Here is a 55,265-nt window from a genome sequence, read left to right on the forward strand (position 1 = left end):
CCAGCGACGCCTCGGCGGTCAGCGCTCCCTGACCGGCGACGCCTCGGCGATGAGCGCGACCAGGCGGTCGAGCACGCCGGGGGCCAGGTGGTGCGACATGCCCGCGATCTCCACGTGCCGCGCGCCCGGGATCGCCGTGGCCGTGGCGCGCCCGCCGCTCGGGTGCACCATGCGGTCCACGTCGCCGTGGATGACGAGGGTCGGGGCCGTGATCGTGCGCAGGGCGGCGGTGCGGTCGCCCGAGGCCTGGATGGCGCCGATCTGCCGCGCGACCCCCGCCGCGCGGGCCGGTCCGCCGCCCCGGTCCCACACCCCGGCCGCCCAGGCGCGCTCCTCCGCATCGTCGTACGGGAACGTCCGCGACCCGATGTGATCCAGCATCTCCAGGTGCCGTCCCACCCACTCCTCGCGGGTGCGGGCGGCACGGCGGGCCATGCGCAGCAGCGTCGAGCGGGCCGGCTGCCCGATGCCCCGCGCGCCGGTGGTCGAGAAGATCGACGTGAGGCTCGCGACGCGGTCCGGGTGGGTCGCGGCCAGCGCCTGCCCGATCATCCCGCCCATCGACATGCCGACCACGTGGGCCCGCTCGATGCCGAGGTGCCCGAGCAGCCCGGCGGCGTCGCCGGCCATGTCCTCGAGGCGGTAGGCGCCGGGCAGCGGCCGGGCGACGAGCTGGCGCAGCTTGCCCGGCGGGCGGGCGTCGACGCGGGTCGAGCGCCCGGCGTCGCGGTTGTCGAAGCGGACCACCCGGAAGCCGCGCGCGGTCAGGCCGTCGAGCAGCGGGCGGGGCCACGAGGTCAGGTCGAGGCCCAGGCCGGCGATGAGCAGGAGCGGTGCGCCCTGCGGGTCCCCCTCGGCGCGGTAGCACACCCGCACGCCGCCCGGCAGGTCGCAGAACTCGTCGTCGATCACACCCGCCAGTCTCGCGCGTTTTTGCCTCCGGCCCAAGATGCCGTACGGGTCCGTACGAGAGGTGAATTCGAACGTGTGTTCGAGTATCGTGGGGGCGGGTTCGGTCGTTGGCTCAACAGGGTGGGGGTGGTGGCGATGGCGTCGGACGATGACCAGGGCTGGGCGGTGCGCCTCGATTGGCCGGTCGCGCGCCGGGGCGGTGTGCGGCACGAGTTCACACAGTTCACGCCGAGCCTGCGACGGGCTCTGCGCCGGGCGGTCGGCACCAGGCGCTACTGGGCCACGGGCCCGGTGCGCCCGCTGGCGGTGACGGTGGTGCCGATCGGCCGGGCGGAGTTTGACGCGCACGGCCGCGAATGCGCCTCGCTCACGTGCCCGACCATGGCCCCGCTCCTGGGAATGGCCGCCGTGGCCCCGGCTCTGTTGCCGTGACCGCCGTGGCCCCGGCTGCGTTGCCGTGACGGCCGTGGCCCCGGCTCTGTTGCCGTGACCGCCGTGGCCCGGCTCCGTTGCCGTGATCGCCGCACGCGACGGCTCATCGCGGCGGGTTGCGTCCGGCGGCGGCGATCGGGCCCGTTGTCGTGGGTGGCCACCCATCGGCCGGTGCCTTTGAGTGCCTCTCGCCGTGCAATCGACCTTAGCGCCCCACGCGTGAACGGTTCGCGAGGTGTCGTTTAATTCTGGACCGCTCTGTCGTGGGACTGGCCATCCGCGATTCGGTTGGAACCGTGTCGACTTCTTCGGCCGGCACGGTGCGAATCTTCAGGAGGGTAGGTGGCGTTTTCGGTGCCCGGCGAATGGGGTGAAGAATCGGTGTTCTGGGTGTGCGCCATTTGACATTATGCTGTTCGGGGCGGTGATTCGCGCTGGATTCTGGGATAATGGAGAGTATGGGGCAGTTACAATTGTTTACCAAGGACGAATTGGCTGCCATGCGTGACCGGACCAGGTCGCGTCGTTATTCTCCGGCGAATGAGCAGTTCCGTCGGGAACATGCTCGGCATCGAGTTTGGGGTCTGGCTCAACGGCACGCCGAAAAGCTGCGCCGCGCACACGCTGACACCCCGCCTTCCGTCGGCGAACGCTCGGACGGATTGGGCTCGGACGGATTGGGCTCGGACGGATTGGGCTCGGACGGATTGGGCTCGGACGGATTGCCGCCATCGCCATCGCCATCGCCATCGCCATCGCCGTCGCCGTCGCCGTCGCCGTCGCCGTCGCCGTCGCCTGAGCAGGTTGAACAGGTTGAACATCCTGCGGGTGGCAGCGCGGCGCACGCCGGTGATCCCGCGCAGGGCGAGCCCGGTCGGACCGCGCAGCCCGGCCCCACGCCGACGCGTCGCGGCACCAACGCGCCGATGGCGCTCCGGCCCGCTGGTGCCGTAACACGCGCAACAGCGACCCGCACCACGCGGCCGGCGCCGCGCCCGCGTCGCCACCCGGCAAGACCGCCCGCGACATCAGCCGACGGCAATCCACACGGGCCGCCAGTGGCCCGCGCGACCTGGTGCCGAGTACACCGCCGGCTCATTGCCGCGCTTCGTGCGAGTCCGGGTAGGCGCGACCGGGCTACCACGCTCCTGGACACGGAACCGGATGCGAGACGTCGAGCGACCGCCGGCTCACTGCCGCGCTTCGTGCGAGTCCGGGCAGGCACGACCGGGCTACCACGCTCCTGGACACGGAACCGGATGCGAGACGTCGAGCGACCGCCGGCTCACTGCCGCGCTTCGTGCGAGTCCGGGTAGGCGCGACCGGGCTACCACGCTCCTGGACACGGAACCGGATGCGAGACGTCGAGCGCACGTCGGAGCCGCGGGGGCTTCGGTAGGTTCTGCTGGTGAGCTCAGAGGATGCGAGTGCCAGACTGCGGCGGTTCCTGCCGGTCAACGTCACCTACGCGCGGCAGGCCGACGGGTATGAGGTGTTCATGTCCTCGGGCGTGCGGTTCACGATCGGGGCCGGGCAGACCGAGGACGGGCTGGAGCAGGCTCGGGCGGCCGTGCGGGAGCGCCTCGGTGAGACGCCGGTCGGGGCGGAATACGTCGACCCCGGCCTCGATCTCGTCGAGTGGCGGGGGTTGTGGTTCGAGCCGTATGCCGACCGGTACGGGCTCGACGATCCGACGCCCGCGCAGCGGGAACGGCTGGAGGCGTGCGCCGAGGCGTATCGCGGCGGCTCGGCAACGGTCGACGTGTCGGCCAACGTCGTGCGGGTGGTGCCGGCCACGCGGGAGCAGCTCGAGGCGGCGCGGGCGGTGCCGGTTCCCGACGGGTTCGTACGGGTGGTCAAGGAGCTGACCGGCCTGGACGACGCGGTGGGGGTCATCTATCTCGTGCTCAAGGAGCGCTGGGAGATCGACCGCCCGGAATGAGGCGCCCGCGGCGGCTAGCGGCGCCGGTCGCGCTGGCGGCGCCGGCGGGGTCGCTGGGGCTTCGGCTGTTCCGTGCGGGTCAGCGTGTTGTACGCCCCGAAGCCTCCGACCAGAGCCGCGGCCACCCCCGGCACCAGCATGCCGATGTTGGTGAACCAGGAGGTCGAGCCGTCGGTGTCGCCGAAATCGGTCGCGAAGTGCCCGGGCCGATCCGGGTCCACCCAGATCCGCACCACCCCGCCGCTCGTGACCGGGCAGCTGTGGAACGGGTTGCAGTGCACGCCGGCGACGTGCCCCTCGCCCTGATAGGTGTAGGCGATCTCGAAGGCGATGGGGCGGGAGCTGCGGTTCCCCGAGGACCAGTCGATGACGTCGGCGACGACCAGTACGCCCGCCGCCTGGAGGCGGGCGGACTCGGCGCGTTCCTGCACCATGCCGATCACGGTCAAGGTGAGGATGGTCAGGCCGGCCAGGCCCAGCGCCGCGAAGAGGACGGCGGTGCTGCGCTTCCCGGGGTCCAGGTCACCGATCCGGCGCACGGTCAGCCCCGTGAGCGCGCCGGAGTCCGGCGCGGGGTGGGGTCGTGCGGCGGGTAGCAGAGCATGACGGCGATGTCCGGCAGGCCCAGATCGCCGCGCACGACCTCGATGAACTGCTCGGCGGCGTGCTCGGCCGGCGACCGGGCGACCCGCCAGTCGTCCCAGGTGTAGCGCTTGAGCCGCGCGACGCTCGCCAGCTTGTTGACCTCGAGGTCGACCTCGTGGGCCGCGGCGGCGACGGCCGGCGAGCCGTGGAACCACACGGCGACCACGGACTGGTTGAAGTCGACGCCCAGATCGAGCGCGCGCGCCAGCGCCTCGTGCGACTCCGGCGTGTCCGGCTCCAGCAGGGCGAGGGCCCGGTACGCCTCGCGGGAGGCGTAGTACGCCCGGATGAACTGCTCGTAGACGCGTATCCGCTGGTCGCGCTGCCAGCGGCGCCCCTCGACGCGGCCGTCCCAGAAACGGCCGACGATGAGGCCGAGCAGGGCGGTGACGGCGGCGATGATCGCAGACTGCATGACGAGCCTCCTCTGCCGGAACCACAGTGTCGCAACGACCCGCAACGGCCGCCGGCAGGCCGGTCAGGGGCGGGCGGCCTGCACGACCCAGGAGTCGCGGCGCGGGTGGTGCTCCAGCGCGATGCGGCCCGTCGCCCACAGCAGGGCCCGGCCCGCGTCCGGGTCCACCGACGACGGGACGGAGGGGAACAGCCGGGTCAGCACCGCCGCCGCCAGCTCCGGCGGAGGGCTCCAGCTCAGGCCGAGGCCCTGGGCGATGTCCCACGTGTGCACGAGGATCTCGTTCACGCCCATCGCCGCGAAGCCCGTCCGGTCCGTCGGGCCCCAGTGCCAGGCGGTCGCGTCCGGGCCGGCCGCGTCGAGCTCCAGGGTGAGCAGGCGGGCGCACGAGGCGATGATCCGCAGGACCGTCCGCGGGTCGGTGCCGGGGTGGACGACCAGGTCCAGGGGGAGGTAGGCGGCCTCGGCGCGGGCCGCGAGCTGGGTCGCGTACGCGGTCAGGTCGTGCGCGATGTGCTCGGCCGTGTCCAGGCACGTCCACTCCACCACGCCCGCCGGGGCCGACCAGGCCGCCGGGGTCGTGGCGGGTTCGCGCAGCAGGGTCAGGGACTCGTCGAGGGCGCGCCGGACATCTCCGCTGTCCATGAGGGCACGGTATCGGCGGCGGGCATCGGGCGCACCTCGTCCGCGGTCAGCGCGATCGGGCCGCGGAACTGGCGGGCCACCGCCGTGAACCAGCCCAGATGGATCTCGTCCCGGTCGGCGACGAACGCGGCGCGCAGCTCGTGCCAGCGCAGGCCGGGGTGGCGGTGGTGCACGTTGTGCAGGTTGAACGCGAGCACGAAGTACTCCAGGGCCCGCGGCAGGGCCAGGTTCATCGCGTCGAGGGGGCGCTCCAGGCGGGTGCGGTAGTGGTACGCGTTGTCGGCCAGGGACACGATCAGGGCCCGGGCGCCGACCGCGCTCCACAGCATCCAGCAGTGCCCGCCCCAGGCCAGGGACGAGCCGGTGTACGTCACGATGACCGCGATCGCCTCCACGCGGAACCTGCGCAGGTTGTCGCGGCGCGCGACGCGCTCGAAGAGCAGGCCGGTCACCGAGTCCAGGGAGTCGGTCCGGTGCACCAGCAGCCGCCAGCCCGGGCGCGGCAGGAGGACGAGCAGCACCGACAGGAGCTCGGCCACGTACAGGCCGCCGAGCAGCCTCGGGTAGTACGTCCGCGCCGCCGTCAGCCACGAGGACCTCGCGGGGTCGTAGACCTCGGTGCGCTCGCGCTGGGTGCGGCTGTAGCGGTGATGCAGCAGGTGACCGGCCTTGAGCAGCGTGAACGGGCCTCCGTAGCCGACCGCGAGCAGGCGGCCCAGGCGATCGTTCCAAGCCCGGTTTCGCAGCAGCGTGCCGTGGATGGCCTCGTGGATGAGCGACCACAGCGGGATCGTGGTGAGCGCGATCGGTGCGAGCAGCCAGGCCCAGCGCGGGTCGAGCGGCAGGAGCACCAGGGGGAGCACGACGAGTTGCAGCAGCAGGGCGGCGAGCGCTGTCCCCACCAGCGCGATCGCCAGCACAGACTGACGGCGAACCATGTTCGCACGCTAACTCGGCCAAGGAAACGGCCGAGTGTCCGCCTCGCGAAGACTTGGGTGGCACCATGGCCGGGTGCTGTTGGAGATCATCGCCCTGGACGCCGCCGATGCCCGGGCCGCTCAGGACGGCGGGGCGGACCGCGTCGAGCTGGTCAGCGACATGGCCGCCGACGGGCTGAGCCCCGCCCCGGCGACGGTCGAGGCGGTGCGGGCCGCGGTGTCGATCCCGGTCCGGGTGATGCTGCGCACGACGCCGGGGTTCGCGGCCGACGTACCGTCGCTGCGAACCACCCTCCGGCAGCTGCGCGCGGCCGGGGCGGCCGAGTTCGTGCTCGGCTTCCTCGACGCCGGCGGGGCGGTGGACCGGGCGGCGCTCGAGGCGCTGCTGGACGGCTTCCCGTGGACGTTCCACCGGGCCATCGACCACGCCACCGACCGGGCCGCGGCCTGGCGCGCGCTGGACGGCCTGCCCGGCCTGACCTCGGTGCTGACGGCCGGCGGGCCGGAGGGGATGGACGCGGGGCTGCCCGGCCTCCTGGCGGACGCGCCGGTCCACCGGAGCCTGCTGCTGGCCGGGGGCGGCCTCCGGGAGGCTCACATACCCGCACTTCGACAAGCCGGAGTCCGCGCGTTCCACTCGGGCACCGCCGTACGACCCGGCGGCCGCTGGGCCGCCCCCGTCTCGCCGCAACTCGTCGAACGGCTGCGTCAGGCGATCGGCCCGGCGTAGGAGTCGCGAGGCCCGCCGGACCCGTGTCGAGCTCCGCCCGCCGGCGCCGTCCTGCCGGCCGCCGGGAGCTCGACACGGGTTCACCGGTCGCTCAGAGAGACCAGTTCTGGTTGGCGCCGCCGCCGCAGGTCCAGATCTGCAGCCGGGTGCCGTTGGCCGAGCTGGGGCCGGTCGCGTCCAGGCACTTGCCCGAGCCCACGTTGACCAGCGTCTGGCCCGTGCGCGTCCACTTCTGGGCGTTGGTGCCGTTGCAGTCGTACAGCTGCACCTTGGTCCCGTTCGCGGTGCCGGCCGCCGCCACGTCCATGCACTTGCCGAGCGCCCGCAGGGTGCCGTCCGAGGCGCGGGTCCACTTCTGGGCGGTCGTGCCGTTGCAGTCGTAGAGCTGCACCGCCGTACCGTTGGCGGAACTCGCACCGGCGACGTCCACGCACTTGCCGCCGTAGCCGACGATCTGCCCCGCGGTGCCCGTCGGGCCCGTGGTCGGCGTCGTCGGGCCGCCGGTCGGCGAGGTGCCCAGCCACGCGTTCGCGGCCGAGGAGCCGGTGCTGTCGATCGCGGTGTTGCTCTCCACGGGGCTGGGCACCGAGGACGGGAAGACGATGAACGTCACCGGGCCGGCGGTGCCGCCGGTGGCCGGGTTCGGGTCGATGCCGAGCGCGGTGGCCAGGGCGTAGGAGCCCTCGCCGATGATGTTGTCCGGGCCCTCGTCGGCGAAGACCGCGTACGCGACCTGGTTGTTGTAGACGACCGCGGCCACGGCACCGGGCCGGATGCCGTTCGCGCCGTAGTCGAAGCGCGAGCTCGGCAGCGGGATCACGTAGTAGCGCGTGACGTCCGAGGTGAAGTACGAGCCGTTCGACGTGGTGAACGAGGTCTGGGCCTGGTACCACGGGTCGGTCGAGGCGTTGCAGTGCGACGTGCCGATGCCGTCGCAGTCGATGTCCATGTCGGCGGTCCAGAAGTAGGCCGAGCCGCTCTTGCAGATCGCGACGGTGGCCGCACCGCCGTCGTCGGTGGCGTACTTGCCGTTGGACACCTGGTTGCAGGTCTGGGTGCGGGCCAGCAGCTGGCTCGCGGTCGGGCCGGCGGCGAGCGCGGCCTTGTTCGTCTGGGCGAGGGCGTACGCGGTCGTCGCGGTGAACGAGAGCACGACGGCCGCGAGGGCGATGAGGGGCAGGCGGTACCGCTTCACGAGCAGGCTCCTAGGAAGACTGACGGGTCTCCCAACGGCACGTTGCGGACGTGTTGGTGAGCCGAAGGTTGCGGATAGGAAACCTTATTGACAGATATGTGTCAATAGTTGCTCGCGTGGCAGAAGGGCCTGCGCCGCGTCCAGGTCACCGGCTCGGACCAGCTCGTGGACCCGGTGCGCCAGGCCGGTGACGTCGGTGAACGACGGCCTGATCGTGGCGTTGTAGGCCTGGTAGACGGTGAGCGTCGTCGCGGTGTGGACCGCCCGGATCTGCCGCGTCGGGGTCACTGCCCAGACTCGCGGGCGGCGATGGCGGCCTGGATGCGGCGCAGCGTGCGCAGGGCCTTCTTCGCCGCGGCCCGCACCTCGCCGTCGAACACCGTGGTGCCGCGGTCCTCGGCCTGCAGCCGCTGCAGGGTCGCCGCGACCCGCTCGTCGCCGGTGGAGCCCAGCGCCACCGCGGCCCAGTAGCGGCGGTTCGGGTCCGGGTCGTCCGCGGCCGCGATCAGCCGCGGGACGACCTCCGGCGCGAAGGCGGCCAGGGCGCTGGCGATGTGGCCGATCCGCGGGAAGCGGCGGTGCTCGAACTCGTGCCACAGCGCGTCGAGGGCCTCCGGGCCGCCGATGTCCGCGAGCGCCTCCGCGGCCCGCAGCCGCACCCAGTCGACGCCGTCGCCGAGCAGCGGGCGCAGCGCGGGCACGACGGACGCGTCGCCGAGCCGGCCCAGGGCCCGCAGCGCCTCCTCCACGACCTTCCACTGCGGGTGGTCGAGCAGGCCGACCAGCTCCGGCACGGCCTCCCGCACCCCCATCGCCGCGCAGCCCATGGCCGCCCAGGCCTGGCAGTTGTACCGGGTGTCGCCGAGCGCGGCGAGCAGCGGCTCCCGCAGCGCGCCGGGCGGGGTGTGCGCGGCGATCACGTCGGCGTGGTTCATCGCCCGGGTGTACAGCGAGCGGTGGTAGTCGGCGTAGTCGCGCACGAGCGCCTGCAGCGCGGCGACCGCGGCCGGGTCGCCGAAGTCGTGCGCCCGCTCCAGGAGCCGGTAGAGGTGCTCCTCGCGGGTGTCGAGGTCACCGTCGCGCAGGACATTCGTGGTCATTCGAGCGATACTAGGCCGTCCCGCCTCGTCGGCGAGCCGGTCGGCCGGCGGGCGCGGGCACTCCGGCATGCTGTGCGGTGTGGACAACACCCGCCCCTTCACCCTCTCGGAGCTGCCGGCCGTCGCCGGCGACGTCGCCGCGCGCCTGATCGACGCCGGGTTCACCGAGGCACCGCACCTGCGCCAGGCCCTCGCGCTCGCCGAGGAGGCCGGCGAGTTCGTCGGCGCCGTCCGGCGGCACTACGGGATGGCCCGCCGCACCGGCTCCCGCGAGGACGTCGAGGCCGAGCTCGCGGACGTGGTCATCACCGCCTTCGTGACCGCGCACACGATGGGCATCGACCTCGAGCGGGCGGTGGGGGAGAAGCTCGGCGTGGTGTACACCCGCGGCTGGCGGGAGGAGCGATGAGCTGGCTGGAGATCGTCGGCTGGGCGGGCTCGGCCCTGCTCGTGTGGTCCCTGCTGCAGCGGCGCCTGCTGCGGCTGCGGCTGTTCAACCTGGTCGGCTCGCTGGTCCTGATCGGCTACAACACCGGGGTCCGCGTCTGGCCGATGGTCGGCCTGAACCTCACGCTCGCGATCATCAACGTCTGGCAGCTGTACTCCCTGCTGCGCACCCGCCACGACGAGCGCATCTACCAGGTGGTGGAGGTCGCCACCGACGACAACTTCCTGGCCCACGTGCTGCGCGTGCACTGGACCGACATCGCCCGCTTCAACCCCGACTTCCGCTTCGACGACGACGGGCACCGCCTCGCCTTCCTCACCCTCAACGCCGACGAGATCGTCGGGGTCCTCATGCTCCGCCCGTCGCCGCAGGACCCGCAGGTCGCGCAGGTGGAGCTGGACTACGTGACGCGGCGGTACCGCGATCTGTCGCCGGGCGAGTTCGTCTTCCGGCAGAGCGGGCAGCTCACCGCGCACGGCTTCCGGCGTGTGCTCACCCCGCCCGGGATGGTCGCCCCGTACTACTCCCGCCTCGGGTTCGAGCGCACCGGCGACCGGTACGAGCTCGACCTGACCCGGAGTTTTGATTAGCTCTGCTAACGAGGTATATTTCGGGAGTGGATCGCGAAGGGCTGGCCGATGCGCTGGCGTCGCAGCTCAACGGCGTGCGCCGGGTGCTGCGCCGCCGCCTGCGGGCAGGCCTCACGGTCCCCGCGCTGACCGGCAGCCAGGTCGAGCTGCTGCGGCTCGTCGAGTCCGCGCCGGGCACCGGCGTCTCGGCCGCGGCCGCGCAGCTCCACCTCGCCGGGAACTCGGTCAGCACCCTGGTCAACCACCTCACCGAGGCCGGGCTGCTGCGCCGCGAGCAGGACCCGGCCGACCGCCGCTCGGTGCGGCTCTTCCTCACCGACGCCGCGGCCGCCCGGCTCAACGCCTGGCGCGAGGCCCGGATCTCGCTGCTCGCCACGGCGCTGGACGCCCTCGGCGAGGACGAGCGGCTGGCCCTGACGGCGGCGGTGCCGGCCCTGAGCCGCCTGGCGCTCGTCCTCGCCGAGCAGGGGAGTGCCCATGAACCCGGCCGTTGAGATCGAGGGACTGCGGCACCGCTTCAAGGAGACCCTGGCCGTCGACGACCTCTCGCTGAGCGTCCAGCCGGCCGAGATCTTCGGGCTCCTCGGCCCCAACGGCGCCGGCAAGACGACCACGATCCGGGTGCTCACCACGCTGCTGCCCCCGCAGGCCGGCCGCGCCGAGGTCTTCGGGCTCGACGTGCGCCGCAACCGGATGGCGGTGCGGCGGCTCATCGGCTACGTCCCGCAGGCGCTCTCGGCCGACGCGGGGCTCAGCGGGCGCGAGAACGTCGCCCTGTTCGCGCGGCTGTTCGACGTGCCGCGGGCCGAGCGCCGGGCCCGCGCCGACGCCGCGATCGAGGCGATGGGCCTGGCCGAGGCCGCGGACCGCCCGGCCGGCACCTACTCCGGCGGCATGATCCGCCGCCTCGAGCTCGCCCAGGCCCTCGTCAGCGCGCCGCGGCTGCTCGTGCTCGACGAGCCCACGATCGGCCTCGACCCCGTCGCCCGGGCCGGCGTGTGGGAGCGCATCACCCAGGTGCGGGCCGAGACCGGCATGACCGTGCTCGTGACCACGCACTACATGGAGGAGGCCGAGGAGTTCTGCGACCGGGTCGCGCTCATGCACCGCGGCCGGATCCGGGCGCTCGGCTCGCCCGCGGAGCTGATCGCCTCCGCCGACGGGGACTCGCTGGACGACGTTTTCAGGCAGTACACCGGGGATGATCTGGACGCAGGGGGGTTCAGCGATGTCCGTGCGACTCGCCGCACCGCACGCCGTCTCGGCTGACGCCGGGCGCACGAACCCGGTGCGGGTCCTCGCGACCCGGATCGCCGCGATGTGCCTGGTCGAGCTGCAGAAGCTGCGCCGCGACCGAACCGAGGTGATCACCCGGGCCATCCAGCCCGCCCTGTGGCTGATCATCTTCGGCCAGACGTTCACCCACCTGCGCGCCATCCCCACCGGCGGGCTGCCGTATCTCGACTTTCTAGCCCCGGGCATCCTGGCCCAGTCGGCCCTGTTCGTGTCGATCTTCTACGGCATCCACATCATCTGGGAGCGCGACGCCGGCGTCCTGGCCAAGCTCATGGTGACCCCGACGCCGCGGGCCGCCCTGGTCACGGGCAAGGCGTTCGCGGCCGGCATCCGCGCGCTCGTCCAGGCCGTGGTGGTGCTCGTGCTGGCCGCGATCCTGGGCGTGTCCCTGACCGGCAACCCGCTGAAGCTCCTCGGCACCGCGGTGGTGCTGCTGCTCGGCTCGGCGTTCTTCTGCTGCCTGTCGATCACCCTGGCAGGCCTGGTCCTGAAGCGGGACCGGATGATGGGCATCGGCCAGGCGATCATGATGCCCCTGTTCTTCGCGTCGAACGCGCTCTACCCGGTCTCGGTGATGCCCGGCTGGCTGCGGGTGCTCAACCACGTGAACCCGCTGAGCTACGAGGTCGACGCGCTGCGGGGCCTGCTCATCGGCACCCCCGCGCACCTCCTGCTGGACTTCGGCGTGCTGGTCGGCGCGGTGGCGGTCGCGGTGTTCGCGGCCTCGGCGATCCTCGGGCGCCTGACTCGTTGACATTTGCCCGTGTCACATGCCCCCGTGTCACAAAAGGGTGATCTCGACGCGCTGTCACGGCAAGCCGGTGATGGCCTACGATGCGTACTCATGGCAGATGGCGTCGGCGACGAGCAGGCCGGCTGGTCGGACCGGATCGACACGACCGCGGCACACCCCGCCCGGCGGTACAACTATTGGCTGGGCGGCAAGGACAACTTCGCCGCTGACCGCGAGTCCGGCGAGGCGATCGCGCGGGTCTACCCGGCGATCCGCACCACCGCCCTGGAGAACCGCTACTTTCTGCAACGCGCGGTGCGCTTCCTGGCCGGCGAGGCGAACATCCGGCAGTTCCTCGACATCGGCACCGGCATCCCGACCGCGAACAACACCCACGAGGTGGCGCAGAGCGTCGCCCCGGACTCGCGGATCGTCTACGTCGACAACGACCCGATCGTGCTGACGCACGCCCGGGCGCTGCTGACGAGCACGCCGGAGGGCAAGACGGCGTACATCGACGCGGACCTGCGCGACCCGGGCACCATCCTTGCGGACGAGAGCCTGCGCAAGACCCTCGACCTCGACCAGCCGGTCGCGCTGATGCTGATCGCGATCGTGCACTTCCTGTTCGACGAGGACAAGCCGTACGAGATCGTGCGGTCCCTGGTGGACGCGCTGCCGTCGGGCAGCTACGTGGTGATGACGCACGGCACCACGGACCTGAACGACCCGGCCGCGCGGGACTACGCGCTGCGCGAGATCAAGGCGGGCCGCCTGAAGGTCGACGCCATGCCGCGCAGCCGGGACGAGGTGGCGCAGTTCTTCACGGGCCTGGAGATCGTGGAGCCGGGCATCGTTCCGGTGACGGGCTGGCGCAACCCCATTCCGGAGGAGGACCGTCCCCCGCTGGTCGACACGGCCATGTACTGTGTGGTCGCACGGAAGCCCTAGGTAATTTTCGCCTTACTCATCGTGTTCGCGAGCGAGATCAGTTTGAATGCGTGTGGTAGGGTCTAAATAGTCGGAACGGCACCCAGGTCCCAGGTGTGTGGGTTTCGCGCGGCTCCTTGATTCTTCGTGCGCTGGCCTGACTTTTCGATCGCAGTGGCTTTGCTGGTCGGTCTTGGGGTGAGCTGTCGGCGCGGCGTCGACCTGGGCTTGCAGCGTTCGCCGGACGGGCGGGCTGTGATGGCTTGGCGTTGTGCGACGGACGGGTGTCCCCGTCGCCTGTCGGTGTGGGGCGGCGAAGCGATAGCGCGGCCGGCGGCTCGTGGACCGCGCGGTGATGGGGCGACCTGCGGCGTGTGGATCGTGGGGTGCTGAGCCCCGGCGGCGGGCGAGGCTCGTGGCCCGGCGACTGGCCCACGGGGTGACGTGCGGCGCGTGGCTCGTGGGGCCGGCGAGGCGGTGGGGTGGCCCGGTGAAGTGGCGCGCGTGGTGGTTGGGGTGACGTGCGGCGCGGGGTCCGTGGGCGGTGAAGCGGCGAGCGCGGTTCGTGGCCCGGCGGGGGTGGTTGGGCGACGGGGCGGCCGGCGGTCCGTGGCGGCTCTGGGGCGGTGGGGTGACCTGCGGCCTGGCGTCAGACCAACGTGCGCCGCGGTCGGATGCCAGCCTCGACGCGTGCCCGGACCCGCGCCCGGCGCACGCGGTCACTGCCTGCCCTGGCCGCTCACTGTTGTTTGGTACCGAAAGATCGCCGCAGCCCGCAGCCCACGGCCCACGGCCCGCAGCCCACGGCCCGCGGCCCGCGGCCCGCGGCCCGCGGCCCACGACCCGCGGTCCACGGCCCGCCGTCCGCCGCCCGCACCGCAGCCGTGCACCCGCGCCCGTCGCCCGGTTGACACGGCCCCGGGCGCGCTGCTCGTCCTGGGCCGGACGCTGGCCCAACCTCGGTTTGCACGGCTGCGGTGCGCGGCCGTCGCCGTCGCCCGGCGTCGGGAGCGAGAGTGCCCTGCCGCCACCGTCCGGCCGCCGCGATCAAGACTCGTCACGGGGCGAAATGTCAGTATTTGCGGCTTTTTGAACAAGGGATTGCTAGGCGGGAGCGGCCGCCGGGCCCGTTGAGCCGCGCACGGTCAGGTGGACCGGCAGCATGACCTGCTGGCGAGTCGTCGGTGAAGGGGACGAGGTCCGGTCGAGCCGCGACAGCAGCATCGACACCGCCACGCGCCCAGCCTGCTCGATCGGAGCCGTCAACGTCGTCAGCGGCGGATGGCAGAAGTCCGCGCCGAAGATGTCGTCGCACCCGACCACGCTGATGTCCTCCGGCACGCGCACATGCCGCTCCCGCAGGCGCTGCAGAATGCCGATCGCCAGCAGGTCGTTGAAGACGATGCACGCCGTCGCGCCGGTGTTCAGGACCGCGTCCGCCGCGGCCGGGCCCGAGCCGCGGCCCGACGGGAACGGGCCCACCCGCGTGAAGGTCAGGCGATGGCGCGCCGCCACCTCGCGCATGGCGTGCCAGCGGGCCTCGTTGGGCCAGGAGCGCTGCGGGCCCGAGACGTAGGCGATGTCCCGGTGGCCCAGGGAGAGCAGGTGCTCCGCCGCCTGGCCGATGCCCGCCGGGGTGTCGATGATCGCGCTCGGCACGCCGCGCACGTTGCGGTTGATCGTCACCAGCGGGATCTCGCCGGCCAGGCGGGCCAGCTCGCGGTCCGGGAGGCGGGACGCGGCCAGGATCGCGCCGTCCAGGGAGCGGCGCATCTTGTGCAGCATCTCGGCCTCCAGCTCGCCGGAGTCCTCGGTGTCGATCAGCAGCTGGGCGTAGCCGGCCGCCTTCAGCTGCTGCTGAGTGCCCCGGATCACGCCGAAGTAGAACGGGTTGGTCACGTCCGAGACCAGCACCGCGATGGCGCGCGTCCGGCCCGAGGACAGGGCGCGCGCGGGGGAGCTGGGGACGTAGCGCAGCTCGCGGGCCGCGGCCTCGATGCGCTCCCGCGTCACGGCGTTCACCCGGCCCGGGTTGTTCAGGGCGCGCGAGACCGTGGACGCGGCGACCCCCGCCGCCGCGGCGATGTCGTTGATCGTCACGGGGCGGTCGCGGCCGGAGGGGCGGGGCATGCCCGACAGCGAAGCAGATTTGGCAAAAGATGGCAAACGATTGCCACCCCTTCAGCAGCGTTGATAGCGTCCGCAACCATCGATCCGCCACTCGAAAAAACGCCCCCATAGCAAGCGACGAGGAGTGGACACCCCCCATGAATCGCATGAAGCTCATGTCCGTCGGACTGGCCGCGGCCGTCCTGCTCGCGGCGTGCGGCAACGACAGCAAGGACACCGCGACCGGCGACGGCAAGCTGGACGGCGCCGGGAAGACGATCAACGTGCTGGTGCAGGCCAACACCATCTACCCTCAGCAGCAGAAGCAGTGGTTCACCGACACCAGCGCCGCGTTCAAGGCCCAGACCGGCGCCGAGGTCAAGTTCGAGACGTTCGCCTCCGCCAACGACGAGCTCACCAAGATTCAGACGTCGGTCGTGTCGGGGCAGGGACCCGACGTGTACTCCCTGGGCACGACCTTCACCCCGACCGCCTACGCCACCGGCGCCTTCCTCGAGCTCGGCGACGCCGACTGGCAGAAGGTCGGCGGCAAGGACAACTTCGTCCCCGCCGCGCTCGGCATCTCCGGCCCGGACGCGCAGCACCAGGTCGGCATCCCGTTCACGAGCCGCCCGTTCGTGATGGCGTACAACACCGACCTGCTCAAGGCCGCCGGCATCGACAAGCCCGCCGACAGCTGGGACGGGCTGCGCGAGCAGGCGAAGAAGCTCACGAGCGGCGGCACCTACGGCATGGCGGTCGCCTACGCCGACGGCTTCGACCCGTGGAAGTTCATCTGGGCGATGTCCGTCCAGGCCGGCAACCCGCTCGTGGCCGGCAAGAAGGCGTCGCTGGACGACCCGGCGACGGTCAAGGCCTACCAGACCTACCTAGGCTGGCTCGCCGCCGACAAGGTCGTCGACCCGGCCGCCGTCGGCTGGAAGAACGCCCAGGCCATCGCCGAGTTCGGCGCGGGCAAGGCCGCGTTCCTGCCGATGGTCTCGGCCACGTCCAAGGTGACGCTGGACAAGTCGCAGGTCGCGGGCAAGTACGCGTACGCCGTCATGCCCACGATCCCGCCCGGCGCCACGTCCAAGCCCGGCAACGGCGTGGCCGCGACCAGCATCCTCTCCGGCGACAACCTGGTCGTGGCGAAGTACTCCAAGAACAAGGACCTCGCCCTCGCCCTGGTCAAGATGCTCACCAGCGCCGATGCGCAGAAGACGTACTACAAGACCTTCGGCGAGCTGCCCACGAACGCGGCCGCGGCCAAGGAGCTGCAGTCCGACCCGGCCCTCGCGGCGATCGTGGACTCGTCGTCGAAGTCGGCCGGCACGCCGTTCAACGGCGGCTGGAGCAAGGTGCAGCTGGCCCTGCTCAACGTCGTCGTGCAGTCCATCCCCGACCTCAAGGCCGGCAAGGTGGACGACGGCAAGCTCAAGTCCCTCGTCAGCGCGGCTCAGAAGGACGCCCAGAGCGCCGTGGACGAAGCAAAGTGAGCAAGGCCGTCTCCCGGCGTCAGCGTCCACTGTGGATGCTGGCGCCGGGCGGCGTGCTCATGGTCGTGGTCATCCTGGTGCCGCTGGCGGTCGCGCTGCTGGTGTCCACCCTGGACCTGAACCAGTACACGCTGCGGCAGTGGACGGACGCGCCGAACATCTGGCTGGACAACTACCGCGAGGCCTGGAGCGAGACCGCCCTGCCGCACGCGATCTGGGTCACGGTGGGCTACGCGGTCATCGTGACGATCGCCGCGGTACCGCTGGGCCTGGCCGCCGCCCTGGCCACCCAGCAGCGTTTCCCGGGCCGGGCGCTGGTCCGCTCCGCCTTCCTGATCCCGTACGTGCTGCCCGCCTTCGTCGTCGGCACGGTGTGGCGCACCATCCTGCAGCCCAACGGGCCCGCGGGGAACCTGCTCGGCACCGACTACCTGTGGCTCAACGGCCCGCGCAGCTACTGGGCGCTCGTGCTGGTGCAGATCTGGACCTCGTGGCCGCTGCTGTACCTGCTGGCGCTGTCCGGCCTGCAGGGCATCCCCGACGACGTGCACGAGGCCGCGGCGCTGGACGGCGCCGGCTACCGGGCGAAGCTGACGAGGATCGTGCTGCCGCAGCTGCGGGGTGTGCTCGGGCTCGGCATGGTGATCGAGTTCCTGCACACGCTCAACAGCTTCACCCTGCCGTACGTCCTCTTCGGCGTCCCGGCCCCGCACGACGTCGAGGTGCTGCCCGTGCTCACCTACGTGGAGAGCTTCCAGAACTTCCAGTTCGGCCTCAGCGCGGCGATGGCGGTGCTGTCCCTGGTGCTCGTGGCCATCCCGCTGTCGGTGTACCTGCGAGCGGTGAGGCTGAACCGCGATGAAGACTGACGTGCAACGGCTCCTGCCCCGCTGGCTGCAGATCCTGGTCATCGCCGGGCTCCTCGCCGGCACGCTGACCCCGGTGCTCTACATGCTCTTCGCCAGCGTCAACGACGACCTCGCCGTCGCCCGCGGCGACTTCTGGCCCAGCGCCTTCCACCCCGGCAACTACGCCGAGATCTGGGACACCGTCGAGCTCGGCGACGGCCTGCTCAACAGCGTCCTCGTGGCCGGGTCCGTCGCGGTCGTCTCGGCCCTCGTCTCGGTCGCGACCGCCTACGTGCTCGTGCGCTTCACGTTCTTCGGCCGCGGGCTGATCCTGCGCGGGCTGCTCGCCCTGCAGAGCATCCCGGGCACGCTGATGCTGCTGCCGGTGTTCGTGCTCTTCGCGAACCTGGCCCGCATCCTCAGCATCGACGTCATCGGCACCCGCTGGGCGCTGTTCGTCACCTACCTCACGTTCGCGCTGCCGTTCTCCACCTGGGTCATGGTCACCTACCTGCGCGGCCTGCCGCACGAGCTCGACGAGGCGGCCCGGCTCGACGGCGCCTCCTCCTGGCGGATCCTGCGCTCGATCGTGATCCCGCTCAGCTGGCCGGGGCTCGTCGTCTCGGCCATCTTCGCGTTCCTGCTCGGCTGGAACGACGTGCTGTTCGCCTCCGTCATCACCAACGCCGACACGCGCACCGCCGCGGTCGCGCTGCAGGTGTTCGGGGCGACCCAGGAGGGCGGGGCGATCCCGCTGTACGGGCAGCTGATGGCCTCCGCGCTGGTGTGCGCGCTGCCCGTGGTCGTGTTGTACCTCGCGTTCCAACGGTTCCTGGTAGGCGGCCTCACGGCCGGGGGAGTGAAATGACACAGCTGAATGTGGCGATCGTCGGCAGCGGCATCATCGGCGCCAACCACGCCGAGGCGATCGCCCGCCATCCGCGACTGCGAACCAAAGCCCTGGTCGACGCGCGAATCGAGGCCGCCGAGGCATTGGCCGCGAAGCTCGACCCGCACCCGTCGGTCCACCTGACGCTCACCGAGGCCCTGGCCGCTCACGACATCGATCTCGTCTCCATCTGTACGCCCAGTGGCCTGCACATCGCCGCCGCGGAGGAGACCCTGGCGGCCGGCGCGCACCTGCTCGTCGAGAAGCCCCTCGACACCGACCTGGCCAAGGCGCGCGCGTTCGCGAAGGTGGCCGAGGCGGCGGCCGGCCGCGGGCTCGTCGCCTCCGTGGTCAGCCAGCACCGCTTCGACCCCGCGACCGCCGCGCTGCTCGGCGCCGTCCGGGCCGGGCGGCTGGGCCGGATCACCTCCGCCGTCGTGTCCATGCCCTGGTGGCGCGACCAGGCGTACTACGACTCCGCCGACTGGCGCGGCACGTGGGCGTTCGACGGCGGCGGGGCCCTGGCCAACCAGGGCATCCACCTCGTGGACCAGATGCTGGCCCTGCTCGGCCGCCCCGCGGAGGTCTACGCCCAGACGGCCCTCGTCTGCCACGAGCGCATCGAGGTCGAGGACCTCGCCGCGGCCACGATCCGGTTCGCCTCCGGCGCGCTCGCGGTCCTGCACGCGACCACCGGCGCCTGGCCCGGGCTGCCGGTCCGCCTCGCGCTGCACGGCACCGAGGGCTCCGCGGTCCTGCACGACGACCAGCTCGAGTCCTTCCACACCGCGGGCGATCCCGGGACGGGGGCCGCCGATCTGGTCCCGCCGGCCGAGCTCTACGGCGCCGCCAAGGCCGCCGACGGCTTCGTGACCGGGCACCTGCGCCAGTACGAGGACATCGTCGAGGCCATCGAGACCGGCCGGGACCCGGGAGTACGGATTCAGGACGGGCTGCTCGCCCTCGGCCTGGTGCGGGCGGTCTACGTCTCCGCCGCGCTGGGCCGGCCCGTCTCCTTCGACGAGGTCCTCGACGGCGCCCACGACGACGTCAAGCCCGACACCAAGGGAGCACACCAGTGAAGTTCTCGGTCTTCACCGCCTCGACGCCCGACTGGACCCCGCAGGAGGCCGCGACCGAGCTGGCCGCGCAGGGCTGGGACGGCATCGAGTGGCGCATCACCGACCAGGAGGAGACCGACGAGCCCGGCTTCTGGGCCGGAAACCGGGCCACGTGGCCGCTCACCGGGCTCGAGGAGCGCCTCGCCGACATCCACACCGTCACGCGCGGCGCCGGCCTGGCGTACTCGGGCCTCGGCGGCTACGCGCGCAGCTTCGAACGCGACGACGTGGCCCGGCTCCTGGCGGCCACCGCGACGCTCGGCGCCGGCCGCGTCCGGGTCACCATGCCGCTGCTGAAGACCGGCGACTATCCGGACCTGTTCGCCGGGGCCCGCAAGGACCTCGAGTGGGCGACCGCGGAGGCGGCCCGGCTCGGCGTCACCGTGCTCGTCGAGCTGCACCACGAGACGATCGCCGCGTCCGCCTCGTCCGCGCTGCGGCTCGTCGACGGGCTCGACCCGGCCGCCGTCGGCGTCATCCACGACCTCGGCAACCTCGTCATCGAGGGCCACGAGGACCACCGGGCCGCGTTCCAGCTGCTCGGCCCCTACCTGCAGCACGTGCACGTGAAGAACGTCGCCTGGCGGGCGGTGTCGACCGCGCCCGACGGTACCGTCGCGTGGAAGGCGGACTGGGCCACCCTCCGCGAGGGCCAGGCCGACGTCGGCGCCTACCTGCGGGCGCTGCGCGAGCACGGGTACGACGGCTGGGTCACCCTCGAGGACTTCTCCACCGCCGTACCCCTGCGCGAGCGCACCCGCGACAACCTCGCCTACGTGAAGTCCCTCATCTAGGCACCCGCACCGGCACCGGGCCTGGCCGTGGTCCTTGTACGGCACCGTGTGCCCGGGGTCGGCGCCCGCCCAGGTCTGCCCGCCGTCGCTCGTGCGGTAGACGAGCACGCGGCGCTCCGGGCGGCCGGTCATGACCGTGGCGTAGGCGGTGGTGCCGTCCAGGGTCGCGACCGTGAAGACGCCCGGGTCGTCGGGGTTGGGTCAACGGCGGGCGGCGATCCGGTTTACCGGCGTCAGGAGATTTTTCGCAGGTGGGTGACGGCGCTGTCGTAGGTGCGCAACAGGCCGGCGTCGAGCCCGTGGACGGCCAGGAACGCCGCCGGGTGGCGGGTGCCGGTGCCGGCGTCCTCCCACACCCCGGCGGGCAGGAACGGCAGCCGGGCCGGCGGGGCGGGCTCGCCGTAGCGGTGGCCGTCGAGGAACTGGAACACGGCCGCCTCATCGCCGGCCGCCGACAGATAGGCCAGGGCCGGGGCGTCGGACTCGCGCGGGGAGCGCAGCCGGAACAACCGTCCATGCTGGACGATCGGGCGGATCCGCTTGTACTGCCCGATGAGCTCGGCGGCCAGCCGTTGCTCCTCGTCCGTCCACCGCGGCAGGTCCCCGCCGATGCCGAGGACGCCGGCCATGGCCACGTGGAAGCGGTACGTGAGCGGCACCCGGTTGCCCGTGAGGAAGTTGGGGGCGTCGGTCACCCAGGCGGACATCGCCCGCGCCGGGTACAGCTGGCTGAACCCCTCCTGGATGTGCAGCCGGTCGCTCGCGTCGGTGTTGTCGCTGGGCCACACCTGGTCGGTGCGGGCCAGGATGCCGAGGTCGACGCGGCCGCCACCGGAGGCGCACGACTCGAAGCGGACCCCGGGGTGGTCGCGGCGCAGCCGGTCCAGGACCGCGTAGAGGTTGCGCGCGTGCCGGGTGGACCACTGCAGGTCGCGGTACGGGCCGGGGTCGGTCACGGGCCGGTTCATGTCCCACTTCACGAACGCGATGTCGTGCTCGGTGAGCAGCTTGTCGAGCCAGTCGTGCAGCCAGGCCGCCACCTCCGGCCGGCCGACGTCGAGGACGAGCTGGTTGCGCAGCTCGTGCCGCGGGTAGCCGTCGGAGGCGTAGACCCAGTCGGGGTGGGCGCGGTACAGGTCGCTGTCGGGGTTGACCATCTCGGGCTCGACCCAGATGCCGAACGCCATGCCGAGTTCGCGCACGCGCTCGATGAGCGGCCCGAGGCCGCCGGGGAAGCGGGCCGGGTTGGGCCGCCAGTCGCCGAGGCCGGCGTTGTCGGCGACGCGGGCGCCGAACCAGCCGTCGTCCATCACGAACAGCTCGCAGCCCAGCGCCGCGGCCCGCTCGGCCAGGGCCATCTGGTTGGCCTCGTCGAGCCGGAACCCGGTCGCCTCCCACGAGTTGTACAGCACCGGGCGCAGCTCGTCGCCGTGCGGCAGGACCGCGCCGCGGACGTACTCGTGCCAGGCCCGGCTGGCCCCGCCGAAGCCCTCGGCGCTGAACAGCCCGCAGCTCTTCGGGGTCTCGTAGGCGCCGCCGGCGGCGAGCCGGGCCACGGGTGCCTCGTGACCGGCGCCGGCGTTGGCCACCACCCGGCCGCCGGGCAGCCGCTGCACGTCGATCCGCCAGGTGCCGGACCAGGCCAGGGCCGCGGTCCACACCTCGCCGTGGGACTCGGTGGCGGTGCCGTCGTCCAGGGCCACCCACGGGTTGTGCATGGGGCTGGTGGTGGTGCGGCGGCTGCCGAGGCGGACGGTCCCGGCGGGCAGGTCGGTGCGCTGCAGCCGGCTGTCGGCGCCCCACCGGCCGTGCAGGCTGGACAGGCGGGCGCGGTCGCGGGCGGGCACGCACCAGGCGGCGCTGTCGGCCCGCAGCACCTCCACCGGCACGTCGGTCGCCAGCTCGGCCCAGCGCTCGACCACGTCGTGGCCGGGGGAGACCCGGTAGTGCAGGATGAGGCGGACGGGGCGGGTCAGCTCGCGGTACCGCAGCCGCAGATGCGTGCCCTCGGCCTCGGCGCCGTCCGGGACCCAGCGCACGGCCCGGCCGTCGTCGCCGAAGCGCAGCGCGAGGGCGGGCTCGGTGAAGCGCAGGCCGGTGTCCGACGGGAACTCCTCGCGCCCGTCGAGGGGGCTCTCCCAGCCGCGCGACGGCGCGTGCGGCACGGCGGCCAGGGCGACGGCGGTCGCGTCGTCGACGGGCGCGCCCCAGTGCACGGCGAGCGGGACGTCCTCACCGCCGCCGGCGTCGAGGACGTAGGCGCTGCCGGGGGTGCGCAGGACCCAGACACCGGGCGCGACTTCGGAAACCGGGGGCGGTAAGGGCATGCGACGTTCGTAACACCTGACCGCCCGGTTTGTCAGGACCCCGCGTAGGCGGCCCCGAGCAGGGCCGAGCGCTCGGTGTCGGCGACCGGGCGGGCCGGCACGGGCAGGTGCAGGGCCGGCTCGATGAGGTCCCAGGCGCCGGTCATCGAGCCGCCCACGACCACGACCTCGGCGCCGAAGCGGTCCAGCCACTCGGTGAGCAGCCGGCCGAGGATGCCGAACGCGGTGTCGACGACCTCGCGCGCGTCCTTGTCGCCGTCGCGGGCCAGCGCCGCCAGGCCCCGCATGCCGTCCACGGTCACGCCGGTGCGGGCCAGGTAGCCGCGCACGAGCGCCCGGTCGGAGACGAGGTCCTCGATGTTCACGCCGTCGACGTCGCAGAAGTGGATCTCGCCGTCCTTGGGCACGTCCGGGCCGTCGGAGACCACGGCCCCGTCGGCGAGCCAGGACGAGCCGATGCCGGTGCCGAGCGTGATCGCGACGGAGCGGCGGGTGCCGGTCGCGGCCCCGTCGACCCACTCGCCGAGAAGGAACGCGTCGGCGTCGTTGACGAACGTGAACGCCTCCGGCTCGGCCGGGATCGCCGCGGCCAGGGCCTCGCGCAGGTTCACGCCGTGCAGCTGGTCGAACTTGCTCACGCCCTCGTGCAGCGACACCCCGGCGGTGTAGTCGAACGGGCCCGGGAAGGCCACCGCCCAGCGGTCGCCGGGGCCGGGCAGCAGCCGCTTCGCCGCGTCCGCCAGCGCGCCGACGATCGTGAGCGCGTCCTGGGCCGGGTCGAGCGGGTGCCGCTGCCGGTCGAGGATGCGGTGACCGGCGACCTCGACACTACCGGCGGTCACATGGCTCCCACCGATCTCGAGAACCCGCACGGGAGGGGAAGGAGAGTCGGTGTCCTGCACGGCGTAAACGTTATCGCACCCGGTTCGCGATGATCGGCTCCGCGTACGGGTACGGCGTGTGCTTCGAGACCCCGACGAGCCCGGTGAAGAAGTCGTGCATGGCGGCGGCGGTGCCCGCGTGGCGCAGGATCACCGCCCGGCTGCCCGGGGGCGCGTCGTCCAGCTCCGCGGGGAGGGTGCCCGCGGCGGCCCGCGCGATCAGGTCGTGCGCGCGGTCCCAGTCGCCGGGGCAGCCGTGCTCGCACGCGAGCCACGTCGCGAAGTGCCCGGCGTTGTAGCGGCGGTCGTAGGCGGCGTGGGCGCGGAAGAACGCGGACTCCTCGGGCGTGCGGGCGAACGAGGCGTGCAGGGCGAGGCCGAAGTCGGCGAAGTACACCAGCCGCCCGTCGGTGAGCAGATTGCCCATGTGCGTGTCGAAGTGCAACAGCCCGCCCGCGTTCATCGCGCAGACGGCGGCGGCGAGCCGGGCGGCCACCTCGACGCCGGCGTGCTGGTCGCCGCCGTCGATGCGCTCGCGCAGCCAGGGGCCGAGCTCGTGCGGGATGTGCTCCAGGAACAGCGTGACGGCGGCCGGGGCCGCGTTGAGCTCCTCCAGCCGGCGGCGCACCGCGGGGCTGCCGTCCCAGTAGGCGGTGCGCTCATCGACGTCCACACCGACATCCACACCGACACCGGCACCGACGGGTTCGCGGCCGGGCCGGACCTCCGGACGGGGCAGAACGCGCCAGTGGTACAGCAGCGGGAAGTTCGGCTGCCGCCCGGAGCGCACCCACGCGGTGGTGAGCCGGTGCGCGGTGAGCTCCCGCCAGGCTCCGAAGCCGGCCGAGCCCACGCCGTACTGATAGAAGCCCGGCAGCCCGAAGAGGTTCCCGGTGTCGTGCGGCGCGGCCAGCTCGGTCGCGGTGAGCGGCACCTGCTTCACGAAGACCGCGACGCCGTCGACGTCCAGCCCCGCGGTCCGCCCGCCGATCCCGGTGCCGTGCGGGACGGCGCCGGCGACCAGCCTCGCGAGCTCGTCGTCGCCGAGCGCGGCGAGGGCGGGCGCGACCCGGTCGAAGCGCGCGGCGCGGTCATCGAGCATGGTCGCAGTGTGCCACGCACGCGAAAGGCGCGGCCCGCGTTTGCCGGCCGCGCCCCCCTGCGGATGCTCCTACTTGTGCTTGCCCAGCACCGAGATGGCGATGATGATCGCGATCACCGCGAGCGCGCCGATGATGGCGAGGGCGATCTTGCCCGCGCTGTACGGCCGCTCGCCGGCGATCTCGCCCGTCACGCCGTTGACCTGGATGTTGTAGGTCTTGCCGGCGTACAGGTAGCACGCGATCCAGACCGGCAGCAGCATGAGCTTGAAGGTGACGTCGTTGTACTGCGTGTGCATCTGCTCGACGCGCTGCTCGTCGCCGCCGATGTCCTCGCGGCAGTCATGCTCCAGGATCGGGCGCATCTTGCCCTTGGCGTGCTCGAGGCCCTGCTCCGGCTCGACGTCGTAGCGCAGGGTCTCGTGCCCGGCGAGGTACTCGGGCCGGTACGGCTGCGCGTCCGGCAGCGGCCAGGGCTCCAGCGCGTCCAGGTGCTTCTGGCTCACCTTGGTCGTGCCGGTCACCAGCACGTCGTCGAAGTCCCGGAAGACCCGGCCGCTGGCGTGGTACCAGCGCGTCTTCTGCACCTGCCGGGTCTTCGTCTCACCGTTCTCGGTGTAGGTCTCGGTGACGTAGTAGTGCTCGCCCCGCTGGCCCTGGTAGTCCGTGATCGTGCGGGAGTCGTACGTCCAGTGCGGCAGGTACGTGCTCTTGGCCGTCTCGGCCTCGGACACCTTCTTCAGGCCCGACGGGGCGAACCAGCGCGACGACGCCCACTTGCCCAGCGCCTCGCGCAGCGCCCGCTTGTCGACCCCGAAGGGCACCACGGCCTCGGGCACCACCAGGTCCTGCGGGCTCAGCTGGGCCACCACCGGCGCGTTGCAGAACCGGCAGCGGTCCGAGATCGATTCGCTCTCGGTCTGCGCGCCGCAGTTGCGGCACACGAACACGTGCTTGGCCAGCGTCGCGATCGGCTTGCGGGGCAGGCTGGTGAAGGAGAGGTAGTCGTGCTCGCGAACCCGCGCGCCGGTGGTCTGCAGCGCCGTCTCGTGGCCGCAGTACGGGCACTTGAGCACGTTGGTGCCCGGTGCGAACTCGACGTTGGCGCCGCAGCCGGCGCACGGGTACTGGCTCTGAGACATGTCCTGGTCAGCCCATCGGGGGGAGCGGCGGGGGGACGGAGTTGAAGATGCCCGCCAGCTCCGGGATCTGCTCGGCGGGGGTCCAGGCGGCCATGCCGTTCTTCCACAGCAGCGTGGACCGGCTGATCGCCCCGGCCTGCACCTGCTGGGCCAGCGCGTTCGGGTCGAACGGGCCGGCCTGGGCGCCGTTGATCGCGGCGAACCAGGTCGCCTGCTGCGGCAGCGGCGGGGGACCGGCCGGCGGCGCCGACTGCGGCGCGGCCTGCGGGGCGTACCCGGGCTGCTGCTGGGGATAGCCCGGCTGCTGCGGGTAGCCCTGCTGCGGCTGCTGCGGGTAGCCCGGCTGCTGCGGCTGCGTGGGCCGGTTCAGCGACTGGGCCACCTGCTGGGCGGCCGCCATGCCGAGGCCGAGCCCGAAGCCCTCGCCGGCGCCGCCCTGGTTGTTCGCGGCGGCCTCCATGGCGTTGGCGGCCTGGAACTTCGAGTACTGGTCCAGGTTGCCCAGCACGCCCATCGAGGTGCGCTTGTCCAGCGCCTCCTCGACCTCCGGCGGCAGGGAGATGTTCTCGATGATGAACTTGGGGATCTGGATGCCGTACTCGGCCAGCTCCTGGGTCAGCACCCCGGCGAGCTTCTGGCCGATGAGCAGCTGCTGGGAGACGAGGTCGAGCACCGGCACCTGCGCGGCGGCCAGGGACGGGCCGAGGTGGCCGACGATGAGCTGGCGCAGGAACTCCGAGACCTCTTCGGTGCGGAACTGGGGGTCGGTGCCGACGAGCTGCTTGAGCAGGTTCTCCGGGTGCACCACGCGCAGCGAGTAGGCGCCGAACGCCCGGATGCGCACCATGCCGAACTCGGCGTCGCGCATCATGATGGGGTTCTGCGTGCCCCACTTGAAGTCGGTGAACTGCCGGGTGTTGACGTAGTAGACCTCGGCCTTCCACGGCGAGTCGAACCCGTACTTCCAGCCCTTGAGGGTGGACAGGATCGGCATGTTCTGCGTCTGCAGCGTGTAGGTGCCGGGGACGAACACGTCGGCAACCTGGCCCTCGTTGACGAAGACCGCCACCTGCGACTCGCGGACGACGAGCTTGGCGCCCATCTTGATCTCGTTCTGGTAGCGCGGGAACCGCCAGACGATCGTGTCCCGGCTGTCGTCGAGCCACTCGATGATATCGATGAACTCGCCCTTGACCTTGTCCCACAGTCCCACGTCGGTCCCCCTAGCGTTCGGATCATCGAGCGTCGCAGACCCTAGCAACCGTTCCTTGGGATTCGGGCGTTGCTGTCGGGAAGCCGCTCCGGCTATTTCAGCGTAGAATCGCCGCCGCGTCAGTCAGGAACCGGGCATATGCCCGCTCCGCCGCCGGCGCCAAATGTGCGTACATCGGGTGGTTGTGCACGAGTCCGGCCTCGACGTGCAGGGTGGCGGGGACCCCGGCGCCCCGCAGCCGCTCCGCGTAGGCGACCGCCCCGTCCCGCAGCGGGTCGAGCCCGGCCGCCACGATCAGCGCCGGCGGCATGCCCTCGAGGGGGAACCGCAGCGGATTCGGCAGGGCCTGCGGCTCGGGCGCCCACCAGGAGATCCACTCGCGCAGCTCGGGGACGTCCAGCGTGTACCCGAGCCCGAACTCGTCCGCGCTCGGCTGGGTCAGCGCCAGGTCCAGTAGCGGACAGACCAGGAGCTGCGCGACCAGCGGCACCGCGGCCCGGCGGGCGGCCAGCACCGCGACGAACGCCCCCGCCGAGTCCCCGGCCACCGCGACCGGCCCGGCCTCGGCCGCCCAGCCGAGCACCGCGAGCGCGTCCTCGACCGCGGCCGGGTAGGCGTGCTCGGGCGCGCGCCGGTAGCCCACGGCCACGACGGTGGCGCCCGTCGCGGCGGCGAGGCGCCGGCACACCAGGTCATGGGTGTCGAGGTCGCCGAGCACGAAGCCGCCGCCGTGCAGGTACACGATCCGGGTCCGGCCCTCCTGCGGGTAGACGCGCACCGGCACGTGCCCGGCCACGCGGTCCTCGACGGCCATCGGGGGCCCGGGTGGCCGCTCGCGGGCCCGCTGGGCGGCGCCCTCCCGCATCCGCGCGACGGACGGCTTCGGCCCCGGTGCGCGCAGCCCGAGCACGAACCGCTCCACGGCCTCGTCGGCGAAGATCGTCACCGAGTAGGTATACCGCGGAGATGCCCTTCGACCGCCGCCCCCTGGCCGCACTGTGGTCTCGGCCGGTTCATGATGATCGTGAACGTCGCCCCTTCCCGCGCTGGACCGCGACCCGCACGCCTCCGTGGCCGGCCTGCTGCTCACCGGCGGCTGGCCGGGCGACCGGGTGGGGCTCCCGCCGCGTGTTCCTGGCGGGCCTGGCCCTGTTCGGCGCGGCCTCGGGGGCCTGCGCGACGGCCCCGACGCTCCCGCTGCTGCTGACCGCCCGCGCGGTGCAGGGCCTGGCGGCGGCCCTGATGGTCCCCGCGTCGCCGGCCCTGGTGCAGAGCACGTACACGGATGGCGACCACCGGGCGAGGGCGGTCGCGGGCTGGGCCCTGATCGGCGGCTTCGCGGGTGCGGCGGGCCCGCTGGCGGGCGGGGTGCTGACCGCGGGGCTGGGATGGCGCTCGATCTTCTGGGTCAACGTGTCGGTGACCGTGGCGGCGGTTTTGCTCGTACGCCGCTACGTGCCGGGGGATCGTTCGGTCACGAAAAATCCGGCGCTTCGCTTGCCGGATTTTTCGGACTTATCAGCATATAGTCGCCCGCCGCTGGACCTCGGGGGGGCAGCTCTGCGGGGCCGTGGCCCTGCTCGCGCTGACGGCGGCGGTGGTGGAGGGCGGCCGCTCCGGCCTCGGCGCGCCCCTGCCCCTCGCGCTGCTGGTGGTGTTCGCCGTGGCCGCGGCGGCGCTGGTGCTCGTCGAGCGCCGCGGGCGCCGGCCCCTGCTGGACCGCGCGCTGCTCGCCGAGCCCGCGTTCGCCGGGTCGCTGGGCGTGGGGCTGCTCATCAACCTCGCCTACTACGGGGCCGTGTTCGTGATCGGGCTGTGGTTTCAGGAGCAGGCACGGTACGGCGCCCTCGCGACCGGGTTCGCGATCGTGCCGATCACCGCCGCGACCCTGGCCGGTACCTGGTTCGGCGGGCGCGTCACGCGCGGGCGGGGGCCGCGGCGCTCGATGCTCATCGGGCTGCCGGCGGGGGCGGCCGGGCTGGCGGTGCTCATCGGGCGGGTGCCGTATGCGGTGCTGATTCCGGCCTTGTGCTCGGCGGCTTCGGGATCTCGATGAGCATGGTGGCGGCGACCTCGGCGGTCGTCGAGGCGGCGCCGGCCGGGCTCGCCACGGGGCTGTTCAACGCCGCTCGGCAGGTGGGCAGTGCGCTGGGGATCGCGGTGCTGGGCGCGCTGCTGGCCGGTGTCGGGGTGCGCTTCGCGCTGGCGGCGGGGGCGGCGGGCTATCTGGCCGCGATCTTGTCGGCGCCGCCGGTTCGTGGGATGCGGAAAAATCGTGAAATGTCCGAAAAGTCCGATCACGAAGTGTCGGACTTTTCGTCCCGGCGGCCGGAGTGACGCGGCCCGGCAGGCGCCGCGCGGGTCCGGCGCCGCGGCGCTCGGTGAACAGTTGCGGCATTCGATTGAGGGGGCGGCGGCCCGGTTGAGAGTTGCGGCATCCGGGTCGAGGGCTGCGGCGCATGGAGTGGGAGTTGTGGCGGTTCGGTTAAGCGTTGCGGCGTTCGGGTTGAGGGCAGCGGCGGCCGGAATGGGGCGGGGGAGTGGCGGCCCGAGAAAAGAGGTCGGATTTTTGCAGAGAATCGTGTTAGTTTTCCGGCCTCACGTAACCGGATGACGGGGGCTGGGCATGGGGACCGAGGTGCTCGTCGAGGCTGCGGGGCTGCAGAAGGTGCACGGCGCGGGCGGTGTGCGCGCCGTCGACGGGGTCTCGTTCGCCATCGAGCGGGGCGAGGCGTTCGGGTTTCTCGGGCCCAACGGCGCCGGGAAGTCGACCACGATGCGGATGATCGCGTGCGTCTCGCCGCCGACCGGCGGGCGGCTCACCGTCCTCGGCCGCGACCCGGTCCGCGACGGCTCCGCGATCCGGGCGCGCATCGGGGTCGTGCCCCAGGATGACGCCCTCGACGGCGAGCTGACGGTCGAGGAGAACCTGCTCATCTACGGGCGCTACTTCGGGCTGTCGCGGCGGCAGGCCCGCGACAAGGCGGTACAGCTGCTGGACTTCGCGCAGTTGACCGACAAGGCGGGCGCCAAGGTGGCCGCGTTGTCCGGCGGCATGCGCCGGCGCCTGACCATCGCCCGCTCGCTCGTGAACGATCCCGAGATCCTGCTGCTCGACGAGCCCACCACCGGCCTGGACCCGCAGGCCCGGCACGTGCTCTGGGACCGGCTCTTCCGGCTCAAGCAGGACGGCGTCACGCTGATCCTCACCACGCACTACATGGACGAGGCCGAGCAGCTCTGCGACCGGCTCGTGGTCATGGACAAGGGCACGATCGCGGCCGAGGGCTCGCCGCGGGCGCTCATCGAGCGGTACGTGACCCGCGAGGTCCTCGAGCTGCGCCTGCCGCCCGGCGCGCCGGTGCCGAAGGACGAGCTCGTCGAGCGGGTCGAGGAGCTGCCGGACCGGGTGCTGTTCTACGCCGAGGACGGCGAGGCGGTGCTGGCCCGGCTCGATACCGAGCCGATCGCGGCCCTCGTGCGCCGGGCCACGCTCGAGGACGTGTTCCTGCGCCTCACCGGAAGGTCGCTGGTCGAGTGAGCGTCCTGGCGCTGCGCGAGTTCTCGTACTGGATGCTGCGCTACCGCAGCACCTGGCGATCCACGATCGTCGTGTCGGTCCTCAACCCGCTGCTGTTCCTGCTCGCCATGGGCGCGGGCCTGGGCCGGCTCGTGGACCGCAACACCGCCCCCGACACCCTGCACGGCGTCGCGTTCCTCGCCTTCTTCGCCCCCGGCCTGCTCGCCGCGGCCACCATGCAGACTGCCGTCATCGAGGCGACCCGCCCGGTGTTCCTGGCCGTGCGCCCGGGCGGCAGCTACCGCAGCGCCGTCGCCGGGCCCCTCGGCCCGGACGACGTGCTCGCCGGGCACCTGCTCTACATCGCGTTCCGGATCGCCACCTCGGCGCTGTGCTTCGTCGCCGTGCTGCTGTGCTTTCCAGCGCTGCGGACCCCGGCGCTGCTCTGGCTGACCCCGGCCGCGCTGCTGACCGGGCTGGCGTTCGCCACGCCGTGTGCGGCCTGGGTCGCGACGCTGGAGACCGGGCAGCCGATGTCGACCCTGTTCCGCTTCGTGATCATGCCGATGTACATGTTCTCCGGGGTGTTCTTCCCGGTCGAGCAGATCCCGGCGGCGCTGCGCTACGTCGTCTACTGCACGCCGCTGTGGCACGGCACCGAGCTGTGCCGCGGCGAGCGGCCCGTCCTGCACGCCGCGTACCTCGGCGCGCTCACCGTCGCGGGCCTGCTGCTGGCCCGCCGCACCTACCGCCGGCGGTTGTTCGCATGACCCGTGCCCTGCTGCTCGTCGAGCGCAACCTCATGATCTACCGGCACACCTGGGCGATGCTCGCCGCCGAGGTGCTGGAGCCGCTGCTGTACCTGCTGTCGATCGGCGTCGGCGTCGGCGCGCTCGTGGGCGCGGTCCCCGGCGTCGGCCCGGGCATCAGCTACGCCCAGTTCGTCGCGCCCGCCCTGCTGGCCACCGCGGCCATGAACGGCGCCCTGAACGAGACGGCGTTCGGCCTGTACTTCAAGCTCCGCCACGAGCGCACCTACGACACGATGGTCACGACCCCGCTGACGGTGCGCGACATCGCCCTGGGCGAGACGGCCTGGGCCCTGCTGCGCGGCGCCGTCGCCAGCGGCGGGTTCCTCGCGGTCGTGGCCGTGCTCGGCTTCGCCCGCTCGCCCTGGATCCTCCTCGCCGTGCCCGGGGCCGCGGTCGTCGGCTTCGCGTTCGCGGCCGCGGGGCTGGCCGTGGCCACCTTCCTGCGCGGGCCCGGGGACTTCCAGCTGATCCAGCTCGTGATGCTGCCGATGTTCCTGTTCGCGACCACGTTCTTCCCCGTGACGGTCTATCCGCGGCCGGTCCAGTGGTTCGTGGAGGTGCTGCCGCTGTACCACGCGATCCAGCTCCTGCGCGAGCCCGCCCTCGGCCACGTCGGGCCCGCGCTGCTGCCGTCGCTGGTCTACCTGCTCGCCTTCGGCGCCCTGTCGCTGGCGATCGCCCTGCCCCGCCTGCGCCGCGCACTGTTGGCCTAGGCGGAAATGACTTAGACGGAAATGACTTAGACGGAAAGCCGGATCACCGGGAGCGCGCGCGAGGTCTTCTTCAGGTAGCCCGCGAACCGGGGCTGGGCGGCGATGATCTGCTGGAGGGCGGCCTCGCGCCGCTCGCCGGTCAGCTCCTGCGGCGTCGCGGCGCGCTTGTGCCCGCCGTGCTCGATCCAGACCTGGTCCGGGTGGGCCTTGAGGTTGTGGTACCAGGCCGGGTGCCGGTCCGCGCCGTTGTTCGAGGCGACCACGAGCCAGGCGTCGTCGCCGTCGGCGAAGCGGGCGACGGGCGAGACGCGCTCCTTGCCGCTCTTCGCGCCGACCGTGGTGATGTAGAGCAGGTCCATGCCGGCGAACTTGTCCCCGGTGCGCTTGTGGAACCCGATCATCAGGTTCTTCATCATCCCCATGCGTCGATCGTCGCGCGCCCGGCGGGGATTGTCGCGATCCATGCGTCACGGATCGCGCGGGACATTTGTCCTACAGCACCGTGGAGCAGCGGCGGATCAGGGACGCGTAGCCGCGGCCGGCCAGCCCCGCGGGGACCAGCCGCGCGAGGGCCCGGGTGAGCGGGCCGGCCGGGCGGTTGGTGCGCTCGCTCGCCGCCATCCGGGACACGCGCCGGACCGGGATGGTGCGCAGGTGCTCGTAGGCGCGCAGGTCCCCGTCGCCGGCCAGCGTCCGCCGCAGCGCCCAGGCGTCCTCGAGGGCCTGGTTGGCGCCCTGGGCCTGCGACGGCGGGAACACGTGTGCCGCGTCGCCGAGCAGCGTCACCCGGCCCGCGCCCCACACGTGCGGCACCTCGTGGAGCAGGTGCGGGAAGGAGCTCAGGCCGTCGAGGTCGGCGAGGAGCTCCGGCACCGGCTCGGCGTAGTCCCGGAACCGGGCCGGGTCGAAGTCGTCGCCGCGCACGTCGAACCACCACTGCGTGAGCCCGTCGCCGGCCGGCATCAGCCCGACCAGCCCCGCGGCCCCGACGAGCAGCACGCCCTCGTGGCCGGCCGCGATCCGGGGGAGCACCGGGGTCAGGCCCTGGAACGTCGTCCAGCCCACCTCGGCCGGCCGGGTCGACCGGATTGCCGCCCGGATCGCCGAGCGGGCGCCGTCCGCCCCCACGACCACGTCCGCCCGCAGCGTCTCGCCGCCGACGACCACGGTGCCGTCCGGGGCGGCCGACTCCACCCGGCGGCCGAAGGCGATCGGCACCCCGGTCGCCAGGTGGGCGGTCAGGCGCTCGCGGGGGACGGTCGTGACCGGGAAGCCGGTCGCCCGCCGCATCACGGTGAGGTCCATGCGGCTGACCCGGCGGCCGCGCGCGTCGCGGATCTCGAGCGCGTCGATGCGGCCGCCGAGCCCGTCGGGCAGGGGCGCGCCGAGGCCGTGCAGCGCGGCGGCGCCGTTGCTGTAGACGGTGACCGCCGCGCCGCCCGTGCGCGGACCGGCGGCGGCCTCGAGGACGCGGACCGCGTGCCCGTCGGCGAGCAGCCCGCGGGCGAGCGCCAGCCCGCCGATCCCCGCCCCGGCGATCAGGATCTCCATCGTGCACTCCCCACAGGTTCACTACGATCGTTGTACAACGGATGGTGCCATAGACTGGCCCCGTGCCACCACCCAACGAGACCCGCCGGGCCGCCATCGCCGACGCCGCGATCGAGCTGCTCGTCGAGGCCGGCGTGCACGGCGTGACCCACCGCGCCGTCGACGCCCGCGCCGGTCTGCCCGCCGGCACCACCTCGAACTACCTGCGCAGCCGCGAGGCCCTGCTCGTCGCGGTCACCGAGCGGGTCGCCGAGCTGCACCGCGCCGACATGGCCGCCGCGCTCGTGACGACCCCGGGCGCGGGCGCCGAGACCCTCATCGCGGGCTCGCTGCGGCTCGCGGCGACGGTGCAGCGGCGGCGGTACCTCGCGATCTTCGAGCTGCACCTGGAGTCCCTGCGCCGCCCCGCGCTGGCCGACGCCCTCGGCCGCCTGCAGGCCTCGATGGCCGCCTACACCGCCGAGCACCACGCGCGGGCCGGGCTGGCCATCCCGCCCGCGGCCGTGCCGGCGCTGCTGACCCTCTACGGCGGCGCCCTCTACACGCTGGTCACCGCGTCGCCGGAGACGGTGACGGAGGAGTCCTGCGCGGACCTGGCCGCCGCGATCGTGCGTGGTGCGTTGAACTCGTGACGGCCCCTTGACGGCCTAGCTGCCGAAGTTCGTGCCGTGGTAGAAGTACCGCCCCAGGCCCACGGTGAAGATCAGCAGCCCGTAGGCGGCGTGCTCGACGCAGACGGTCAGCAGGGAGCGGGTGCGCTGGTACCGCCGCGCGAACAGCCAGCCGCCCAGCAGGGTCAGCACCACCGCCACCGGGTTGCCGAAGAGTAGATGGGCCAGGCCGAACGAGATCGCGCTGGCGGCCGCGGCGACCTTCTCGCCGCGCAGCATCGTGCGGTACCGATGCAGCAGGAATGCCCGGAAGACCAGCTCCTGCGGGTAGACCGACACGACCGGGTAGGCGACGACGATCAGCGCCCACAGGCCCGGATTGTGCCGCGGCAGATCGAACAGGTGCTCGCGGTCGAAGACCCACACGGCCGCCACCGCCAGCACCGCGGCGATCGCCCACAGCCGCAGGATGCGCGGCAGCTCCGGCCGCAGCGCCTCCGGCCGCCACAGGTCCCGCCGGTCGAAGTCGCGGGCGCGGCGGAAGTAGAACGCCACCGCGACGGTGAGCACCAGCAGGACCGGGATCGGGCCGCCGGGGACCTTCACGAAGGCGAACGCCACGGGAAGGACGACGAACACCAGGATGAACTCGGCGACCATCCGGGCGACGGTGTCATCCGCAGATGACGATCAACCAATACTCTCGTGGACGATGCGCATCGCGAGCTACAACGTCGAGAACCTGTTCAACCGGGCCAAGGCGCTGGACCAGCGGACCTGGGCGGACGGGCGGCCGGTGCTGGAGGCGTTCGCGCGCGCTGGCGAGCTGCTCGAGGAGCCCGTCTACACCGACGAGATCAAGCACGAGATCCTGCGCGAGCTCACGAAGCTGGGACTGCGGGGCGGCGATCTGGCGAAGTTCGCGCGGCTGCGGCAGAACCGGGGCCGGCTGCTGCGCCGGGCCCGCGACGGCCGGGTCGAGGTCGTCGCCGGCGGCCGCGCCGACTGGATCGGCTGGGTCGAGCTGACCACCGACCGCTGCGACGAGCAGGCGCTGCTCAACACCGCCCGGGTCATGCTCGACCTGCGCGCCGACGTCCTCGGCGTGATCGAGGCCGAGAGCCGCCACGCGCTCAAGCGCTTCACCGAGGGCGGGCTGCGCGGGTTGTACCGCCACATCCAGGTCATGGACGGCAACGACGAGCGCGGCATCGACGTCGGCATCATGTCCACCGCCGGGTTCCCGCTCGCCGGGCAGCGCACCCACGTCGACGACGCCGACGAGCGGGGCCGGGTGTTCAGCCGGGACTGCCCCGAGTATCACGTCGTGCTCCCCGGCCGCACCGAGCCCCTGGTCGTGCTCGTCAACCACCTCAAGAGCAAGGGCTACGGCGGGAAGCTCGCCTCCGACGCGACCCGCCGGCGCCAGGCCGCCCGCGTCGCCGCGATCTACCGCGCCCAGGCCACCCCGTTCGTCGCCGTCGTCGGGGACCTCAACGACACCCCGGACAGCGAGCCCCTCGCGCCGCTGCTGCACGACACCGACCTGCGCGACGTGTCCGCGCATCCGGCGTTCGACGACAACGGCCGGCCCGGCACCTACGGCTCCTGCACCGCGCGGAACAAGCTCGACTACGTGCTGCTGTCCCCGGCGCTGTGGGCGGCGACGACCGGCGGCGGCATTCTGCGCAAGGGCGTGTGGGGCGGGCGCAACGGCGTGCTGTGGCCCATCTACGACACCATGACGAAGGCGGTGCACGCCGGCTCCGACCACGCGGCCATCTACGCCGATATCGACCTCGACAAATTGTGATGACACATTCGGTGAAATCTCTGCCCAAGGTAGCGGAGACATTGCTGCGCGTGACAATCTTGGGATCGGAGCAGCACGCCATTCGGGGGTCGGATGCGGAGGGGAGATGACGGCTACTGCGGCGTCGACGAGCCTTGCCTCCGGCGAGCCCCCGATCAACTTCGCCGCCCACCAGCTGCGGGCCGGCAATATCGCCGGCGCCCGTGACGACTTCGAGCAGATGCTCGCCATGCTGCTCGCCGCGATCCACCCGGGCGCGCGGGCGATCAGCGCCAACCCCGGCGACTGGGGCATCGACATCCTCCTCGGCGAGCTGTCCGGGCTGGTGGTGATCTGGCAGTCGAAGTACTTCTGGCCGATCGTGACCCGCTCGCACCAGGGCCAGATCCGGGAGTCCTTCGACTCCGCGGTCGCCGCGGCGGCGCGCAACGGCTACCGGCTCGCGCAGTGGGTGCTCTGCGTGCCCGCGAGCATGGACGCGCCCACCGCCCAGTGGTGGGACAACTGGCGGGCGCGGCGGCAGCGCGAGACCGGGGTGCAGATCGAGCTGTGGCACGAGAACGTGCTGCGCAACCTGCTCGTCAAGCCCGACTGCGCGCACGTGCGCCGGCACTTCTACGATCCCTACGCCGCGCCTTCGGGGCCGGTGCAGGCGCCGCGGGTACCGCTGCATGATCTGGATCCCGAGCACGACTCGGCGCTGGACGGCGCATTGTTCGTGCGGCAGCTGCGGGCCGCCGGGCACACCGAGGTCGGCGCGGCCAAGCGGGAGTACTTCAACGCCGACCTGCTCGCCCGGGAGATCCTCGACAAGCGGGTGCCCGCGGAGCTCGACGCGCTGGACGAGGCCGACGGTCTGGTGCACGGCATCTGGGAAGGCCAGTTCAACTCCTTCGTCGTGCAGTGGCCGCGCGATGCGACGCTGCCGGGCCTGCACGCCTCGGTGATGCGCGAGATCCGCTCGACCGGCGGGTTTCCCCTGTCGCTCACCGCCGTCCACCGGTGCGGGCTCATGCACCGGGTGGTCGAGCAGCGGCGGGCGGGCTGGGTCCGGCACTGGCGGGAGCTGCTGTGAATCGGGAGCTGCTGTGAATCCTGACGAGTTCGCGGTGTTCCGCCGGGCGCGGCTGCTGCTGGTGCTGCTCGCGGCCGGGGAGCCGGTCGACGCCGAGCGGCTCGGCGCCTACGAGTTCCTCGCCGGGCAGCCGCTGCTGCTCGCGCGCGCCGAGGACGACCCGGACCGCACCGCGCTGCGCCTGGCCGGGTTCGACGACCGCACGGTCGCCTACGCCAGCCCCGCCCAGCGGTACGTCACCGCGCAGCTCAGCCTCGGCAAGGACCTCGCCGCGCTCGTCGCGCAGGGGCTCGTCGCGGTGACGGCCGCCGGGCGGGTCACCTATCGCCTCACGGAAGAGGGAGCGACCATGGCCCGGCGATTCACGGCGATGTATGCTCAGTCATACATCACAGCGGTACGCATCGTCATCCGTCGCCTGCGGCGCCTGAGCGGTCGTAAGCTTCGAGAGAACCTGCGACAGTGGCTCCTCCCCGTCCCAGTCAAGGACGTGCCATGATCGGCTTGCGTACCCAGGGCATCCGGATCAGGCGACTGCGCCTGCACGGCGACGACCGCGACTACGACGTCGACTTCCGCGCCTCCGACGACACCCCGCGGCCCCTGTCGGTCCTCGCCGGCGCGTTCAGCACCGGCAAGACCACGATCCTCGAGTTCGTCGACTACTGCCTCGGCGCCAACGACCATCCCCGCCACCCGGAGATCACGCCGAAGGTCAAGTCCGCGACGCTGGAGGTCGAGCTCTCCGGCTCGCCGCACCTCATCGAGCGCGCCGTCGGCGAGCCCTCGATGTTCGCCTACGTGCGCGCGGGCCGCCTCGACGAGCCCGGCGCCGCCCCGCGCGTGCGCCACACCCTGCGCCCCGCCGGCCACCCCGGCAGCCTGTCGAGCCTGCTGCTCTCGCACTGCAAGCTCCAGGGCGTGCGCCTCTCCCTCGACACGGCGACCGAGCCCGCCGACCCGCTGAGCTTCCGCGACCTGATGTGGCTGTGCTTCCTGCCCAACGAGCGCCTCGACGGCAAGGACCTGCTCTTCGAGAGCGTGCCGATCAAGCACCTCAAGCTGCGCCAGGTCGTCGACGTGGTCTTCGACGTGCACGACGACCACACCGTCGAGATCGGCCGGCGCATCCGCGCCGTCGAGGCCGAGCTGGCCGCGGCCCGCACCTTCTACCGGGCCGCCGAGCAGCTCGTCGAGGACCAGCACGTCGGCTCCCGCCTCGACCTGGAGGCCCTGGAACAGGCGGCCAAGGACGAGCTCACCGCGTGCGCCCAGTCGCTGGCCGCCTTGGACGCCCGGGCGAGGGCCGCGACCGCCTTCGCCGCCGACCTGCGCGAACGCCACCGCGATGCCGCCCGGGCCGCGCTGGCCGCCGCCGACGAGCTGCGCGACCGCGAGACCCAGCTCCAGCGCATGATCCCGCTGCGCGGCACGTACGCCGACGACGTGTCGAAGTGGACGATGCTCGCCGAGGCCGACCGCCTCTTCGAGACCGGCGCGGGGGCGTGCGCCTCCTGCGGCGCCGCGCTGGTCGCGTCCGACGAGCGCTGCCCCGCCTGCCGCTTCCCGGTCGGCCCCGTCGACGTCTCGGGCGAGCTGCGCTCGGCCAAGACCCGCCTCGCCGAGCTGACCCGGCACATCGAGGACCTGGAGCGGGAGATCCCCGGGCTGCGCGCGGCCGCGTCGCGCGCCCAGGACGCCGAGTCGCGGGCCGCGGCCGAGGTGGACGCGGCGACGTCGCACGCGGTGACCCCGTTCCTGGCCGAGCGCGACGCGATCGCGCACCGCCGCGAGGAGGCGGCCGCCGTGCGGCAGCGCGCGGCCGACGGCCTGCGGCTGGTGCAGAGCCTGGAGCGGCGGGCCAACGGCATCGTGCAGATGATGGACCAGCTGGAGGCGGACCGCGACGAGCTGGGCGCGGCCGGCACCCAGGCCCGGCGCGCGGACCGCTCGGCCGTGGTGCGCCGCGTGAGCGAGCGCTACCGGGCGATCCTCGCCGAGTTCCGCTACCCGAAACTGGCCGACGCCTACCTCGCCGAGGACCTGACGCCGTACGTGCGCGGCGAGCCCTACACCGCCGCGTCCTCGGGGGGCCGTGTGCTGATCACCCTGGCCTGGCAGCTGGCCATGTTCGAGACCGCGTGGGAGACCCGCTCGTCGCATCCCGGGTTCCTGCTGCTGGACAGCCCGCAGAAGAACCTCGGCGCGCTGGGCGACCTGGAGGACGGCCGGACCATCGAGCGGATCTACAGCCACCTCGAGGCCTGGCTGGCGGGCCGGGGCGTGGGCGCCCAGATCGTGGTGGCGGACAACACCCCGCCCCCGACGGCGGCCGCCGACGTGATCGTGCGCTACTCCCGCCGGCCCGACCAGCCGCCGTACGGTCTGATCGACGACGACTTCTGAGCCGGTCAGGCGCCCTTGCGGGTCGCGACGATCACGGTGCCGACGCGCTCGACGTCGTCGTGCCTGATCACGTCGTACCGCTCGATCGCCGAGGCCTCGTCCACGCCCGCCCAGAGCACCTGCACCCGCAGCGTGTCGTGGCCCTTCACGGTCGTGTACGTGCACGTGGTGTCGTCGTCGCGATGGGCGCTCGCCTGCCGCCTGCCCAGGCGCTTGGCGACCTCGGTGGCGGGGAGCACGGCGCACGGGTCGGGCCGGTCGACGGCGCCGCCGAGGTGGCCGGGGGGCTGCTCGACGGGGCGGATGCGGTACCACGCCAGGCGCTCCCCGTCCGAGACGAGCACCGCCGAGCCGCGCTGGGGTACCGCGTCGGCGGGGAGCATGGTCGCGAAGGGTGCGGAGACGCCGTGCTCGCCGACGCCCGACACCGCCGTGAACGGGGCCGGCTGCGGGGCCGGGCCGACCGCGTAGAGCCGGCCGCCCTCGCGCACGAGCGCCCGCGCGGTCCGCTCCGCGCGCCAGCGTTCGTGGCCGTCGGCCAGCGCGAACGCCTCGAGCGCGCCGTCGGTGCGGTCGGTGCTGCCGCCGGACTGCGCGACGATCGCCACGTCGCCCTCGACGGCCAGGTCGCAGAAGTCGGCGCAGCCGTCGCCGTCGCGCTGGACGAGCCGCTTGCCGTCCGGGCCGAAGAGCTGGAAGGTCCGCGCGCCGCGCACCAGCGTCGCGCCGTCGCGGACCAGCAGGCCCAGCCCGCCGTCGTCGGCGTCCGGGTCGATCGTGGTCCGCGAGCGCAGCGCCCCCGTGCGCGCGTCGCGGATCTCGAGGCGGTCCTCGGGCCGGTCGTCCTCGGTGCAGGCCAGCCGCAGCGCGGTCGTGCGGCCGTCGCCCGCCGTGGCGCGCAGGTCGCAGCCCTCGGGCAGCTCGGCGCTCCACAGCCGGCCGCCGTCGCCGGCCGCCACCGCGTTGATCGTGCCCGCACCGGGCGCGGAGCGGGTCGCGACCGTGGCGGCGTCCTCGTCGGTGTGGCCGATGCGGGAGCGGCCCTCGTCACCGGTCTTCTGGTCGCCGGGGGTCGGCTGGGCGTTGACGTGCATGTTGCGGGCCGTGCTGCTCGGCTCCGGCGTCTTCGCCGCGGACTTGGAGGCCTTCGGCGTCGGCGTCGCGGTCGCGGACTTCGCGGCGTGCGGGCCCCACGTCGCCTCCGGGATCGCGCCCCTCCGCGACGCACCGGGCGTCGCGGACTTCGCGGACTTGCCGGTCTTCGGGGCCTCGCGCGGGTCGGCCCACCGCATCGGCGACGCGTGCTCGGCCGGCTCGCCGACCAGGAGTGCCGGGCCGGCGGCCATGGCCTCGGTCCGGGCGGTCAGGGGCATGCGCCAGCGGACCGTGCCCGTCCGGGTGGACAGGGCCGTCAGCTCGGCCTTCTTCGTGTCCCGGTGGTACGTGTTGACCAGCACCGAACCCGCGCCGAGGTCGCTCTGGGACCACAGCACCGTGCCGTACTCGCCGGACGTGTCGAGCCGGCGGCGCCACTGGACCGTGCCGGTGTGGGCGTCGATCCCCGTCAGCTCCGTGCCCGCGTCCGCCTGCGTCACGATGATGTCGGCGGTCGGGTCGTAGCCCACCAGGTCGCGGGCGGTCGTCGCGAACGTGGCGCCGCGTACCAGGTCGCCCGCCCGCAGGCCGGCGCCGCTCGTCGTCGCGGTCTCGAACGAGGGGGAGACGGGCGGCTCGGGATGGGCGGCGACGCTGGCGGTCAGCATCGCCGCCGGCACGACCAGCAAACCCGCCGCGGCATACGGCCTCACGACATCCCCCGCTCTTCGACATGCGCTTTAAAGACGCTAAATGCGGATATTTCCGGACACGGGTAGCGACGCGGCGCGTTCACCGCTAGCGGTACTTTCCCGACATATCCTGATTTAGCACCGTTAGGGCCGTCACTGGCGAAAATGCGAATCGTTCGATGCGCGCGGCCGTACGCCGCTCGCGCTGCCCACGCTGCCTAGGTGACTGGTGTTAAACGATGGTCTGACCCTCCGGGTCAGACCATCGTTTTGTATCTATTCGGGGTAGTGTGTCCGGGTGGTGTTGGGTAGGGCTTCGCAGCAGCTGGATCTGCTGGATCCGGTGTCGGCGTTCTGCGGTGAGGCGCTGCCGGCGAATTCGATCTTCGTGTTCCTGCACGAGCATCGAGACGTGTTGTTCCCGGATGAGATGTTCGCTGATCTGTTCGCGGCGGTCGGTCGCCGGTCGGTGCCGCCGTCGGTGGTCGCGGCGGTGATGGTCCTGCAACGGCTGGAAGGGTTGTCGGACCGGGAGGCGGTGGATCGGTTCACGTTCGACGCCCGCTGGCGGTATGCCGCTGGGGTGGGTGGCTGGGACGGCGCCGGGCGGGCCGGGTTCGCGCACACTGTCCTGGTCGATATGCGGGAACGGCTGCGCCGTTCGGAGCGTCCGGACCGGATCTTCGAGGTGGCCCTCACCGCGGCCCGCAACGCTGGGCTGATCGGGCGGCGCAGGGTCCTGGATTCCACGCCGTTGTATGACGCGGTCGCCACGATGGACACGATCACGCTGATCCGGTCCGCGATCCGTGGTCTGCTCGGCGTCGCCGGCCCTGACCTGGCCGGCTTGTTACGGGTCGTCCTGCACGGGCTGAGCAGCGGCGACGACTACACCAGTTCGGCCAAACCGTTGATCGACTGGGACGACAAACCCGCGCGGGAAGCGTTGATCGACTCTCGCGCCCGGGATGGTCACGCGCTTTTGGCCGCCCTGGACGGCCGTGAGGACCTTCCCGAGCCGGTCGCTCAGGCGATGCGGCTGCTCGCCACGGTGCTGGGTCAGGACCTGGAAACCGGGCCGGAGGGGACGCTGCGGATCGCGCGGAAGGTCGCCGCGGACCGGGTCATCTCTACCGTCGACCCGCAGGCCCGCCACGGGCACAAGACCAACCACCGCGGTTTCGACGGTTACAAAGGCCACATTGCTGTCGACCCCGACAGCGAGATCGTCACCGCGACCGTGGTCACCGCCGGCAACACCGGCGACGTCGAACCCGTCGCTGACCTCATCACCGACCTCACCGACCCTGATGGCGGCCGCGGCAACGGCACTGCTGCGGTCTATGGCGATGCCGCCTACGGTGCTGCAGAGATCCTCGACCGGCTGGACCGCGCCGGGATCGACGCCAAGACCAAGGTCCAGCAACCCGTCGCACCGACCGGGAAGTTCACCAAGGACCGCTTCGGCATCGACCTCGACCAGCAGCGGGTCACCTGCCCCAACGGGACCGTCAGGCCGATCCGGCGGGTCAAGGACCATCCCCGGCACGCCGGGAAGGCCGACTTCGGCGCCGCCTGCACCACCTGCCCACTGCGCGAGCAGTGCACCAACGCCAAGACCGGCCGCAGCATCACCATCGGCCACCACGAAGCCCGCCTCACCGCCGCCCGCGCCCGCCAGCAGGACCCCGCCTGGAAGGCGGACTACCGCGCCACCAGACCCAAAGTCGAACGCAAAATCGCGCACCTCATGCGCCGCCGTCACGGCGGCCGACGCGCCCGGATGCGCGGACGCATCCGCATCGCCGCCGACTTCAACCTCCTCGCCGCCGCGGCCAACCTCGCCAGACTCGCCACCCTCGGCCTCACCCACACCGGCCACGACTGGACCCTCCACCCCGCCTGAACACCGACCCCGGCCCCCACCACAACACCCGGGAAACACGGCTCACAGGCCTACAAGCCCAGCCAAGCAACAACTCCAACGATCACACCCACCCCACCCCCACCAACCCACAACCCAAGACAACAAACGGTGGTCCGGCCCTGCGGGCCGGACCACCGTTTAACACCAGTCACCTAGAGGAGGAGCCCGGACTGCCCGAGTTCCTGGCCCTGCACGCGCACGACTTCGGCACCGAGGTCGCCGACATCGTGCAGCGCTGCGCCGAGCTGGGCGTCCTGCGGTGGGACGCTCCGATCACCGCCCTGCTCGTCGAACCCACCACCGTCAACGGCTACCGCGACGGGGGCCTGCGGGTGCTCGTCACCATGCACGGCACGGTCACCCTCGCCTCGCCGCAGTGGCGGCCGGACCTGTCGATGGCCCGCCACGACGGACCGGTCACCTCGACCGCGGCGGTCCTCGCCACGATCGCCGCGATCGCCTGCGACCTGTACCTCACCTACACGGCAGGCCCCACCGCCCCGGCCACCGGCACATCCCGCACCGGCACCAAGCGGACCGTGCTGCTGCAGGGCGACGGGACGACGTTCACCGCGGCGATCGCCGCCCTGCACACCGCCGCCAGCCAGGCCCGGGACGGCAGACTCGGCCCGCGAAACACGACCGCGGCGCTCATCGCCGCGCACGACCTCATCACCCGCCTGGACCTGCGCGCGTTCCCCGTCGACACCACCCCGGGCAGCGACGACACCAGAGAACTCGTCGTCATCACCGTCCACGGCATCGACGTGGAGATCCGCGGCCGCCGCCGGTCCGACGGCACCGAAGAACTCTACGTCCACATCGACGACCAGCGCCCCGACGAGGACGCCACCCACGTCCCCCTGGTCGTGGAAACCTACCCCTCCTGACCACAGCCAGACCCCGCGGCTGAGCCGGGCCCGGCACCGGCCAGGCCGGCGACGTGGATGGACGGCGCCGTGATGGACGGTGTCGTGTGATCGGCCGCACACGCTGCGGGTACCGCACCGCGTCGGGTGCTCCGCCACGCTCGAACGGTGATCCCCGCCGACCTGCACCCGCGCTGGCGGCAGCTGCCCGCGCTGGCGTGGCTGGCCGCGGGCCGGTTCCAGCCCGGCCTGCTGGACCGGCCGGTGCTGCACCGCGCCGGGCAGGCCGCGAACTGGCCGATCATGCTCTCGGTCCTGGCCATGGCTCGGGGCCGGCACACCCTCGCCGCGTGGCACACCCGCGCTGTCGTGATCGTGCAGGAGCTCCCGGCCGGGCGACACCGGGTGTGGCAGGGCTGGGCGGCCGCACTGGCCTGTATGCCCGTTGCCGTGGCCGCCGCTATCGCCCCGTTCGTCGTGCTGACCATCGTCGCGATCTGGCTGGCCCAGTACAACCAGACCGCGGCCGTGCTGTGCTTCTACACCGGCCTCGCCGAAGTCTCGGTCCACGGTGTGCTGCTGCTCGTCCAGGTCGTCTCCGGGCTGGCCACCAGCGCGCTGCTGCAACGACGCCGCGCGCAGCGCTGGGCGCGGGGCACCTTCGACCGGGTCGCGGAGGTCACTACCCTGGCCGCGCACCCCGGCGACCAGCGGGCCGCGACCCGGCTGGGCCGCCCGCTGTAGCGCCGCGCCGACCACGATGCGATCGCCGTGCTGGCCCAGCCCCGCACCCGGCAACTCGCCGAGACCTACCGGCGGCTCGGCTTCCGTGCCGTCCCCATCCGCGGCGCGGCCGCCGTGCTGTACCGGCCGCCCGGCGCCCGCCACGAGCCGAACCCTCCGACACCACCCCGGGCGTAACGGCCAGGCGCCCGGGCGTCGGACACCAACCGGGGCCGGCATCCGGTTGGTCGAGCCCGCAGTCACCAACCCGGACCGTTGCTCACCGTTGACAGCGGTCAGTTCCGCAGTGTGGCTGGCTCCAGCGCGGACGTAGCGATGGAAGCGCTGCGGGAGGCCGCGGCGCTTGTGCTGGCGACCGTGGACTCGCGGACGGCTTCACGGACCGTCGGCGCCATCCGCGGCGCGGCTGGGCTGGTGACCTGGTGCAGGACGCACGCTCCCGCCCGGGCTTGTCGCCGTCAAGCCCTGCTCGGGCCGGCCACCTCAGACGGTCCCGCGCGGCACCACTTCCCTGGCGCCCGGCCCTGCCAGGGCTGTGACGGCGCTCGGCGCCCCGGCGGGCTGCGGGTCCTCAGCACCAGCCCCACCGGGCCGGCCGCGACCCCGCAGGACGACGCCCGAGCTCCTCGGCAAAGCCCCGCCTGCTCGTTCGGTGGTCGCGGCCGTTCCGCACTGCCGTTTGGAGGCCAGCATGGACCTGTACGACGACACCGATGTGGTGACCGACCGCCGGTTGCCGGGCTGGCGGGCCCGGCTGCTCGTGGATGACGACGCCGGCGAACCCTGGGGCGACGCCCTCGCCCCCGCCCTGCTGCTCTGCCGCGGCGGATACGTGCAGGTCGCTGCCGACGTGTACCATGACCAGCACATCGAACAGATCCAGCACGCCTGGCGGCACTTCGCCGACCACGACCGGTTCACCCGCTACCTGCGGCTGTGTCACGGCACCACCACCGTCGCGACCGCCGCCGCGGGCGACCTCACCGTGGTCACCTTCGACACCGCCGACTACCGCGCGCACACCGGCATCACCGGCCCCGCCGACCTCACCGGCGAACGCGACGAGTGGCAGGCATGGCTCGACGACGACGTCCACGGCGTCATCGTCGAACGCGCCACCCCGTCACGCCACCGCATCCACTGTGGACATTCCGTGGCAGCCGGATGGGTCGAGGTAGACGCCTGCTGAGGCTTCTACGGCCACACCTACGCCGCCGAGCGGGCGCTGCACCTGCTCCGCGCCGCCGCCCGCAGCGAACCATCCGCCAGGGCCGTGCCGCCACTGCCAGCTCAGCCCTGCGCCCGGACTCCTTGAAAGGACAACGATCATGAACATCGGCGAGACGCCGTTCCCCGACAACCAGCCCACCGTCACCCGGTGGGGGATCACGTTGGCCCCATGGCACGACCCCGACCCCGACCGCGGCGTCGGCTTCAGCGCCGAGCGTGACGGGCAGACCGTCCTGGTCTATCTGACTCTCCCCGCCGACCCCGGCAACGGCCGGAACCTGACACTCGACGTGCACACCCGCCTCGGCGACGACACCGGACACGACACGGACACCATCGCGGGAACCGTCCGGCTGGACCTCATCGGCCCGGTCACCACCCGGCCGTGGACGACGGGTCCAGCGCCGGCTGGCACCTCGAGGGCCTGCACGACAGCCGCTACGTCTACCTCGCCCCCACCGTCGACGGTGACCCCGACGAGGACGTCACCGACGTGCGCGTGGCCGCCAGCGACAGCGACGACCCGAATGACGCCGACACCGTGCTGCAACTGCCCATCCACGACCGCACCGCCGAACCCCTCATCAACGCCGGGCCGGTCACCGGGCCGGGCGTCGCGTTCAACCCGGCCGCGTTCGCCGACTGGTTCCGCATCACCCATGTCCAGCACACGCTGCCCGGCCTCGTCACCGCCCCCTACGACAGCGCCGACCCGGACGACAGCGCCGCACTGCGGGCCCAGCAGCTGCTCTTCGAAGACGTGCCGGCTGCGTATGGCGGCTCGGAACCGGGGTGTCCCAGGTAGCGATCTGGCCCACCACCGACGCCGAAGGCGCGCCCGGCTGCGACAGCGGAGCCGTCATCACCGTCCGATACGGACCCGTCGGGCTCAGCACCGGCCATCTGACCGCCGAGCAACTGGTCCGGCGCGTATACATCGCTGGCGCCGGCACCGTCCGGGCCACCGCCCGGTCCGCCGCGATCCAGGCCCTCGCCGAGATCGCCGAGCGGGTCAACGACACCATCCGGCACTTCGTCCGTGCCACCGAACCTCCTGGCGCGGAGGCCACCACATCACCCGCGCCGGGCCCCGGTACCGCTCCGACAGGCCCTTGAACGAGACGACAGCAAGACGCCCTTCACCATCCAGTGTGGACGGATGAATCGGCGTTGCCCCGCGGTGTTGCGCGGACAGGCGCCGTCTCACTCCGGCCAGACGTCCCGTCATACCGAGCGGACGACCGCCGGAAGGCCGTCCGGGGTCGCGCGCAATCGCAGTGACCGAATGCGCTGCCTTGGTCAGCGTGACCCCCGGGCGGGCTCGACGACCGGACCAGTGGACACCGGTTGGTGCGTTCCGGGCCGGTCCGCTATTCCGACGAGCTGCGCCGCAACGGGACCATCCCGCAACTGTCCAACCGGCGGTGCCTAGCTGACTGCACCAACGCGCGCAAGTCGGCAGCAGGCGGTGTTGCGGCCCCTAGAGAAAACCAGCGGTGGCCGGGTCGCCCACGGGATCGACCCGGCCACCACGGTGAGGCGCGCCCCGACCGGCCTGGTCGTCGGGGTCGAGGCGGTCATCGGGTCAGCCAGCGGTCCAGTTCGGCGAGGATGTTCTCGACCTGCGGATGGAGTGCCTCGGCTATCTCGGCTGGGGTCTGACCCTCGCTGGCGCGGCGGCCCGACTCGCCGATGATGATGCGGAACACGCCGGCCAGCGCGATGCCCTGCAGGCGGGCGACCTCCGGCGCGACCGGGCTGGTTTCGCTGATGGCCGTGGTCAGCGCGGCGGCCTGGCGGTCGGTCACTTCCAGGGCCAGCCGGTTGACCGCCGGGCTGATGGCCGCGAGATAGCCGAGGTTGCCGCGGACGTTCTCCGCGGGCATGCCGCGGATTGCCGAGATCGTCTCCAGGACGAAGCCGCGGATGGCGGCGGCCGGGCTGATTCCCGCGGGCCGGGAGCGGATCAGGTCGGTCAGCCGCTCTTGTATCTCCGCTTCGCGGTCGGTGACCAGCTGTTCCTTGGTAGGAAAGTAGTTGTAGAGCGTCTGCTCCGCCACCTCCGCGGCGCGTGCGATCTCGCTGACCGTCACCTGCTCGTAGCCCCGCTCGGCGAACAACCGGGCCGCGGTCTCGGCGATGAGCCGACGCGTGCGCGCCTTCTTGCGGTCACGAAGCCCAGGTTCAGTCACGCCATCAGTGTACCAGACCACATTTTTAGAGCTGACTCTAAAAATGCTGTACGGTCTACCGCAGGAGCCGCCCACCCGGAAGGAACGCTCATGAGCGCGCAGCGTCCCGAAACCAAGCTCGAATCCGAGCAGCCGACGATGCAGGGGCCTGGCACGCCCCAGTCGTTGCGGCAGGCGTGGACAGCCCTGGCGGGTCTGTCTGCGGTCTTCCTGTTCGAGATGCTGGACAACTCGATCCTGAATGTCGCGCTGCCCACGATCGGCCGCGAACTGCACGCCTCAACGGTCGGGCTGCAATGGGTGACCGGCGTCTACGCGGTCGTGTTCGGTGGGCTGATGCTGGTGTTCGGCGCGATCGCCGACCGGTTCGGCCGCCGCCGCGTCATGCTGGTCGGGCTGATGCTGCTCGCCGCCGCGAGCCTGGCAACCGCGTTCGTCACCACCGCGGAGCAGCTCATCGGCGTGCGAGCGGTGATGGGCGTCGCCGCGGCAATGACCACCCCGGGTTCGATCGCGCTGGCCTTCCGCCTGTTCACCGAGGACAACCTGCGCGTCCGGGCGATGACCCTCATCTCCACCGTCGGCCTGGTCGGGCTCGCGATCGGCCCGACCGCGGGCGGTCTCGTGCTCGCCGTCGCTCCCTGGCAGGTCCTGCTCCTGGTGAACGTGCCGATCGCCGCCCTGGCGATCATCGGCATCCGGTCCGGCATCGCCGCGGACCAAGCCGCCGAACTGCACCGCGACCCGGTGGACGTCGCGGGGGCGATGCTGGGCACGGCGACGATCGTGTTCTCGCTCATCGCGCCCACGCTGTTCGTGAACGAGGGCAGCGGCACGTGGGCGCCCTGGACGGCCACCGCCGCGGCCGTTGCGACAGCGATCGCCTTCGTCCTGCGGGAGCGCTCGGCCCGCCACCCGTTGCTCGACCCGAAGCTTGTCGCCCGCCCGCTCGTCTCCGCGGGCCTGGCCTATAAGGCCGCGACTGGGCTGGCGGTCGCCGGCATGGGCTACATGGTGACCCTGCAGCTGCAACTAGACTGGGGATGGCCGCCCGCGCTCGCCGCCATCGGGATGCTGCCGCAGGTCGTCGTCCTGATCAGCGCCGGCCCGTTCGTCAACCGGTTCGTCCAACGCGCCGGTCTCGAACGGTCCGCCTGGCTTAGCTCCGCCGCGGTCGTGGCCGGCCTCGCCGTCTACGGTCTGCTGGGCCGCTTCGGATACGTATGGGTCGCGATCTCGCTCGCGCTCGTCGCCGCCGCGATCCGCGTGGTCGGCGCGGTTGCTGGGGTCAACGTGCTGCGGGGCCTACCGGAGAATCGGGTCTCCATCGGCGCGGCCCTGGTCGACACCGCGTCCGAGGTCACCTCCGGCGCCGGCATCGCCATCGCCGGCACCATCCTCGCAGCCTTCTTCACCGGCACCATCACCACGACGGGCTGGAGCGCGCACCAGACCGCACAGTTCCGTGACGCGGTGACTGTCGCCGGCCTGGTGCTCACCGCCGTCGCCGGCACGCTCGTCGGATGGGCGATCCTGCGCACACGAAACGCCGCAGACAACCGGTCGAGCACACCGAACACCGACGCCCTCGACGCGTAGCCGCGGCATCACCATTCCGCATGCCGACTCTGTGCCGTGCCATAACCCGTTGCACGGCATTGAGCTGGTGTTTTGCCAACCGCCACGACACGCCCGACAGGCCCGCCTGGGTCCGCCTCAGGGCCAAACGGCGTCGCAAGACCCTGATCGCCGGCCGCGACTGACGCTGAGAGCCGTGTGTCGCGAAAGTGACCAGGACGGTTCGGGAAGGGGCCGACGGAAAAGGACCAATACCACGGGCATCTCGCCGGCCGCCTACTTCGCTCGCGAGTGGTCCGAAGAAACGAATCGGGAGCAGTCCCGACACCGCGCCACGGGCCTACGCAGCGACGAAAGCGGATCCTCGCTCCTGCCCGTAGTCCAGAGCACCCGGACACCGCACCAGGCGGTGTCGGGAAGCTACGATCCCGGACACGGTGCGGTTCGCGACCAAACCGTTGCTGGCGCAGGAGATGGTAGAGCGGGCGCTACTTCGTCATGGTCGTCGTCACGATCTCGCTGATACCGAGGAAGCGACGGGCGTTGTTCGTCCTGATGGCGGTTCGTTGGTCCGGCGTGAGGAAGGACGAACGGTCGACGACCTCGCCCACCGGGCGCTCCCCGAGCGGGTACGGGTAGTCGCTGCCGACCATGACCTGGGTGGCGCCGAGCGTGTCGACCAAGACCCGCAGCGCTTCGGGTCGGAAGACCACGGAGTCCACGCTGAAGCGGGAGACGTAGGCCGACGGCGGTTGCTGCGAGGTCGCGATCACGTCGGGGCGCCGGTGCCAGGCGTTGTCCAGCCGTCCGAGCCAGAAGGCGAACGAGCCGCCGCCGTGGGCGAAGCAGATCCGCAGCGTCTCGGGGACCTTGTCGAACACTCCCCCGAGGATCATCGCGATGATCGACAGGTGGGTCTCGGCGGGCATGCCGGTCAGCCATTGGGCCATCCACCGGTCGGTCCGGGGCGAGGCCGGCATGTCCCACGGGTGGACGAAGACCGGTATGCCGAGCGAGTCGGCGTGCTGCAGGAACGTGACGACACCGGCGTCGTCCAGGTCGCGGTCGCCGACGTGGTTGCCGATCTCCACCCCGAGGTGGCCCGCCGCGACGGCGCGGTCGAGCTCGTCGCAGGCGGCATCCGGGTCCTGCAACGGCACCTGGCAGAACGGCAGGAGACGGCCGGGAGCCGGTGCACAGATCTCGAGGGCGAGGTCGTTGAAGATCCGGGCGACCTTGGCCGCCTCGCCCGGTGGACGGCCGTAGCCGAAGAAGACCGGGGTGGGCGAGACGACCTGTGCCGCGACCCCGTCGGCGTCCATGTCGGACAGTCTCGCCTCGGCGTCCCAGCAGTTCGATGCGATGCGGCGGAACTCCGCCGAGCCGACCATGATCATGGCTTCGCGCTCGGACTCCACCCGCAGCCACGGCTGGCCGGGACCCAGGTCGGGCCAGCCTTTCGGGACGAAGTGGGTATGGACGTCGACCACTGCGGACGGCGTCATCGGCTCAGCCCTTGCCGGGGTGCACGGTGCCGCACGACTGGCACGTCCGGGCCTGCTCGTCGGTGTAGAACCGCTCGAAGACCGGCGGCAGGTCGGCAACGATGTCGCGGACCTGCAGCTCTATCTCGTGTACCTTCGTGTGGCAGTTCGGGCAGTACCACATGAACTTCTCCAGGGTTCCCTCCTCCCGGATCCGTTCGATGACGATCCCGATGGAGCCGGCTTCGGGTCGCTGCGGAGAGTGGGGGGTGTCGCGGGGCAGCATCCACATCTCGCCCTGCCGGACGTCGACGCGCTGGGGCCCGTCGTCGGTCATGAGCTCGACGTGCATGTTGCCCTTGACCTGGTAGAACCACTCCTCGTACGGGTCGAGGTGGAAGTCGGTCCGCTGGTTGGGCCCGCCGACCACCTGGACGATGAAGTCGCCCATCGGTTGCCACATCTGCTTGTTGTTGACCGGCGGCTTGAGCAGGTGCTGGTGTTCGTCGACCCACTGCTGGAAGTTGACGACGGGCGGGATCGTGGTCATGGTGCTTCCCTTCGGTGCGAGCGGAGCGCGATCGCCTGCATCTCGATGAGGAGATGCGGGTGGGGCAGTTGGTGGACGGCGACGGTCGTTCGCGGCGGCCCGTCCGCGTCGAAGTACTCGGCCCAGACCTCGTTGTAGCCGCCGAAGTCGTTCATGTTGACCAGGTACGTCGTCACCTGCACGAGGTTGCTCAGGTCGGCGTCGACGGCGGCGAGGAGGCCGCGGATGTTCTCGATGACCGCCCGCGTCTGGGCCCGGATGTCGAGGTTGGTCACACCGAACTCGTCGACCTCGACGCCCTCGAACGTGTTGTCGGCGCGGCGACTGCTGGTGCCGGACACGAACACGAGGTCGCCGGCCACCTTGACGTGCGGGAAGCGACCGCGCGGCGTCGCCCGTCCGGCGACCACGAATGCATCGCTCACGACGCGGCCCGCACGGTGACCCGGCCCAGCCCGGTCACGGACGCCTCGACCACCGCGCCCGCGGTCAGCGGTACCGCCGCCGTCGCTGCCCCGGCCAGGACGACCGAGCCGGCCGGCAGGACGAACCCGTGCTCCCGCACCATCCGCGCGCAGACCTCGAGCGCGCGCAGGGGATGCCCGAGGATGGCGGCGGTCGAGCCGGCCTGCACGACGGTGCCGTCCACCTCCAGCACCACGCCGAGGTTGCCGAGGTCGAGCGCGCGGGCCGCCGTGAAGTCCTGCCACGGGCCGATCGCGAACGCCGCCGCCGAGGCGTTGTCGGCCACCACGTCCTCGAGCGTGAACGAGAAGTTCCGGTAGCGGCTGTCGATGATCTCCGCTGCCGGTGCGACCGCCACGACGGCGGTCGTGAGATCGCCGCCGTGGACGCCGTCGCCGACCAGGAATGCCAGCTCCGGCTCGATCCGCGGGTGGATCAGCGGAAGGTCGGCGGTCCCGCCGTCCGCGACCCGCATCCCGGCCGTCAGCACGCCGGCGATGACGTCGAAGACGCCCATCTGGGCCGCTTTGGCCGTGCTGGTGAAGCCGAGCTTCATCCCCACCGGCGGGTCATCCCGCCGGCTGCGCAGGTCCACGCCGGCGCGCTGCACCGCGTACGCGTCGGCCAGGCTGAGCGGTACCTCACTGGTCAGTTGGGTGGTCGCGTGCGCTGTCCGGATGGCCTCGTCGAGCCGCGTCGCGAGCGTCCTGGGATCGGTCATGCCTGCTCTCCCGCCAGATCGAGGGCGACGTCGACGATCATGTCCTCCTGGCCACCGACCATCTGCCGCCTGCCCAGTTCGACGAGGATGTCGCGCACGTCGAGGCCGTACCGCGCCGCTGCCCGCTCGGCGTGCAGCAGGAAGCTGGAGTACACGCCGGCGTACCCCAGCGTGAGCGTCTCCCGGTCGACCCGGACCGGGCGGGTCTGCAGTGGACGGACGAGTTCCTCGGCCGCGTCCTGCAGGGCGAAGAGGTCGCACCGGTGCTTCCAGCCCATGAGGTCGGCGACCGCGACGAACGCCTCGATGGGGCAGTTGCCGGCGCCGGCGCCCTGGCCGACGAGTGACGCGTCGACCCGGGTGACCCCGTTCTCCACGGCGACGACGCTGTTGGCGACGCTGAGCGAGAGATTCTCGTGCGCGTGCACGCCGATCTGCGTCTCCGGGCGCAGTGTGTCCCGGTAGGCGCGGACCCGGTCGGCCATGTCCCGCATGGTCAGCCGTCCCCCGGAGTCGGTGACGTACACGCAGTGCGCGCCGTACGACTCCATCAGCCTCGCCTGCTCCGCCAGCCGCTCCGGCGAGCTCATGTGGCTCATCATGAGAAACCCGGCGACGTCCATGCCGTGCTCGCGGGCCCAGGCGATGTGTTGCGCGGCGACGTCGGCCTCGGTGCAGTGGGTCGCGACGCGCACGCTGGTGACCCCGAGGTCGCGGGCCCGGGCCAGGTCGTCGATCGTCCCGATGCCGGGCAGCAGGAGCGTGGTGAGCCGAGCGTTGGTGACCACCGAGGCTGCCGCCTCGATCCAGGCGGCGTCGGTGTGCGCGCCGTGCCCGTAGTTGACCGACGACCCGCCGAGCCCGTCGCCGTGGGAGACCTCGATCGCGTCGACCCCGGCGGCGTCGAGCGCGGCGGCGATCGCCCGGACCTGCTCGACGGTGTAGCGGTGGCCGACGGCGTGCATCCCGTCCCGCAGGGTTACGTCCTGCACGTACACGTCGTAGGTCATGCCGGCATCTCCTTCGCTCGCCGGGCGACCAGCCGCTCCGCTGTGCGCATCGCGGCTGACGTCATGATGTCGAGGTTGCCCGCGTATGCAGGCAGGTAGTGCCCGGCCCCGGTGACCTCGAGGAACACGGAGACCTGGGTGCCCGTGAACGGCCGCCCGAGCGCCGGCACGAAGCCGTGGGTCACGTCGTCGTACTGCACGGCCTGCTTGAGCCGGTAGCCCGGCACATACGTGCGGACCTCGGCGACCATCGCGGCGACGGACGCGTCGACGGCCGCCCGCTCGGCCGGGCCGAGCCGCCCGACCAGGCAGTAGACGGTGTCCCGCATCACCGGCGGCGGCTCGGCCGGGTTGAGCACGATGACGGCCTTGCCGCGCTCGGCGCCTCCGACCCGCTCGATCGCGGCCGCGGTCGTCTCGGTGAACTCGTCGATATTGGCCCGGGTGCCCGGCCCGGCGCTGCGGGAGGCGATCGAGGCCACGATCTCGCCGTAGGCCACCGGGGTCACCGCGGAGACCGCGGCGACGATCGGCACGGTCGCCTGCCCGCCGCAGGTGACCATGTTGATGTTGTCCGCGGACAGATGCTCGCCGAGGTTGACCGGAGGCACGACGTACGGCCCGACCGCCGCCGGCGTCAGGTCGATCATCGTCTTGCCGAACGGTCGCACGCGCTCGTGGTTGCGCCGGTGCGCCGCGGCCGACGTGGCGTCGAAGACGATCGCGACGTCGGCGAACTCCGGCAGTGCGACCAACCCGTCGACGCCCTCGTGGGTGGTCCCGATCCCCATCCGGCGAGCCCGGGCCAGGCCGTCGGAGCCGGCGTCGATGCCGACCATCGCCGCCACCCGCAACGTGGTCGACAGACGCTTGATCTTGAACATGAGGTCGGTGCCGATGTTGCCCGACCCGATGATGGCGACCGGCGTCGTCATCGCGCGCTCCTGTCCTCGAATACCGCTGTGACGTCACCCAGGCCGGAGATCCGGGCCCGGAAGGCACCCGGCGCGGTCACCGGCACGACCGGTCCGAGCGCGCCGGAGAGCACCACGTCCCCCGCCCGCAGCGGCTGCCCCTGCCGGCCGAGCGCCCTGGCCAGCCAGACCACGGCGGCCACCGGGCTGCCGAGGCAGGCGACGCCGGCCCCGCAGGAGACCACGTCGCCGCGCTGCTCCAGCACCATGCCGGCCCCGACGAGGTCGACGTCGGCAAGCCGGCGCGGCGCGGTCCCCAGCACGAACGCGCCGCTGGACGCGTTGTCGGCGATGGTGTCGGCGATCGTGATGTCCCAGCCGGTGATGCGGGAGTCGACGACCTCGACGGCGGCCAGGAC

Annotated in this window: 59 protein-coding genes and 1 pseudogene (1 of these 60 running past the window's edge); 33 read left to right on the top strand and 27 right to left on the bottom strand. The window is 72.3% G+C overall.

Annotation, left to right across the window (positions count from 1 at the left end):
- Nucleotides 1-18 precede the first annotated feature (18 nt).
- Nucleotides 19-912: an alpha/beta fold hydrolase gene (locus ABT369_RS02140; protein WP_350609703.1), complete on the bottom strand. Its 894-nt coding sequence runs from the start codon at nt 910-912 to the stop codon at nt 19-21.
- 135 nt (nt 913-1,047) lie between these two features.
- On the opposite strand from ABT369_RS02140, the gene ABT369_RS02145 reads away from it, so the two are divergent.
- Both ABT369_RS02145 and ABT369_RS02150 read left to right on the top strand, forming a co-directional pair.
- The gene (locus tag ABT369_RS02145) at nt 1,048-1,344 is read left to right on the top strand and encodes a hypothetical protein (RefSeq protein ID WP_350609705.1); all 297 of its coding nucleotides are present in this window, start codon (nt 1,048-1,050) and stop codon (nt 1,342-1,344) included.
- Nucleotides 1,345-2,752: 1,408 nt separating this feature from the next.
- A complete protein-coding gene (locus tag ABT369_RS02150) occupies nt 2,753-3,286 on the top strand; it encodes a hypothetical protein (RefSeq protein ID WP_350609707.1) in 534 nt (177 codons plus the stop codon).
- A gap of 14 nt (nt 3,287-3,300) precedes the next feature.
- Here ABT369_RS02150 and ABT369_RS02155 read toward each other — a convergent pair whose 3' ends face one another.
- From ABT369_RS02155 to ABT369_RS02170, 4 genes are all read right to left on the bottom strand, one after another.
- Nucleotides 3,301-3,825 (bottom strand): DUF3592 domain-containing protein, encoded by a 525-nt coding sequence (locus tag ABT369_RS02155; RefSeq protein WP_350609709.1) that lies wholly within the window; start codon nt 3,823-3,825, stop codon nt 3,301-3,303.
- A gap of 2 nt (nt 3,826-3,827) precedes the next feature.
- The gene (locus ABT369_RS02160) at nt 3,828-4,346 is read right to left on the bottom strand and encodes a hypothetical protein (RefSeq protein WP_350609711.1); all 519 of its coding nucleotides are present in this window, start codon (nt 4,344-4,346) and stop codon (nt 3,828-3,830) included.
- 63 nt (nt 4,347-4,409) lie between these two features.
- The gene (locus ABT369_RS02165; protein WP_350609713.1) at nt 4,410-4,991 is read right to left on the bottom strand and encodes a maleylpyruvate isomerase N-terminal domain-containing protein; all 582 of its coding nucleotides are present in this window, start codon (nt 4,989-4,991) and stop codon (nt 4,410-4,412) included.
- On the bottom strand, nt 4,949-5,929 hold the full coding sequence (locus tag ABT369_RS02170) for a fatty acid desaturase family protein (protein WP_350609715.1): 981 nt from the start codon (nt 5,927-5,929) through the stop codon (nt 4,949-4,951). The genes ABT369_RS02165 and ABT369_RS02170 overlap by 43 nt, the downstream gene beginning before the upstream one ends.
- Before the next feature lie 73 nt (nt 5,930-6,002).
- On the opposite strand from ABT369_RS02170, the gene ABT369_RS02175 reads away from it, so the two are divergent.
- Nucleotides 6,003-6,659, top strand: coding sequence for a copper homeostasis protein CutC (locus tag ABT369_RS02175; protein ID WP_350609717.1), 657 nt, complete (start codon nt 6,003-6,005; stop codon nt 6,657-6,659).
- A gap of 91 nt (nt 6,660-6,750) precedes the next feature.
- Here ABT369_RS02175 and ABT369_RS02180 read toward each other — a convergent pair whose 3' ends face one another.
- From ABT369_RS02180 to ABT369_RS02190, 3 genes are all read right to left on the bottom strand, one after another.
- On the bottom strand, nt 6,751-7,854 hold the full coding sequence (locus tag ABT369_RS02180; RefSeq protein ID WP_350609719.1) for a ricin-type beta-trefoil lectin domain protein: 1,104 nt from the start codon (nt 7,852-7,854) through the stop codon (nt 6,751-6,753).
- Nucleotides 7,855-7,938: 84 nt separating this feature from the next.
- Nucleotides 7,939-8,142 carry a hypothetical protein gene (locus tag ABT369_RS02185; RefSeq protein ID WP_350609721.1) on the bottom strand — a complete coding sequence of 68 codons (204 nt, stop codon included), beginning with the start codon at nt 8,140-8,142 and terminating at the stop codon, nt 7,939-7,941.
- Entirely contained in the window at nt 8,139-8,954 is an 816-nt protein-coding gene (locus ABT369_RS02190) for a HEAT repeat domain-containing protein (protein ID WP_350609723.1), read from the bottom strand. Before ABT369_RS02190 ends, ABT369_RS02185 begins: the two co-directional genes overlap by 4 nt.
- Before the next feature lie 79 nt (nt 8,955-9,033).
- On the opposite strand from ABT369_RS02190, the gene ABT369_RS02195 reads away from it, so the two are divergent.
- The 6 genes from ABT369_RS02195 to ABT369_RS02220 all read left to right on the top strand — a co-directional run bounded on the left by ABT369_RS02195 (nt 9,034) and on the right by ABT369_RS02220 (nt 12,972).
- A complete protein-coding gene (locus ABT369_RS02195) occupies nt 9,034-9,363 on the top strand; it encodes a MazG nucleotide pyrophosphohydrolase domain-containing protein (protein ID WP_350609725.1) in 330 nt (109 codons plus the stop codon).
- Nucleotides 9,360-9,992, top strand: coding sequence for a hypothetical protein (locus tag ABT369_RS02200; RefSeq protein ID WP_350609727.1), 633 nt, complete (start codon nt 9,360-9,362; stop codon nt 9,990-9,992). Before ABT369_RS02195 ends, ABT369_RS02200 begins: the two co-directional genes overlap by 4 nt.
- A gap of 26 nt (nt 9,993-10,018) precedes the next feature.
- Nucleotides 10,019-10,486, top strand: a complete 468-nt coding sequence (locus ABT369_RS02205) for a MarR family winged helix-turn-helix transcriptional regulator (RefSeq protein WP_350609729.1) — start codon at nt 10,019-10,021, stop codon at nt 10,484-10,486.
- A complete protein-coding gene (locus ABT369_RS02210) occupies nt 10,470-11,261 on the top strand; it encodes an ABC transporter ATP-binding protein (protein ID WP_350609731.1) in 792 nt (263 codons plus the stop codon). Before ABT369_RS02205 ends, ABT369_RS02210 begins: the two co-directional genes overlap by 17 nt.
- Nucleotides 11,221-12,042 carry an ABC transporter permease gene (locus ABT369_RS02215; RefSeq protein WP_350609733.1) on the top strand — a complete coding sequence of 274 codons (822 nt, stop codon included), beginning with the start codon at nt 11,221-11,223 and terminating at the stop codon, nt 12,040-12,042. The genes ABT369_RS02210 and ABT369_RS02215 overlap by 41 nt, the downstream gene beginning before the upstream one ends.
- Nucleotides 12,043-12,132: 90 nt before the next feature.
- Nucleotides 12,133-12,972 (top strand): SAM-dependent methyltransferase, encoded by an 840-nt coding sequence (locus tag ABT369_RS02220; RefSeq protein WP_350609735.1) that lies wholly within the window; start codon nt 12,133-12,135, stop codon nt 12,970-12,972.
- 1,083 nt (nt 12,973-14,055) lie between these two features.
- On the opposite strand, the gene ABT369_RS02225 is transcribed toward ABT369_RS02220, so the two are convergent.
- Nucleotides 14,056-15,081: a LacI family DNA-binding transcriptional regulator gene (locus ABT369_RS02225; RefSeq protein WP_350609737.1), complete on the bottom strand. Its 1,026-nt coding sequence runs from the start codon at nt 15,079-15,081 to the stop codon at nt 14,056-14,058.
- Between the two features lie 155 nt (nt 15,082-15,236).
- Between ABT369_RS02225 and ABT369_RS02230 the strand changes: the two genes are divergently transcribed.
- Genes ABT369_RS02230 through ABT369_RS02250 form a run of 5 tightly spaced genes read left to right on the top strand, consistent with a single transcriptional unit; the run spans nt 15,237 to nt 20,211 of the window.
- Nucleotides 15,237-16,559 carry an ABC transporter substrate-binding protein gene (locus ABT369_RS02230; protein ID WP_350609739.1) on the top strand — a complete coding sequence of 441 codons (1,323 nt, stop codon included), beginning with the start codon at nt 15,237-15,239 and terminating at the stop codon, nt 16,557-16,559.
- Complete coding sequence (locus ABT369_RS02235; RefSeq protein WP_350609741.1) at nt 16,556-17,428, top strand: carbohydrate ABC transporter permease; 873 nt, start codon at nt 16,556-16,558, stop codon at nt 17,426-17,428. Before ABT369_RS02230 ends, ABT369_RS02235 begins: the two co-directional genes overlap by 4 nt.
- On the top strand, nt 17,418-18,275 hold the full coding sequence (locus ABT369_RS02240; protein WP_350609743.1) for a carbohydrate ABC transporter permease: 858 nt from the start codon (nt 17,418-17,420) through the stop codon (nt 18,273-18,275). Before ABT369_RS02235 ends, ABT369_RS02240 begins: the two co-directional genes overlap by 11 nt.
- Entirely contained in the window at nt 18,272-19,378 is a 1,107-nt protein-coding gene (locus ABT369_RS02245; protein ID WP_350609745.1) for a Gfo/Idh/MocA family protein, read from the top strand. The genes ABT369_RS02240 and ABT369_RS02245 overlap by 4 nt, the downstream gene beginning before the upstream one ends.
- The gene (locus ABT369_RS02250) at nt 19,375-20,211 is read left to right on the top strand and encodes a sugar phosphate isomerase/epimerase family protein (RefSeq protein WP_350609747.1); all 837 of its coding nucleotides are present in this window, start codon (nt 19,375-19,377) and stop codon (nt 20,209-20,211) included. The genes ABT369_RS02245 and ABT369_RS02250 overlap by 4 nt, the downstream gene beginning before the upstream one ends.
- A 233-nt stretch (nt 20,212-20,444) precedes the next feature.
- On the opposite strand, the gene ABT369_RS02255 is transcribed toward ABT369_RS02250, so the two are convergent.
- The 6 genes from ABT369_RS02255 to ABT369_RS02280 form a co-directional block, all read right to left on the bottom strand.
- Complete coding sequence (locus ABT369_RS02255) at nt 20,445-22,538, bottom strand: alpha-galactosidase (RefSeq protein WP_350609749.1); 2,094 nt, start codon at nt 22,536-22,538, stop codon at nt 20,445-20,447.
- Nucleotides 22,539-22,570: 32 nt separating this feature from the next.
- Nucleotides 22,571-23,440, bottom strand: a complete 870-nt coding sequence (locus ABT369_RS02260; RefSeq protein WP_350609751.1) for an ROK family protein — start codon at nt 23,438-23,440, stop codon at nt 22,571-22,573.
- A 10-nt stretch (nt 23,441-23,450) separates the two neighbouring features.
- Nucleotides 23,451-24,521, bottom strand: coding sequence for a serine/threonine protein phosphatase (locus ABT369_RS02265; RefSeq protein ID WP_350609752.1), 1,071 nt, complete (start codon nt 24,519-24,521; stop codon nt 23,451-23,453).
- Nucleotides 24,522-24,590: 69 nt separating this feature from the next.
- On the bottom strand, nt 24,591-25,661 hold the full coding sequence (locus tag ABT369_RS02270; protein ID WP_350609754.1) for a TFIIB-type zinc ribbon-containing protein: 1,071 nt from the start codon (nt 25,659-25,661) through the stop codon (nt 24,591-24,593).
- 7 nt (nt 25,662-25,668) lie between these two features.
- Nucleotides 25,669-26,874: an SPFH domain-containing protein gene (locus tag ABT369_RS02275; protein ID WP_350609756.1), complete on the bottom strand. Its 1,206-nt coding sequence runs from the start codon at nt 26,872-26,874 to the stop codon at nt 25,669-25,671.
- A 97-nt stretch (nt 26,875-26,971) separates the two neighbouring features.
- Nucleotides 26,972-27,820: an alpha/beta hydrolase gene (locus ABT369_RS02280; RefSeq protein WP_350609758.1), complete on the bottom strand. Its 849-nt coding sequence runs from the start codon at nt 27,818-27,820 to the stop codon at nt 26,972-26,974.
- A 20-nt stretch (nt 27,821-27,840) separates the two neighbouring features.
- Here ABT369_RS02280 and ABT369_RS02285 point away from each other — a divergent pair.
- The 6 genes and pseudogenes from ABT369_RS02285 to ABT369_RS02310 all read left to right on the top strand — a co-directional run.
- Nucleotides 27,841-28,359: pseudogene (locus tag ABT369_RS02285) on the top strand (MFS transporter); the annotation flags it as partial.
- Nucleotides 28,360-28,444: 85 nt separating this feature from the next.
- Nucleotides 28,445-28,930, top strand: a complete 486-nt coding sequence (locus ABT369_RS02290) for an MFS transporter (protein ID WP_350609888.1) — start codon at nt 28,445-28,447, stop codon at nt 28,928-28,930.
- Nucleotides 28,927-29,211, top strand: coding sequence for a hypothetical protein (locus ABT369_RS02295; RefSeq protein WP_350609890.1), 285 nt, complete (start codon nt 28,927-28,929; stop codon nt 29,209-29,211). Before ABT369_RS02290 ends, ABT369_RS02295 begins: the two co-directional genes overlap by 4 nt.
- 289 nt (nt 29,212-29,500) lie before the next feature.
- Complete coding sequence (locus tag ABT369_RS02300) at nt 29,501-30,415, top strand: ABC transporter ATP-binding protein (RefSeq protein ID WP_350609760.1); 915 nt, start codon at nt 29,501-29,503, stop codon at nt 30,413-30,415.
- Entirely contained in the window at nt 30,412-31,164 is a 753-nt protein-coding gene (locus ABT369_RS02305; RefSeq protein WP_350609762.1) for an ABC transporter permease, read from the top strand. The genes ABT369_RS02300 and ABT369_RS02305 overlap by 4 nt, the downstream gene beginning before the upstream one ends.
- The gene (locus ABT369_RS02310; protein WP_350609764.1) at nt 31,161-31,919 is read left to right on the top strand and encodes an ABC transporter permease; all 759 of its coding nucleotides are present in this window, start codon (nt 31,161-31,163) and stop codon (nt 31,917-31,919) included. The genes ABT369_RS02305 and ABT369_RS02310 overlap by 4 nt, the downstream gene beginning before the upstream one ends.
- A gap of 26 nt (nt 31,920-31,945) precedes the next feature.
- Here ABT369_RS02310 and ABT369_RS02315 read toward each other — a convergent pair whose 3' ends face one another.
- On the bottom strand, nt 31,946-32,341 hold the full coding sequence (locus ABT369_RS02315; RefSeq protein WP_350609766.1) for a nitroreductase family deazaflavin-dependent oxidoreductase: 396 nt from the start codon (nt 32,339-32,341) through the stop codon (nt 31,946-31,948).
- A 70-nt stretch (nt 32,342-32,411) separates the two neighbouring features.
- Nucleotides 32,412-33,470 (bottom strand): FAD-dependent oxidoreductase, encoded by a 1,059-nt coding sequence (locus ABT369_RS02320; RefSeq protein WP_350609768.1) that lies wholly within the window; start codon nt 33,468-33,470, stop codon nt 32,412-32,414.
- Between the two features lie 62 nt (nt 33,471-33,532).
- Here ABT369_RS02320 and ABT369_RS02325 point away from each other — a divergent pair, with 62 nt between their 5' ends.
- The gene (locus ABT369_RS02325; RefSeq protein ID WP_350609770.1) at nt 33,533-34,102 is read left to right on the top strand and encodes a TetR/AcrR family transcriptional regulator; all 570 of its coding nucleotides are present in this window, start codon (nt 33,533-33,535) and stop codon (nt 34,100-34,102) included.
- Nucleotides 34,103-34,117: 15 nt separating this feature from the next.
- On the opposite strand, the gene ABT369_RS02330 is transcribed toward ABT369_RS02325, so the two are convergent.
- On the bottom strand, nt 34,118-34,741 hold the full coding sequence (locus ABT369_RS02330) for a CPBP family intramembrane glutamic endopeptidase (RefSeq protein ID WP_350609772.1): 624 nt from the start codon (nt 34,739-34,741) through the stop codon (nt 34,118-34,120).
- Nucleotides 34,742-34,793: 52 nt separating this feature from the next.
- Between ABT369_RS02330 and ABT369_RS02335 the strand changes: the two genes are divergently transcribed.
- The 4 genes from ABT369_RS02335 (at nt 34,794) to ABT369_RS02350 (ending at nt 39,375) form a co-directional block, all read left to right on the top strand.
- On the top strand, nt 34,794-35,894 hold the full coding sequence (locus ABT369_RS02335) for an endonuclease/exonuclease/phosphatase family protein (protein ID WP_350609774.1): 1,101 nt from the start codon (nt 34,794-34,796) through the stop codon (nt 35,892-35,894).
- 106 nt (nt 35,895-36,000) lie between these two features.
- Nucleotides 36,001-36,969: a hypothetical protein gene (locus ABT369_RS02340; RefSeq protein WP_350609776.1), complete on the top strand. Its 969-nt coding sequence runs from the start codon at nt 36,001-36,003 to the stop codon at nt 36,967-36,969.
- A 13-nt stretch (nt 36,970-36,982) separates the two neighbouring features.
- The gene (locus ABT369_RS02345; protein WP_350609778.1) at nt 36,983-37,468 is read left to right on the top strand and encodes a hypothetical protein; all 486 of its coding nucleotides are present in this window, start codon (nt 36,983-36,985) and stop codon (nt 37,466-37,468) included.
- A complete protein-coding gene (locus ABT369_RS02350; RefSeq protein ID WP_350609780.1) occupies nt 37,465-39,375 on the top strand; it encodes a DNA recombination protein RecN in 1,911 nt (636 codons plus the stop codon). The genes ABT369_RS02345 and ABT369_RS02350 overlap by 4 nt, the downstream gene beginning before the upstream one ends.
- A 5-nt stretch (nt 39,376-39,380) precedes the next feature.
- On the opposite strand, the gene ABT369_RS02355 is transcribed toward ABT369_RS02350, so the two are convergent.
- Nucleotides 39,381-41,183 (bottom strand): outer membrane protein assembly factor BamB family protein, encoded by a 1,803-nt coding sequence (locus tag ABT369_RS02355; protein WP_350609782.1) that lies wholly within the window; start codon nt 41,181-41,183, stop codon nt 39,381-39,383.
- A gap of 322 nt (nt 41,184-41,505) precedes the next feature.
- Between ABT369_RS02355 and ABT369_RS02360 the strand changes: the two genes are divergently transcribed.
- The 7 genes from ABT369_RS02360 (at nt 41,506) to ABT369_RS02390 (ending at nt 47,048) form a co-directional block, all read left to right on the top strand.
- Nucleotides 41,506-43,068: an IS1182 family transposase gene (locus ABT369_RS02360; protein WP_350609784.1), complete on the top strand. Its 1,563-nt coding sequence runs from the start codon at nt 41,506-41,508 to the stop codon at nt 43,066-43,068.
- 248 nt (nt 43,069-43,316) lie between these two features.
- Nucleotides 43,317-43,979 carry a hypothetical protein gene (locus ABT369_RS02365; RefSeq protein WP_350609786.1) on the top strand — a complete coding sequence of 221 codons (663 nt, stop codon included), beginning with the start codon at nt 43,317-43,319 and terminating at the stop codon, nt 43,977-43,979.
- A 147-nt stretch (nt 43,980-44,126) separates the two neighbouring features.
- Complete coding sequence (locus ABT369_RS02370; protein WP_350609788.1) at nt 44,127-44,702, top strand: hypothetical protein; 576 nt, start codon at nt 44,127-44,129, stop codon at nt 44,700-44,702.
- A 27-nt stretch (nt 44,703-44,729) separates the two neighbouring features.
- Complete coding sequence (locus ABT369_RS02375) at nt 44,730-44,879, top strand: hypothetical protein (RefSeq protein ID WP_350609790.1); 150 nt, start codon at nt 44,730-44,732, stop codon at nt 44,877-44,879.
- 514 nt (nt 44,880-45,393) lie between these two features.
- Nucleotides 45,394-45,891, top strand: a complete 498-nt coding sequence (locus ABT369_RS02380) for a hypothetical protein (protein ID WP_350609792.1) — start codon at nt 45,394-45,396, stop codon at nt 45,889-45,891.
- Between the two features lie 426 nt (nt 45,892-46,317).
- The gene (locus ABT369_RS02385; RefSeq protein WP_350609794.1) at nt 46,318-46,737 is read left to right on the top strand and encodes a hypothetical protein; all 420 of its coding nucleotides are present in this window, start codon (nt 46,318-46,320) and stop codon (nt 46,735-46,737) included.
- Entirely contained in the window at nt 46,725-47,048 is a 324-nt protein-coding gene (locus tag ABT369_RS02390) for a hypothetical protein (protein ID WP_350609796.1), read from the top strand. Before ABT369_RS02385 ends, ABT369_RS02390 begins: the two co-directional genes overlap by 13 nt.
- A 461-nt stretch (nt 47,049-47,509) precedes the next feature.
- Here the strand turns inward: ABT369_RS02390 and ABT369_RS02395 are convergent, their stop codons facing one another.
- On the bottom strand, nt 47,510-48,145 hold the full coding sequence (locus ABT369_RS02395; RefSeq protein WP_350609798.1) for a TetR/AcrR family transcriptional regulator: 636 nt from the start codon (nt 48,143-48,145) through the stop codon (nt 47,510-47,512).
- A gap of 69 nt (nt 48,146-48,214) precedes the next feature.
- Between ABT369_RS02395 and ABT369_RS02400 the strand changes: the two genes are divergently transcribed.
- Complete coding sequence (locus ABT369_RS02400) at nt 48,215-49,723, top strand: MFS transporter (protein WP_502891682.1); 1,509 nt, start codon at nt 48,215-48,217, stop codon at nt 49,721-49,723.
- A 467-nt stretch (nt 49,724-50,190) separates the two neighbouring features.
- On the opposite strand, the gene ABT369_RS02405 is transcribed toward ABT369_RS02400, so the two are convergent.
- The 7 genes in view from ABT369_RS02405 to ABT369_RS02435 are tightly spaced (at most 4 nt apart) and all read right to left on the bottom strand, a layout consistent with a single transcriptional unit that may run on beyond the window.
- Nucleotides 50,191-51,207: an amidohydrolase family protein gene (locus ABT369_RS02405; protein ID WP_350609800.1), complete on the bottom strand. Its 1,017-nt coding sequence runs from the start codon at nt 51,205-51,207 to the stop codon at nt 50,191-50,193.
- Between the two features lie 4 nt (nt 51,208-51,211).
- Complete coding sequence (locus tag ABT369_RS02410; RefSeq protein ID WP_350609802.1) at nt 51,212-51,736, bottom strand: 3-hydroxyanthranilate 3,4-dioxygenase; 525 nt, start codon at nt 51,734-51,736, stop codon at nt 51,212-51,214.
- Complete coding sequence (locus tag ABT369_RS02415) at nt 51,733-52,161, bottom strand: RidA family protein (protein ID WP_350609804.1); 429 nt, start codon at nt 52,159-52,161, stop codon at nt 51,733-51,735. The genes ABT369_RS02410 and ABT369_RS02415 overlap by 4 nt, the downstream gene beginning before the upstream one ends.
- On the bottom strand, nt 52,158-52,922 hold the full coding sequence (locus ABT369_RS02420; protein WP_350609806.1) for a 2-keto-4-pentenoate hydratase: 765 nt from the start codon (nt 52,920-52,922) through the stop codon (nt 52,158-52,160). The genes ABT369_RS02415 and ABT369_RS02420 overlap by 4 nt, the downstream gene beginning before the upstream one ends.
- Complete coding sequence (gene dmpG, locus ABT369_RS02425) at nt 52,919-53,932, bottom strand: 4-hydroxy-2-oxovalerate aldolase (protein ID WP_350609808.1); 1,014 nt, start codon at nt 53,930-53,932, stop codon at nt 52,919-52,921. Before dmpG ends, ABT369_RS02420 begins: the two co-directional genes overlap by 4 nt.
- Entirely contained in the window at nt 53,929-54,867 is a 939-nt protein-coding gene (locus tag ABT369_RS02430) for an acetaldehyde dehydrogenase (acetylating) (protein WP_350609810.1), read from the bottom strand. Before ABT369_RS02430 ends, dmpG begins: the two co-directional genes overlap by 4 nt.
- Nucleotides 54,864-55,265, bottom strand: the 3' portion of a protein-coding gene (locus ABT369_RS02435; protein WP_350609812.1) for a 2-keto-4-pentenoate hydratase. Its footprint extends 384 nt past the window's final position; 402 of the gene's 786 nt are visible here — the last part of the coding sequence; the start codon falls outside the window, past its right edge — the gene reads right to left on this strand; it ends in the stop codon at nt 54,864-54,866. The genes ABT369_RS02430 and ABT369_RS02435 overlap by 4 nt, the downstream gene beginning before the upstream one ends.

The sequence above is a fragment of the Dactylosporangium sp. NPDC000244 genome (assembly GCF_040300725.1).
Classification (GTDB): Bacteria; Actinomycetota; Actinomycetes; order Mycobacteriales; family Micromonosporaceae; genus Dactylosporangium.

What these genes read in the sequence shown, in the direction of transcription:
- ABT369_RS02350 (WP_350609780.1), top strand. Translation starts at nt 37,465, where the DNA reads ATGATCGGCTTGCGTACCCAGGGCATCCGGATCAGGCGACTGCGCCTG.
- ABT369_RS02320 (WP_350609768.1), bottom strand. Translation starts at nt 33,470, where the DNA reads ATGGAGATCCTGATCGCCGGGGCGGGGATCGGCGGGCTGGCGCTCGCC.
- ABT369_RS02315 (WP_350609766.1), bottom strand. Translation starts at nt 32,341, where the DNA reads ATGGGGATGATGAAGAACCTGATGATCGGGTTCCACAAGCGCACCGGG.
- ABT369_RS02200 (WP_350609727.1), top strand. Translation starts at nt 9,360, where the DNA reads ATGAGCTGGCTGGAGATCGTCGGCTGGGCGGGCTCGGCCCTGCTCGTG.
- ABT369_RS02225 (WP_350609737.1), bottom strand. Translation starts at nt 15,081, where the DNA reads ATGCCCCGCCCCTCCGGCCGCGACCGCCCCGTGACGATCAACGACATC.
- ABT369_RS02410 (WP_350609802.1), bottom strand. Translation starts at nt 51,736, where the DNA reads ATGACCACGATCCCGCCCGTCGTCAACTTCCAGCAGTGGGTCGACGAA.
- ABT369_RS02265 (WP_350609752.1), bottom strand. Translation starts at nt 24,521, where the DNA reads ATGCTCGATGACCGCGCCGCGCGCTTCGACCGGGTCGCGCCCGCCCTC.
- ABT369_RS02160 (WP_350609711.1), bottom strand. Translation starts at nt 4,346, where the DNA reads ATGCAGTCTGCGATCATCGCCGCCGTCACCGCCCTGCTCGGCCTCATC.
- ABT369_RS02145 (WP_350609705.1), top strand. Translation starts at nt 1,048, where the DNA reads ATGGCGTCGGACGATGACCAGGGCTGGGCGGTGCGCCTCGATTGGCCG.
- ABT369_RS02300 (WP_350609760.1), top strand. Translation starts at nt 29,501, where the DNA reads ATGGGGACCGAGGTGCTCGTCGAGGCTGCGGGGCTGCAGAAGGTGCAC.
- ABT369_RS02255 (WP_350609749.1), bottom strand. Translation starts at nt 22,538, where the DNA reads ATGCCCTTACCGCCCCCGGTTTCCGAAGTCGCGCCCGGTGTCTGGGTC.
- ABT369_RS02240 (WP_350609743.1), top strand. Translation starts at nt 17,418, where the DNA reads ATGAAGACTGACGTGCAACGGCTCCTGCCCCGCTGGCTGCAGATCCTG.
- ABT369_RS02405 (WP_350609800.1), bottom strand. Translation starts at nt 51,207, where the DNA reads ATGACGCCGTCCGCAGTGGTCGACGTCCATACCCACTTCGTCCCGAAA.
- ABT369_RS02220 (WP_350609735.1), top strand. Translation starts at nt 12,133, where the DNA reads ATGGCAGATGGCGTCGGCGACGAGCAGGCCGGCTGGTCGGACCGGATC.
- ABT369_RS02420 (WP_350609806.1), bottom strand. Translation starts at nt 52,922, where the DNA reads ATGACCGATCCCAGGACGCTCGCGACGCGGCTCGACGAGGCCATCCGG.
- ABT369_RS02165 (WP_350609713.1), bottom strand. Translation starts at nt 4,991, where the DNA reads ATGGACAGCGGAGATGTCCGGCGCGCCCTCGACGAGTCCCTGACCCTG.
- ABT369_RS02230 (WP_350609739.1), top strand. Translation starts at nt 15,237, where the DNA reads ATGTCCGTCGGACTGGCCGCGGCCGTCCTGCTCGCGGCGTGCGGCAAC.
- ABT369_RS02210 (WP_350609731.1), top strand. Translation starts at nt 10,470, where the DNA reads ATGAACCCGGCCGTTGAGATCGAGGGACTGCGGCACCGCTTCAAGGAG.
- ABT369_RS02170 (WP_350609715.1), bottom strand. Translation starts at nt 5,929, where the DNA reads ATGGTTCGCCGTCAGTCTGTGCTGGCGATCGCGCTGGTGGGGACAGCG.
- ABT369_RS02430 (WP_350609810.1), bottom strand. Translation starts at nt 54,867, where the DNA reads ATGACGACGCCGGTCGCCATCATCGGGTCGGGCAACATCGGCACCGAC.
- ABT369_RS02400 (WP_502891682.1), top strand. Translation starts at nt 48,215, where the DNA reads ATGAGCGCGCAGCGTCCCGAAACCAAGCTCGAATCCGAGCAGCCGACG.
- ABT369_RS02270 (WP_350609754.1), bottom strand. Translation starts at nt 25,661, where the DNA reads ATGTCTCAGAGCCAGTACCCGTGCGCCGGCTGCGGCGCCAACGTCGAG.
- ABT369_RS02215 (WP_350609733.1), top strand. Translation starts at nt 11,221, where the DNA reads ATGTCCGTGCGACTCGCCGCACCGCACGCCGTCTCGGCTGACGCCGGG.
- ABT369_RS02245 (WP_350609745.1), top strand. Translation starts at nt 18,272, where the DNA reads ATGACACAGCTGAATGTGGCGATCGTCGGCAGCGGCATCATCGGCGCC.
- ABT369_RS02310 (WP_350609764.1), top strand. Translation starts at nt 31,161, where the DNA reads ATGACCCGTGCCCTGCTGCTCGTCGAGCGCAACCTCATGATCTACCGG.
- ABT369_RS02330 (WP_350609772.1), bottom strand. Translation starts at nt 34,741, where the DNA reads ATGGTCGCCGAGTTCATCCTGGTGTTCGTCGTCCTTCCCGTGGCGTTC.
- ABT369_RS02190 (WP_350609723.1), bottom strand. Translation starts at nt 8,954, where the DNA reads ATGACCACGAATGTCCTGCGCGACGGTGACCTCGACACCCGCGAGGAG.
- dmpG (WP_350609808.1), bottom strand. Translation starts at nt 53,932, where the DNA reads ATGACCTACGACGTGTACGTGCAGGACGTAACCCTGCGGGACGGGATG.
- ABT369_RS02295 (WP_350609890.1), top strand. Translation starts at nt 28,927, where the DNA reads ATGAGCATGGTGGCGGCGACCTCGGCGGTCGTCGAGGCGGCGCCGGCC.
- ABT369_RS02340 (WP_350609776.1), top strand. Translation starts at nt 36,001, where the DNA reads ATGACGGCTACTGCGGCGTCGACGAGCCTTGCCTCCGGCGAGCCCCCG.
- ABT369_RS02380 (WP_350609792.1), top strand. Translation starts at nt 45,394, where the DNA reads ATGGACCTGTACGACGACACCGATGTGGTGACCGACCGCCGGTTGCCG.
- ABT369_RS02335 (WP_350609774.1), top strand. Translation starts at nt 34,794, where the DNA reads ATGCGCATCGCGAGCTACAACGTCGAGAACCTGTTCAACCGGGCCAAG.